This is a genomic window from Paenibacillus sp. Marseille-Q4541 (genome assembly GCF_018310695.1).
GTDB lineage: Bacteria > Bacillota > Bacilli > Paenibacillales > Paenibacillaceae > Paenibacillus.
In genome coordinates, this window is record NZ_JAGXCY010000037.1 from 1 (window position 1) to 43454 (window position 43454).

Below are 43454 nucleotides of genomic sequence, written 5' to 3' on the forward strand. Positions count from 1 at the left end.
ATGATTCTGACTATCTTTGCTTTTTTCTGACTTATCAAATTTTTTATCTCCGTGAAAGAAATCTTTGATGCCTTTGTAAACCTCCAAATTGTTCACATCATCGACAAAATCCAGTATGATGATTGAAGAGATATTTTTTACCATGATGTCTGCTATGCCTGGAATTTTTTATTAATCTTTAATAATGTAACTGTTTTCATTTTTGATTTATACTCTATTTTGCAACAAAAGGAGAGATGTGAAATGACAGCTACCAAAGGTCTTGAAGGCATTGTGGCAACAACTTCCTCGATCAGTTCCATCGTTGATGGTGTCCTGACTTATCGTGGTTACGATATTGATGAATTAGCTTCAGGTGCTTGTTTTGAAGAAGTCGCTTACCTGCTCTGGTTTGGTAAACTGCCAAATAAGGGTGAACTTGATAACCTTAATCAGAAACTAAGTGAATATGCACCAATTCCTGATGCACTCATTTCTCAAATTAAATTATATCCGAAAGACTTAAATACGATGGCTGCTCTCCGTTCTGCAATTTCAGCGCTTGGGTTATATGATGAAAGTGCGGAAGATGATTCTCAAGAAGCTAACGAGACAAAAGCAGTGAAGTTACAGGCACAACTTCCTACGATCGTTGCTGCAATTGCTCGAATTCGTGAAGGGAAAGAACCAGTTGCTCCTAAACAGGGTGTATCTATTGCCGAAAACTTTCTTTACATGCTGACTGGGGAAGAGCCGACAGAAACATCAATTAAGGCGCTTGATCAGGCACTTGTTCTTCATGCAGACCACGAGCTTAATGCGTCTACATTCGCTGCGCGTGTGACTGTAGCTACGTTGTCGGATATTTATTCCGGTGTAACTTCAGCTATTGGCGCACTCAAAGGTCCTCTCCACGGGGGAGCGAATGAAGCGGTAATGAAAATGCTGAGCGAGATCGGCTCCAAAGAGAACCTGGAATCTTACATTCAGCAAAAGCTGGATAATCGTGAGAAGATCATGGGCTTTGGACATCGTGTTTATAAAAATGGTGATCCACGTGCGAAACATCTGCAGAAGATGTCTCTAGAACTTGGAGAGCAAAATGGAAATACCGATCTATATGAGATGTCGGTTCGTATTGAAGAACTGATCACATCCCAAAAAGGTCTGAAACCAAATGTCGATTTCTACTCCGCTTCTGTGTACACTCAGCTTGGTATCGAAAGAGAGTTATTTACTCCAATCTTTGCGATCAGCCGTGTATCCGGATGGACAGCTCACATTCTGGAACAGCTTGCAGACAACCGTATTATTCGTCCTCGTGCGGAGTATACAGGTCCTACGAATCAAAAGTATGTACCGATTGAACGTCGCTAGTCGCTAAGAAACATGTATAATAATAGAAGGTGTCTTGGCATGTCTTTCCCAAAAGGGATATTGCTGTAAGACCCTTCTCTGCCATGTCATACGTTGATTTATAAAACAAGGAGGAAATAAACAATGCCAAACTTTGAAAAATTCGCACTCCCTACTGAAGGCGAGACAATTACTATTGATAATGGACAGCTTCAAGTTCCTAACCAACCTATCATTCCTTTTATCGAAGGTGACGGAACTGGCCGTGATATCTGGAAAGCTTCCAAACGAGTGCTTGATGCAGCTGTTGAGAAAGCATATAACGGCGAAAAGAAAATTGCTTGGTATGAAGTTTTTGCTGGTGAAAAAGCATTTAATACATACGGAGAGTGGCTTCCTGCTGATACACTTGAAGCAATCCGTGAATATATCGTAGCAATTAAAGGACCTTTGACTACACCTATCGGTGGTGGTATTCGTTCTTTGAACGTAGCACTTCGTCAAGAGCTTGATCTCTATGTGTGCTTGCGTCCGGTTCGTTACTTCGATGGAGTACCTTCTCCAGTAAAACGTCCTGAACTCGTTGATATGGTCATTTTCCGTGAGAACACAGAGGACATTTATGCAGGGATTGAGTACCAAGAAGGTTCAGAAGAAGTGAAAAAAGTAATTCAGTTCCTGCAACAGGAAATGGGTGCTAACAAAATTCGTTTCCCTGAAACTTCAGGTATCGGTATTAAGCCGGTTTCCTCCGAAGGTTCCAAGCGTCTTGTACGTGCGGCAATTGAGTATGCAATTACTCATGAACGTAAGAGCGTTACACTCGTACACAAAGGTAATATCATGAAATTTACTGAGGGTGCTTTCAAAAACTGGGGTTATGAAGTGGCTGAGGCTGAATTTGGTGATAAAGTATTCACTTGGGCTCAGTACGATGAGATTAAAGAAAAAGAAGGTACAGATGCAGCGAATGCAACTCAAAAAGCAGCAGAAGATGCAGGCAAAATCATCATTAAAGATGCGATTGCAGATATCGCCCTTCAACAAGTTCTTACTCGTCCAGCTGAATTTGATGTAATTGCAACCCTTAACCTGAATGGTGACTATCTGTCCGATGCGCTTGCTGCACAAGTTGGCGGTATCGGTATTGCTCCTGGAGCAAACATTAACTATGTGACTGGACATGCTATCTTTGAAGCAACACATGGTACTGCTCCTAAATATGCTGACAAAGACGTAGTTAACCCAGGTTCTGTTATTTTGTCCGGCGTTATGCTTCTTGAGCATTTGGGCTGGCAAGAAGCGGCTGACCTCATCTACAAAGGTATGGAAACTTCTATCAACAACAAAACCGTTACTTACGACTTTGCACGTTTGATGGATGGCGCTACTGAAGTGAAATGTTCTGAGTTTGCTGACCAAATTATCACTAACCTGTAAGGGGAGCGGATAAAAATGACAATTCAACGCAAAAAAATTACTGTTGTTGGCGCTGGTTTCACTGGCGCTACTACAGCACTTATGCTAGCTCAGAAAGAACTTGGTGATGTTGTCCTTGTTGATATTCCGCAACTTGAGAATCCAACCAAGGGAAAAGCACTCGATATGCTCGAAGCAAGCCCAGTTCAGGGCTTTGACAGCAATATCGTAGGCACTTCAAATTATGAAGATGCAGCTAATTCTGATATTGTCATTATCACAGCAGGAATCGCCCGTAAACCGGGTATGAGCCGAGACGATCTCGTAAACACCAATGCAGGGATCGTGAAATCCGTTTGCGAAAATGTCAAAAAATATTGTCCTGAATCAATCGTTATTATTTTGAGTAACCCAGTTGATGCGATGACTTATGCAGCTTATCAAGCACTCGGTTTTCCTAAAAACCGTGTCATTGGTCAATCTGGTGTACTAGATACAGCTCGCTATTGCACATTTATTGCACAAGAACTGAATGTGTCCGTTGAAGATGTACGCGGATTCGTACTTGGCGGTCATGGTGATGATATGGTACCTCTCGTACGTTATTCCAGTGTTGGTGGTATTCCTATCGATACATTGATTCCGCAAGATCGGATTGAATCCATTGTACAGCGTACTCGTGTTGGTGGTGGAGAAATCGTAAACTTGCTGGGTAACGGGAGTGCTTATTTTGCACCGGCTGCATCACTCGTGCAAATGACAGAAGCGATTTTGAAAGACAAAAAACGGATTATTCCAGTCATTGCTTATCTTGAAGGGGAATATGGATATAATGACTTGTTCCTCGGTGTTCCTACCATCCTGGGTGGTAACGGAATTGAGAAAGTATTTGAGCTTGAACTTACGGCAGAAGAGAAAACAGCCCTTGATAAATCCGCTGAATCTGTGCGTAATGTCATCTCTGTCGTCAACGTATAGTTCTGTATTGAATAATTAGTGAATAATTAGTGAATGAATGATGAGGAAATCCTGCAAATCAGCAGGGTTTCCTTTTCTTTAGGCTTAATAATCAGTATAATTTGGGAGATGGGAATAGGACGGACGAGGTCCTTCTTCCAATTCGTCCATGGACTGATTCCGGTTTTATTTCTATGGGTAATATTATTCTATGTTCTAATAGGAAAGGAGTGAAATGAAAAGATGGGTTCAGTCATGTATTTTGTACACATTCTCGGAGCAGTATCCGTAGGATATTATCTACTGCTTCCATTTGTGGTTAGTGCACTGATGAAACTAGCTACTCCTGCTCAAGAAGGCAGTATCGCTGCTGTCAGATCATTCAATCGTATTGCACAATACGGTTTGATCATTCAGCTGATTACAGGCGGTTACATCATGAGCAAAGGCGAGTATGAAGTTTCCTGGATGATTGTTGTTGTTGTGATCTTCCTTGCAATGCTTGCTATCGGTGGAATTATGGGTAAATCACTTCGTCTTGGAATTGCAGGAATCCAAGAAAAACGCGATATCAGTGCGGAAAAAAATAAACTGCGTATGTTCAGCATTATTTTGGCCGTATTGTTACTCGTTATGCTTGGAGTTATGGTATACCCTTGGTAGAAATAAGCTAGGGAAATACATAATGGATGTAAAGCAATTCATCAAGATGTATTCATGGAAAAAGACAGAGGAATTCGCATTTAATTGCGTTTTCCACTGTCTTTTTTGTGTTCTGTTGTTTGTTTTTTCGAATGGAGATCAAAAAGATTTTTGATCTGTTAAAGGCTTTTTTTGATGGGAGCTAATCGTTTCATACTCAAAGGGAGGGGTAAAAGCATAGTGGGAGGATGCTATCTGCGTCAGATCAATACATACGGAAATAGCGTATAAGCAAGACACGATTAGCCATCCTATAAGTTGTTTAAGAGAGAAATTAACGATGACGATATCAAAAAATGAAAGGGAGAATCGATTATGCCACAAAGTCAGAACAAGACATTACCACCGCAGCAACAAAATAAACAGCCAGGAATTGAATCGGAAATGACTCCAAGACCGAAATATAAAGGAGAATCATATAAAGCAGCTGGAAAACTTGAAGGAAAGGCAGCACTGATTACAGGCGGTGATAGCGGGATAGGAAGAGCGGTTGCAGTAGCTTATGCGAAAGAAGGTGCCGATGTATCTATCGTATATTTAGATGAGCACAGCGACGCTGAAGAGACGAAAAAGCATGTTGAGCAAGAGGGAGTTAAATGTATCCTGATTGCTGGTGATATCGGAGATTCCTCATTTTGCAATGAAGCGGTCAAGCAAACGGTGGATGAATTAGGTAAGCTTAACATTCTCGTTAACAATGCTGCTGAACAGCATCCGCAACAAAATTTTGAAGACATTACAGATGAGCAGCTGGAAAAAACGTTCCGTACCAATATATTTAGTATGTTCTATATGACAAGAGCTGCAATGCCTCATCTAAAAAGTGGAAGTGCCGTTATTAATACCACTTCTATAACTGCTTATCGAGGCAGTGAAAATTTGATAGACTACTCTTCAACAAAAGGAGCCATTACTTCGTTTACTCGTTCCCTATCCATGCATTTGGCGGACAAAGGAATCAGGGTAAATGCAGTAGCACCCGGACCGATCTGGACTCCGCTAATTCCGTCTACTTTTGATGAAAAGAAAGTGAGTGAGTTTGGAGCAACACAGCCGATGAAACGACCAGGAGAGCCAGAGGAACTCGCACCGGCTTATGTATACCTAGCGTCTAGTGATTCATCTTACGTAAGCGGTCAAGTTATCCATGTTAATGGTGGAGAAGTAGTCAATGGTTAATCTATAATTACACTTATCAGGTCTTATACGGAGGTTCCGTATGAGGCCTTTTACTTCTATTTATAAAAATTTACATAACAGACGAAGTACTCCGTATAATCTGTGGTATGATCAAATTTATATAACCAAGGGAAGGACTCGTACATATATGGGATCTTGGTCACTTCGTTTTGCTACCTGGTTTGAAAAATACATGTATATTATTATTCCGTTCTCACTTATTATAGGGATGGTTTTTTCTGAGCTTTTTTTGCCTTTTATCTCCTTGGTCCCTTATCTATTTGGATTTGTTACGTTTGTAATGGCTTTAGGATGTGGTCTGGGACATTTGAAAAATGTGGTGCTTAAACCGGCTCCGGTACTGATAACGTTGCTGCTGGCGCATGTGCTTACTCCATTAATTGCTTATGCTCTTGGAGCTACTCTTTTTGGAACGGGATCGGACTATACCGTGGGACTTGTTTTATTTACTATTATCCCTTTAGGTGTCTCCTCTGTGTTATGGGTTGGTATGTCTTATGGAAGTGTACCTTTGATGCTTGCTATGGTAGTTCTAGACTCAGCCCTCAGCCCACTAGTTGTACCAGGTTTGATTGAACTTTTTTTTGGTGCAGACATCAAATTTGATACGGCTCGACTTATGGAGGATTTACTCCTTATTATCGTCGTTCCAACGGTGCTCGGTGTTGGTATCTATGAAATTTCAAAAGGGGAATTCAAAGCATGGTCAGCCCCTGTGACATTGCCTTTATCTAAAATTTTCTTCGCAGCCGTTGTCCTTTTGAATGCGGCAGCGATTGCACCTCATATGAGAACATTGAAAGCAGATGTAGTACTCGCTACGATTGCTGTTGTTTTGCTAGTTGCGATGTGCTATGGAATTGGTTTTGTAGGTTCATATCTTATACGAAACGTTTCCCGGGAAATAAGTATCACGATGTCATACGCTACAGGAATGCGGAACATTTCGCTTGGACTTGTTCTAGCAATGGGTTATTTCTCTCCGCAAGCGGCCATTCCCGTTGTTCTGGGGATCATGATTCAGCAACCTATAGCAACTCTACATCATGCTTTACTTCAACGTTTCTTTCCAGCACAAAGGAGAGAAATGTAAATATTTATTTTGAAATAACACCATAAAGGAAGATGAAAAACACATATGAAGACATTTCGTTTTCGGCTGACGGCCATTATGATGACTCTTATCTTTATTTCTGTCTTAACGGCAGGAATAGCTCTTGGTCAAGTATTTAAAGATTTGCATATTAAGGCTCTTGAAGAAAATATGGTGCGAGAAATTAATCTTCTACAATCCACCTTTTCTTTTAAAGATACTGCAGATGAACAGAAAACCGTAATTGAATATTATACCGAAAAAGCAAAAGAGCTTGAGGAACTTACAGATTCCAGAACGACCTTCATCTTAAGAGACGGTACCGTTATCGGTGATTCAGAATATAACGCCGAAGAAATGGACAACCATTTGGGGCGTGAGGAAATTATGTCCATCACAGAAGGAACAAATTCTTACGGACAATCCATTCGAACGAGCGACACACTTGATCAAGAAATGTTGTACATCGCTCTGCCAGTGACTTCGGCGGACGGGGCTTTTGACGGGTATATCAGACTTTCTATGAGCTTGAAAACAGTAGATGAGGGGCTTGGACGTGGATGGCTTCTCATGATCTTCACACTTCTTGTTTTATTTATAGTCGTGGCTTTTGTTTGCTATCGGGTAGGGAAAAGTTTGACGGGTCCAATAGAACATGTCACAAAGGTTGCCAATCAAATATCCAAATTGGATTATGATGCAAGAGTTAGGTTTATACGAGACGATGAAATTGGCCAGCTAGGAATTGCAATCAATGGAATGGCAGACAGTCTTCAAGCTCAGCTCAAAATGATTCGTGACAGTGAGGATCTAGTACAGAGTGTGATGAGCAATATGACGGGCGGTATCATTATGATTGATGCTACTCAAAATATTGCTGTGTTGAATAAAGAGAGTGAACGTATGCTCGGTATTGAGCAACATCGTGTAACCGGTAGGCCTTATCTTGAACTTAAGCGGCATTATGAGCTGACAAAAATTATAGAAGCATCGATTGAACATAGAGATCGAGTGCAAGAAGAGGTGCGGATATATAATCCAGAAGAATTGATTGTTCGTATAGACGGGGTTCCTATGAATGAAAATGATGGAAGTTATCGCGGTATGCTGTTCTTACTTCAGGATATAACCGCTATACGCCGACTTGAAAATATGCGGAGTGAGTTTGTAGCGAATGTATCCCATGAATTGAAAACTCCTGTAGCTGCCGTTAAAGGTTTTGCTGAAACCCTTTTGAGCGGTGGGGTGAAAGACGAGGAGACCATGCGCTCCTTTTTACAAATTATTTATGATGAAGGGGACCGGCTCAACCGTTTGATCGGAGACATACTGGAATTGTCCAAAATAGAGTCTAAACGATCTAACTTGGAGTGTTCTCCAGTTCATCTCCACTCGTTTTTTGAAATGGTAACAGGCACGTTAGGTAATGCAGCACATAAAAAACAGATTCGCCTTCTTGTTGACGTACCCGAGGAGTTATTTATTGAGGCAGATGAGGATAAACTGAAACAAATCTTTCTTAATTTAATTAGTAACGGGATCAACTATACGCTGGAAGGCGGACAAGTAAAAATCCAGGCTTCGATGATCAGTGAGGAGGAGGGAGACGAACAAATTCTCTTCCACATTAGCGATACTGGAATAGGGATTCCGAAAGCCGACTTGCCTCGTGTATTTGAACGGTTTTATCGGGTGGACAAGGGGAGATCACGTAATTCCGGTGGAACGGGGCTTGGGTTATCTATCGTTAAACATTTGGTAGAACTGCATCATGGAACATTGATGGTGGAAAGTGAGCTAGGAACGGGGACGACGTTTACCGTTGCGCTACCACTTCTTCAGGATCACTCAGATGAAGAATAGATTTTGAGGATTGTTTTGTACAGAGTATATACAAACTGTCATATTTTACACCACGATAACAAAGAAGTGATATTATATGAACAGAATGAACATGAAATGAAAGCAGGGGATATAATGGCACAGCGATTATTAGTTATTGAAGATGAGCCTACACTAGCAAGATTACTCTCCTATAACTTGACGCAAGAAGGTCATGATGTAACGGTAGAAGATCACGGCACAGCCGGTTTTGATAGAGCCTCTTCACAGGAATTTGATCTTATTTTACTGGATATTATGCTTCCTGGGATGAATGGTCTCGAGATACTCAGTAAGCTCAGAAGTACGGGAGTTAAGACCCCAGTCATTATATTAACTGCTAAAAACGGGGAAAATGAAGTTGTTCAAGGATTAAAGCTAGGCGCTGATGATTATATTACGAAACCATTTGGTGTCTCTGAACTACTAGCTAGAGTGGATGCAGTACTTCGAAGAGTTTCTGGTGTTGAAGAGCAGCCGGAACAAATAGAAGAAGACGGATCTCGTATAGTTCTTGGTGAACTAGAGATCTATCCGAAGAAATATGAAGTGCTACTCAGTGGCCAATCGATACAATTACGGCCTAAAGAGTTTGAGGTGCTTTTGTACTTGGCGAAAAAGCCGGGCGTTGTATTGACGAGAGATGATCTGATGAATGCCGTTTGGGGATTTGACTATATTGGGGGGCAGCGGACCGTAGATGTTCATGTGAGTTCTTTGCGCAAAAAACTTGAACTTGATCCGGAAACGGTTCATATCGATTCGATCCGTGGAGTAGGCTACAAACTTGTGGCAGGAAAGCGGAAGTCTGTTGCCCAACAAAGAACATAATTTATAGTTTTTACATCCCCTTAACATATAAAGGTTATCCTGTTTATCTGTACTTCTTATAATCATTGTATAGAATACTGTAGCTAGAGGGGATAAGCAGATGTTAAATTCAGGTACTGAGGTAAAATCCTATTGCCGTATGTTTCCGATGATTACAGAGGAAATGAATGGCAAAGGATTATTTACTATGATGAAGCAGAAACCAGAACTTACCTGTGTCGTTGTGGGGGATAAGGATAAGAAAGTGATTGGATTAATTATGAGAGATACCGTTTTTCAGCGTTACGCAAATCGCTTTTCTGCTGAATTGTATGATCATAAAGCAGTCACTTTTTTTATGAGCAAAGAGCCACTTATTCTGGACCTCAGCATATCTGCTGATAAAATCATTGATTATGCTCTGAGCCGTGAAGATGAAACATTTAATGAATGTGTTATTATAACGAATAAGCAGGAATATATCGGAATTCTTACAATAAGAGATCTCATGAATATGGCACGGGATATCCAGCAAGATCTAATGAAATCACGAAGCCATGTTATACATGAGAGTGAAATGAAGCTCAGACATGTGGAAAAAGCAGTATTCAGTGTGAGAAATGCTGTACAGAAAAATACGATAGGTATTACCCAGTTGTCTGCTCAAACGCAGGCAGGCAATGCTTCTTATCGTAATATCTCTCTTTCCTACTCTGCAGTTCATGAACAAATTACCAAGCAACAAGAGTATGCTGTTAATCAGCTTCATAGCATACACGACATAGAGGGTCTCATTTCGACCATCCGTGAATTGGCAGATCGCAGTAATTTACTTGCATTAAATGCAGCGATTGAAGCTGCTCATGCAAAGGAACATGGACTGAGTTTTCGTGTTGTAGCGGATGAAGTACGTAATTTATCTATTCAGACGACAGGTGTTGCATCGCTAATCACCGAATTATTAGACGCAATTCGAGACAAGATAGAGGAGAGCGTTGTCTTAACAGAACAAGGAGTCAAATATATTGAGTCGAGTAAGGAAGAGATTAGACAGGGGCAGGAAGCTTTGTCTGCCACGGGATTCACTGCTCAGCAGATGGAATTCATCGGAAATGAAATTGGAGAAGCAGCCTCTGAGGCTGCAAATATTGCAGAAGCCGTCCGCTTATCGTTGACCAATTTACAGGATGAGCATCCTCTAAACCTGAAAGCGATCTGTTAATATGTGGATGGTCCTGATTTTACATTTTACATAGCGTTAACAAATGTTTATATAGCCTTTACAATAAGACGTTACAATGAGATTGAGCTTTTATTTTGTGAGGCTTTTTTGCGTATTACAAAATGATCCTCACTATGCAGTAAAGGAGATAACATTGGAATGAACAGCACGATGATAAATATTAAAAACTTGAATCTATATTATGAATCTTTCCAAGCGCTAAAAAATGTAAATCTGGAGATCCCTAAAAATACAGTGACTGCTTTTATCGGTCCTTCTGGTTGTGGGAAATCGACGCTTCTCCGCACGTTAAACCGTATGAATGATATGATTAATGGCACGAGAATTGAAGGAAAAGTAGAGATCGATGGACAAGATATCTATGGTGAAGATCTTCCGATAGAAACACTTCGAAAACGAGTAGGTATGGTATTTCAACAACCCAATCCGTTTCCAAAATCAATTTATGATAACATTGCTTATGGCCCACGTCTTCATGGAACAACAGATAAAAAGGTACTCGACGAGCTTGTTGAACAAAGTTTGCGCCAATCTGCACTATGGGATGAAGTTAAAGATTACCTGAAACGTTCGGCACTGAGTTTATCTGGAGGTCAACAGCAACGTCTATGTATTGCACGTGCTTTGGCTGTTCAGCCAGAAGTATTGCTTATGGATGAAGCAACATCAGCTCTTGATCCGATTTCTACTCTCAAAATTGAGGAACTTGTACAAGAGCTTAGAGATCAATATACCATTGTTATGGTTACTCATAACATGCATCAAGCGGCACGTGTCTCAGGTAAAACCGTTTTTTTCCTAAACGGTGAAGTTATTGAGGCAGCTGAAACGAACGAAATTTTCTCCAATCCACAAGACCATAGAACAGAAGACTATGTGTCTGGACGATTTGGTTAAGGATTGCACGAATAAATAGCTATATTTCATTTACACGAGGAGGAACGGCAAGCATGATTCGTAGAAAAGGATTTGACCGAGAATTAAACGAGCTTCGTGATTTGTTGCTCAAGATGGCGGAACACGTAAATACAGCCTTAGTAGATGCTATCAAAAGTTTGAAGTCAGGTGACCTGGAACTTGCGCATAAGGTCGTCTCAGAAGATGTACAACTGAATGCTATGGAAGAACAAATCATGGATCTCGGTTCTAAGTTGATTATTACACAGCAGCCTGTAGCGAAGGACTTAAGACGGATCATCGTAGCTTTTAAAATTTCCAGTGATTTAGAGCGTATGGGTGATCTAGCGTTAGATATTGCAAAAGTAACACAGCGTATGGAAGGTCAGAAGTTAATTAAACCTCTCGTCGATATCCCTCGTATGGGTGATATTGTTAAAATCATGATTGATGATTCGATAAAATCATACTTAGAGGAAAACTCCGATTTGGCGTACAAAATGGCTAAAACAGACGATGAAGTAGATCAATTATACAGTCATATGATAACTGATCTATATGCATTGATGTCGGAGCATCCACAAGATGCATCTCAGGCTATGTTGCTTATGCTAGTAGGTCGCTACATTGAGCGGATTGGTGATCATGCTACCAATATCGGTGAAAGTGCAGTATATCTAGTGACAGGTAAACGCCCAGATCTTAATCAATAACCCTTACAAGAAAGGGGTTATAACTGTTAATTTACAACAGAATTATCCTTGAATTTCAGTTTTTTTTGAAATTTTCGGATAATTCTGTTTTTTTATGTTCAAAAGTGGGTAATAATACTCTGTCAGTTGAGCAACTCACCTAGCAAATTTCATGAAGATACTGGAATGAGCCGCTTATGACATCGGCTCTTTTTGCTATATGTAGTGAGTTATTTAGGAACATAACGAATGATTAACGATAACGATAACCGACAGGGGGAAACGATTCGTGATTGAATTTAAAGGTGTTAAGAAAGTTTATGATGATGGATTTGAAGCTCTGAAAGGAATTGACCTCACCATTAAACAAGGTGAAATTACGGTGTTTATCGGTCCTTCCGGATGTGGAAAAACAACAACGATGAGAATGATTAATAGATTGAATGTTCCTTCTCATGGTCAAATTTTGATCAATGGGGAAGACATATCGAAAATGGATGCAGTCGAATTAAGACGCAAAATCGGATATGTAATTCAAAACATAGGTTTGTTTCCCAATATGACCATTGCTAAGAATGTAGGTGTAGTACCACGTTTACAGAAATGGGATAAGACCAAAATTGATGCTCGTGTGGATGAACTTCTTCACCAAGTCAGACTCGCTCCAGAAACGTTCGGAAATCGTTATCCTTCTGAGCTGAGCGGTGGACAGCAACAGCGGATTGGGGTTATACGTGCATTAGCAGCAGATCCCGACGTTATTTTACTTGATGAGCCTTTTAGTGCACTTGACCCAATCAGCAGAGAGGAACTGCAAGATGAGCTCATTCGTTTGCAAACGGAAGTAAAGAAAACGATCGTTTTCGTTACTCACGATATGGATGAAGCCATCAAACTCGCAGATACGATCGTCCTCATGAAAGATGGACATATTGAACAGGTGGGGACTCCAGATCAGATTCTGCGTCACCCTGCCAATGAATTTGTAGAAAGTTTTATCGGTAAAGATCGACTACTTTCTGAAGACATTACTGAATTCCCGAATGTTGAGGAAGTGATGATTAATAATCCAGCTACAGCATTCCCAACAAGAGGGATCGCAGAAGCAATTAACATTTTACAAAGACGGAAAGTAGACTCCCTCCTTGTTGTTGATAAATCAAGACGCCTTCTCGGTAATGTAACGATCTATCAGCTTATTAAACATTATCGTGAAGAAGATAAAAAAATTGTTGATGTCATGCAGCCTGTACAGCACGTGCTACAAAGAGGGGACTCTGTAACTACTGCACTTACTATACTTAATGAAAATCATCTATCCAATTTGCCTGTTGTAGATGAAGATGGACTATTCCTTGGCCTTATTACGAGAGGTAGTGTCGTAAGGCTCCTTGCAGATGTCTATACTCCAGATACAGAGGAGGCAGAAGTGAATGCAAGTATTTGAGTCCATTAAAAATTTCTTTGTATTCGTTGGAGAACGTTATCCAGATATTTTGAGTGCTGCTGGGCAACATGCACTGATTGCAGCCATTGCTACTCTCTTAGGTATCGTTGTAGCGATTCCAGTTGCCATTATGATCTCGAGTTCAGAAATTAAATGGCTCAATTCACTCGTTTTCAGTATTGCTAATCTGTTTCAGACGATTCCAAGTTTAGCGCTTCTTGCCCTCATGATTCCTTTATTCGGAATTGGGATGACACCGGCGATCATTGCGTTGTTCTTATATTCCTTGCTTCCACTTTTGCGTAATACGTATGCTGGACTACAAGCAGTAGACCCTGCACTGCGAGATGCATCTAAGGGTATGGGCTACAGCAGACTTCAAAGTTTGTTTCATATTGAGCTACCTCTAGCGGTTCCTTACATTATGTCAGGTATTAGAATAACGACCGTATATATCATTAGTTGGACTACTCTCGCTGGACTCATTGGAGCTGGTGGACTCGGACAGTTAATTGTGTCGGGACTTGGTGTAAACAAGACCGAACTTATTGTGGCAGGCGCACTTTCGGCTATTCTGTTTGCTTTGCTTGCTGACTTGTTACTTGGAGCAGTTGAGAAAGCATTCACATCGAATAGAAAAAATGCGAAGGCGTAGGCCTCTCATGAATGTCTGAAGAACCATAGGAGAAGAGGAAGACTTATTCTCATAAGCTACTAAGGAAAGAGGGAGATTGTACAAATGAGAGTTGAAAAACATAAATGGTTTAAAGCTACGCGTACTATGGTATTACTGATGCTCGTCTTTTCTATTTTTTCGATGAGTCTGCCAGGTAAAGCGGATGCTGCTGATCGTATTAAAATTGGTACACAAACCTTTACAGAATCCAAGATACTTGCTGAAATATATAAAGCATTGATTGAAGAACGTACGGATTTGAGTGTTGACGTTACGACGGATTTGGCCTCATCCAGTTTGCTACTAAGATCGATTAGCAAAGACGAAATAGATATAGGTACCCTATATTCAGGGGAAATTTTTAACGGTTATTTTGACGTTGAAGATACGAAAGATCGGGAAGCTGTGCTCCGTCAGGCACAGGAAGGTTTCGATAAGCTGTGGGATTTAAAGTGGTATGATCCACTTGGCTTTGAGAATACGTATACCCTTGCGGTAAGACAAGATGTCGCTGAACAATACGGGCTTAGTAAAATGTCAGACCTAAAAGATCATGCTGGGGATATGAGAATTGGAGTCGATACGACATGGCTCGAACGTCCCGCTGATGGATATCCGGCATTTACGAAGGAGTACGGTTTTACCTTTGCGCAAACCTCTCCGATGGAAATTTCACTTGTATACTCTGCGGTTGCTGACAAGATGGTAGATGTTGTACTGGCTTACACAACCGATCCAGGACTTAAAGAATTTAATCTTGTGACACTTGAAGATGACAAACAGTTTTTCCCTCCATTCGATGCTTCCACTGTTGCTCGTAAGGGTCTGCTTAAAGAACATCCGGAGCTCGATGAAGTTCTTACTTCACTCGTGGGGACGATTGACGCAGATACGATGACGAGCCTTAGTTATCAAGTTGATGTGGACAAAATGGAACCCAAAACAGTAGCGATTAAGTATTTGGTCGATAAAGGACTCCTCGATGAGTCTAAGCTACCTGCATCAGCGATGCATCCAGATGCGAATTCTCTTCAAAAATTTTATTACTACATTACGGAGAACTCATCATACTTGCTACATATGACTTGGATTCATATTTTGATGGTACTATGTGGGCTAGGACTTGCGCTAGTGATCGGGATTCCGCTCGGTGTTCTCAGTGCTCGTTATGACAAAACAGGTCGTGTCATTATGTTTATCACGAACATTATACAAGTACTGCCGAGTATGGCGCTTCTGGTCTTGCTCATGGTTATCTTTGGACTCGGCTTCAAGAGTGTAGTGATTGGCCTCTTCCTGTACTCCTTAAACCCGGTAGTACGTAATACTTATGTAGGTCTAAAAGAAGTAAATCCTGCGCTTAAGGATGCGGGTAAAGGCATGGGGATGAGCAGGTTCCAATTGCTATGGAAAGTGGAAATGCCATTATCCATTCCATTCCTGATGGCAGGCCTTCGTGTAGCAGCCGTTATCGCTATTGGGGTGGCAGCTCTCGCACCGATTATTGGTGGAGACGGATTAGGTCGTGAAATTTATGCTGGACTTAATCAACGCCATAATATCAAAATATTAGCTGGTGCCATTCCTGCAGCTTTGCTAGCTATTCTGGCAGATATTTTCCTTGGAAGACTGGCTGAACGTTTTAAAGTGGTTAAACGATAAATAAAGTACAGTCCGAACTTCGGTTCGGGCTTTTTTATATCATTTTGTCAACAGTGGTGTAAAAAAGACCATCAAATTGACGATTTTACTCGAAGTTGATATAGTTGGTATATTATAAATAATTTGGAAGGAAAATTATATGAATCAACCCTTGTATCAACAAATTATTAACTCGATTCAAGCAGATATTATGAGTGGTCGACTTCAGCCGGGGGATAAGGTTCCGTCAGAGAAAGAGTTAACCGAGCGTTACGAGGTAAGCCGAATTACGGCGAAAAAGGCACTGGACCTGCTTGCAGAAGATGAGATTATATCTCGTATTCGAGGCAAGGGATCATATGTCAATTTTCCGGCTGAATCAGTTCCGTCTTCTTTCGTAGAAGAGAGAGAAAATCTGACAGAGCAGAGCAAGAAGAAACTACTTATTGGGGCTATTTTTCCAAGTTATAATTCAGGATATGGATTACAGTTACAATATGCAATTGAACGTACCGTTGCTGAATACGGAGATTTCTTAATCATTAAAAGAAGTAACAATTCCTTACAAGAGGAGGCTAGCGCACTGGCTAGTCTGCTTGAGCTTGGTGTAAGTGGGATGATTGTATTTCCAGCGGACAGCAAAGAATATAATCAGAACTTGCTCAAACTGATCATTGAAGATTTTCCCGTGGTCATAGTGGATCGGCACCTAAAGGGAATTCAAGCGTGTACAGTTCACACAGATAACAAAACAGCAGCTTTTAAGCTTGGTTCTTACTTACTTGAAAAGGGACACGAGCATATCGCTTTTGTATCACCTGATCCAAGTAAAACTTCGACACTGGAAGATCGGTTGCTGGGATTTCAGCAGGCTTTTTTGGCTAGCGGGGCAAGGTTGCGTTCGGATTACCTGATTACGAATATGCAGTTTGCCGATGTGGATAACGAAAACAAAATGGGTACTCCGAGGGTGTACGATACAGATTTTATTTACAAATTTGTACAGGAACATCCAGTTGTTACAGCCTTTGTCGCTACAGAGTATGAGATTGCTCTTTTGATCTATGAGGCTTTATCCAAAATGAAAATTAGGGTACCAGAGGATGTTACGATTGTATGTTTTGATTGCCCGGATGATCCATTTGATGTGCCACTTTTTACTCATGTCAGACAATATGAAGATAAAATGGGATCAAAAGCGGTCCATTTGCTAATGTCACAACTGCATCTGGAAGAAGTACCGCAACTTACTTTACTTGGTTTCGAATTTCGAAAAGGACGCTCCACATAGGAGACGTTCTTTTTTATTTGGATGCACACAATGGAAAACCTTTTCGGTATTTGGAATAAAAAAATGTTTTTACTAAATATTGCAAAATAAAAGAAGCTCTGATAGAGTACATACTAAGATGACTTAAGTTGATATATACATTACATACTAACTAAATAAAAGATTTATACTCTTTATTAGGTAAGCGCTTACAGTCATCTGCTAAAACTTAGAATAAGGGCGGTGTCAGTTGAATGGTATTCAAAAGAGGTGTTTGGTTAAGCAGTATTTTTATTCTCATGTTTACCGTGGTGCTTTCAGGTTGTTCAGGAGGGACGGGGAGCAGTTCCAGTTCCGAAGAGGAAGGAAAGACAACGATTACCTTTTGGCATTCAATGACTGAGCTTACTGGTGATGCGATTGCCGAAGTAATTAAAGCCTTTGAAGCAGAGCACACCGACATCAAAGTAAATTCCGTATTCATTGCACAGCAGGGTGAAGGGAAAAATGAGAAGCTGCTTGCAGCAGTTGCTGGAGGAAATGCACCGGATGTAGCTTACTTTGATCGATTTGAAGTTGCGACTTGGGCGAACCAAGGTTCACTCACTGATCTAACAGAATTTGCACAAAAGGACGGAGTAACAGAAGATGGATTTTATCCTTTTGCTTGGGAAGAGGCGAACTTTGACGGTAAGCTGTACGCGATGCCAACTTCGACCGATGCAAGACTCGTTTTTTATAACAAAGAACACTTCGAGAAAGCTGGACTTGATCCAGAACAAACACCAAAGACGATAGCCGAGCTCGAGGCCGTTGCTGAAAAGCTGACGATCAAAGAAGGCAAACGATTCAAACAGATTGGATTTATTCCTTGGTACGGTCAAGGTTGGTTTTATGGATGGGGCTGGGCTTTCGGAGGTGACTTCCTAGATGCAAATGGAAAGGTAACGGCAGATGATCCGAAAAACGTAGAAGCACTTACTTGGATGTCTGACTTTGCTAAGAAATATAACATCGAAGATATTGCTTCCTTTACAAGTTCGCAAGGTACATCGACTATGGACCCATTCTTTACTGGTCAATTAAGCATGCAGGTATCCGGACCTTGGACCGTGTCACAAGCTAAAAAGTTCAACCCGGATATGAAATATGGTGTATTCCCAATGCCGACTCCAACGGGAGAAAATCATACAACTTGGTCAGGCGGATGGGCTACAGTTATGCCTAAAGGATCCAAAAATCAAGAAGCAGCATGGGAATTCATGAAGTTCCTTTCTGGCGAACAAGGTCAGGAAATCTTCAGTAAAATCAGTGGTGATTTCTCAATCAAGGAATCCGTAAATGAGAAGCTGGGATATAAAGAAGATCCTATCTTTAAAGAGTTCATTAATATTCTTCCACAGTCGCACGCACGTCCTGTTATGACGCAAGGATCTCTGTATTGGAATGAGCTGGCTTCAGCGGTGGATCTTGCGACACGCGGCAAAGGGACTCCTGAAGAGCTTCTGAAGAAGGTCACTGATAATGTAACCAAAGCACTAAATCCGTAAGGTCGGTAGATTCGTTAGTGGACTGCTCGTACACAACAGACGCAAGGAGGAAGTGTTTTGCTAAAAACGAAGGCGATACCTAGCGCACAATCAAATGTTCGTTATAATAACAAAAAGCTTCATCGGGATAACATTAATGGCTGGTTATTTGCATCTCCCTGGATACTGGGGCTAGTCGTCTTCTTTGGAGCCCCTCTGATTTCATCTCTGTATTTCAGCCTCACTACGTATAGTATCCTTCAACCCGGTGAGTTTGTCGGATTCCAAAACTATACACAGCTGATGTCAGATTCGGTGTTCTGGGTTTCAGTCAACAACACGCTCTATTTTGTAATCTTCTTTGTACCGCTCAGCATTTTGATCGGAGTTGCACTTGCAATGCTGCTTAACATGAAGGTAAAAGGGATGTCCGTGTACCGGACTGTTTTCTTCCTACCAACACTAGTTCCAGCTGTCGCTATGGCCGTCTTATGGATGTGGCTGCTGAACCCGGGCTTTGGACTCGTCAATGGGATTTTGGATAGCATAGGCATCCAGGGGCCTGCATGGCTGGGATCGGAAACCTGGTCCAAGCCATCTCTCATTATGATGTCACTCTGGGGAATTGGCCAATCTGTCGTGATTTATCTGGCAGGACTTAATGACATTTCTCCAGATTATTATGAGGCTGCTGATATGGACGGAGCGACCTGGTTCAGCAAAATGCGCAGTGTAACCTTACCACTGTTGACACCGGTCATTTTCTACAATCTAGTCATGGGCGTCATTAATGCCTTTCAGCAGTTCACCCTTCCATATACGCTTACGAATGGACAGGGATCACCGGCAGATTCGATGAAATTCTACGTGATGTATCTCTATGACAACGGATTTAAATTTTTCAAAATGGGCTATGCCTCTGCGATGGCCTGGATTTTATTCCTTATTGTACTTGTGCTTACCGCCATTATCTTTGGAACTTCAAAGAAGTGGGTCCATTACCAGGGAGAATAGGAGGCCTGAAAAATGTCAGCCAAAAAGTCACTTCAACTGAAACGAGCATTTGCGCATATATTTTTAATCATTGCTTCCGTATTCTTTCTGGCACCGTTCATATGGATGGTATCGACTTCCTTGAAGCCGTTAGCTCAGGTGTTCACGTTTCCTCCAGAGTGGATTCCTCGTCCTTTTATGTGGAGTAATTATGTGGATGCATTGACTTATATTCCTTTCTTTACTTATTTAAAAAACACACTGATCATTACGGGATTCAGCACACTTGGCGTTGTACTGACATCTCCACTCGTTGCCTACAGCTTTGCGAAATTGCAGTGGAAGGGCAAGAAAAGTCTGTTTATGATTACAATTGCCGTGATGATGATTCCAGGTCAAGTCACGATGATTCCTCTTTTCTTACTCTTTGACAAACTGAACTGGATTGGCACTTCTTTGCCACTGATCGTCCCAGCCTTTTTCGGAGTTCCTTTTTACATTTTCCTACTCCGCCAATTTTTTATGGGTCTTCCCAATGAATTAAAGGATGCGGCAAGAATCGATGGAGCAAGTGAATTTCGGATTTATGCCCAAATCATGCTTCCTCTTGCCAAATCAGCGGTTCTCGCTGTAGGACTGTTTCAATTTATGGCGAGCTGGACTGATTTCATGGGACCGCTATTGTATCTGACCAATCCTGAATCCTATACGCTGTCACTTGGGCTTCAGCAATTCCAAAGTCAGAAGGGTACTGAGTGGGGACTGATGATGGCTGTGTCCACGATTATGACAGCTCCCATTATTATCTTGTTCTTCTTTTTACAAAAAACGTTCATCCAAGGTATTACATTTAGTGGAATTAAAGGCTGACTTCGTTCAATATAAAATGCTCTTAACATAGGAGGAAGACAAAAGAATGGATAATAACCATATTCGCTTCTTAATGATCGGTGTCGGAGGAATGGGCAGAGAACATATTCGTAAGCTGCTCGCGATTCCAAATGTTCAGATTGCTGCGCTCGCAGACCCAAGTACGGCCTCTCTTCATCAGGCAGAAGAGGATTTTCCAGAACTTGCGGGGGCTAGAAAATATACAGATTACAAGGAAGCGCTACAGGATGGAGGACTGGATGCCGCAGTTATTGTATCGCCGCACCGTCTTCATTTTGAACAAGGGATGGACTGTTTGCAGGCTGGACTTCATGTATTGATGGAGAAACCGTTTGTAGATGGAGCGGATAACGCGGAACAAATCATCCGGCAAGCTGAAGCAAGCGGAAAGCATCTTGCTGTCTCTTATCAAAGACATCTTCTAGGTCCTTACATGTATATGCAAGAAGCGGTACGGTCCGGGAAATTAGGTAAGATGCAATTTGTAAGTGCGTATCAATCTCAGAGCTGGCTTACAGACCAAAAGGGTACTTGGAGACAAAGCTTAGCTTTATCTTGCGGGGGGCAACTGAATGATTCAGGGAGTCACTTGCTTGACGTGGTGCTCTGGATTACCGGAATGACTCCCCAAAAGGTATCTGCAGTTATGGACACGCGCGGAACAGAGGTAGACATCGATTCTGCGGTTACGATTCAATTTGAAGAAGGGGCGATCGCCTCCTTCCATGTTGTGGGAAGTGCCAGCATTAAGTGGCAGGAGGATTTGTCCATTCATGGAGAAAAAGGGACGCTCCTTTACCGAAATGGAAAGTTATATGAAGCATATGAAGGTGATCCTTCAGTGAAGGAGGTTGCTGAAGAAAGGTGGCCAGCATCGACAGATTCGGATCAGAACTTTGTTGATCTTCTGACTGGACGGATTCAGGAAGCAGCTGCTCCTGCTGCCAGCGGACTCAGCATCGCTAGAGTGACGGAAGCCGCCATGGTGAGTGCTGCTGGGAATGGTATTCTGACTCCAATCGGATAGAATGGGTATAAAACCAAATAATAACCAGGCCCGCAGGATGCGCCTGGTTATTTGTTTTTTGAAGCAGAGTTCCCATGTGTTATCATATAGAAAGAAGTGAAACAAGAGAGGTGTATCAATGGAAAAGTTTATTTTGATTGATGGAAACAGTATTATTTATCGAGCTTTTTTTGCCATGCCCCCGCTGACGAATTCTAGCGGATTACATACAAACGCTGTGTACGGATTTACAACCATGCTTCTTCGCTTGTTGGAAGAACACAAGCCTACACATATGATGGTGGCGTTTGATGCAGGGAAGATCACGTTTCGCCATGAGGGATACGAAGAATATAAAGGTGGCCGTCAAAAAACTCCACCCGAATTGTCTGAACAGTTTCCTGTACTGAAAGAATTGCTTACTGCATTTGGCATTGCACAGTTTGAACTTTCCGGGTACGAAGCTGATGATATTATCGGAACACTTACGAAACGCGCGGATGAAGCGGGGCGTGAAGTTCTCGTAGTTACGGGAGATAAGGATATGCTCCAGCTTGCTTCAGAGCATGTGAACATCGCTTTGACTCGCAAAGGGGTATCTGAAATCGAAGCTTATGGTCCAAAAGAAATTGAGGAACGTTATGGTCTTACTCCCTTGCAGATTATTGATCTAAAAGGGCTTATGGGAGATACCTCTGATAACATTCCTGGTATCCCAGGTGTTGGTGAGAAGACAGCACTCAAATTGCTTCATCAGTTTGGATCAGTAGAAGAAGTGCTGAACAATACAGCTGAACTTAAAGGGAAAATGAAAGAAAAGATAGAGACTCACGCAGAAGATGCACGTCTTAGTAAACGGCTTGCTACCATTTACCGAGAAGTACCCCTTGAGAAAACGTGGGATGACATGGCATTTGGTGGTCTTCGGGAAGAGTCGGCTGCTCCGGCACTCGCGAAGCTTGAATTTAAATCCTTACTGGAGCGTCTTGCCTTTACGGTAAAACATTCGGAATCTGGAGAGGATGCTCCTGAAGAAGAGGCAATAGAGATGGTTACCGTAACGGAAGAGAACGTGGGAGATTTACTGTCGCTACTTTCTGATATTAAGGTAGTTCATGTGGAGTCAAGAGGGGACAACCCTCATCATGCTACATTGATCGGGATTGTACTGACGGATAGCGAGAAATATTATTATATTTCACCTGAAGTACTTTCTTCCGAAGCTTGCGCTGGTGTTAGAGACTGGCTCGGCAATCCGGATCAACCTAAACAGGGGTATGACTTGCACCGGGTTGACCTTGCACTGCATGCGAATGGTCTGCCTTTTGCTGGAGCTAATTTTGATGTCCATCTTGCAGGCTATCTGCTTGATCCAACGGATTCAAATCAAACCTTGTGGGGCGTTGCGTCGAAGTATGGTCTTGCACGTTTGCAGTCAGATGATGAGGTGTTCGGTAAGGGTGCGAAATACAAGCTCCCGGAAGAACAGGTACTAAGTGAATATTTATGCCGCAAAACAGCAACCCTTGCGCGGATGATTCCACTTCAGCAGAAAGATCTGGAAGAGACAGGAATGCACGAACTTTTCTATGATCTAGAGATGCCGCTGTCCCGCATTTTGGCTGATATGGAGAAGCAAGGGATCAAAGCGAATGTGGATGAGCTTAAGGCACTTGGATCCGAGTTTGAACAGACGATTTCATCTTTAGTTACTCGAATTTATGAGATTGCAGGAACCGAATTTAATTTGAATTCGCCAAAACAACTCGGAGAAATCCTCTTCGATAAATTGGGACTGCCGGTCATTAAGAAAACAAAGACAGGTTATTCCACTGATGCAGAAGTACTGGAGAAGCTTGCTCCGTATCACGATATCGTTCAGCATATTTTAGAGTACCGTTCGATTGCTAAGCTGCAATCCACTTACGTGGAAGGTTTGTTGAAAGAAATTTCGGATAAGACGGGAAAAGTTCATACGTACTATCGTCAAACGATCGCAGCCACAGGCAGACTGAGCAGTCAGTATCCGAACTTGCAGAATATTCCGATTCGTCTTGAAGAAGGACGCAAGATTCGTAAAGTATTTGTGCCTTCAGAAGAAAACTGGTACGTTCTTGCAGCCGATTATTCACAGATTGAGCTCCGTGTACTTGCCCATATCTCAGATGACGAAAAGCTGAAAGAAGCTTTTGTACAAGATATGGATATTCACACGAAGACAGCGATGGATGTGTTTGGGGTAGACAAAGAAGCCGTAGACAGCAACATGCGAAGATCAGCGAAGGCGGTTAACTTTGGAATCGTTTATGGAATTAGTGATTACGGACTTTCGCAGAACCTCAACATTACAAGAAAAGAAGCAGCCCAGTTTATTGATCAATATTTTGAAGTGTTCCAAGGTGTTCGTAAGTTTATGGATGATATCGTAAAACAAGCCAAACAAGATGGGTATGTAACTACACTTCTTGGGCGCCGCCGGTATTTGCCAGAAATTAATGCGAGCAACTTTAACCTTCGCTCCTTTGCAGAACGTACGGCGATGAATACGCCAATTCAGGGAACCGCTGCTGATATTATCAAGCTTGCTATGGTTCATATGGATGCGGCACTTGCCGAGCAACAACTGAAAAGCCGCATGCTTTTGCAGGTACACGATGAATTGGTATTCGAAGTACCGGAAGAGGAGCTAGAGATCATGAAGAAACTCGTGCCTGAAGTGATGGAAAAAGCGCTGGCGCTAGCGGTTCCACTCAAAGCAGAAGTGAGTTTCGGCAGAAACTGGTATGAAGCAAAGTAAATCCTAGCAAAGGGTATTAGAGTGCCTCAAGATCCGTTATAATGGAAGATGAGGTGAAGACATCATGCCGGAACTTCCGGAAGTAGAAACAGTCAGAAAAACTTTAAATTCGTTAATCGTTGGAAAGCATATAGATCGCGTTACCGTTCATTTACCGAGAATTATTCAGCGGCCGGATGATATCGATGCATTTGCCATGGAGCTTGTCGGCCATACCATTCAAGGTGTGGAGCGAAGAGGTAAATTTTTACGAATCCTTCTGGATGGACTTGTTCTTGTTTCCCATCTTCGGATGGAAGGACGATATGGTTTGTATTCTGAGGACGAACCGTTAGAAAAACACACCCATGTTGTCTTTCATTTTTCAGATGGGACAGAGCTGCGCTATAAGGATGTAAGACAGTTTGGCACGATGCATTTGTTCCGCAGCGGAGAGGATCTTACGAATAAGCCCCTGATGAAGCTAGGGCTGGAGCCGCTAGATGAGTCATTTACACTTGAGGCTTTTCGTAAGGTTATTGGGAAGCGGACGACCAAGATCAAGGTTGCTCTCCTCAATCAGGAATATGTAGTAGGCATCGGGAATATTTATGTGGATGAGTCTCTCTTTAAGGCAGGGATTCATCCAGAGCAACCTTGCAATACACTCACGGATAAACAGCTTGAGCTGCTCCATCAATCAATTATTGATACGCTGCTTGAAGCGGTACAAGCCGGAGGTTCTACCATTAAATCTTACGTTAATGGCCAAGGAGAAATCGGGATGTTTCAACATCAATTCAAAATTTATGGCCGCCAAAATCAGCCTTGTGAACATTGCGGAACATTGATTCACAAAACCGTGGTAGGCGGACGGGGCACCCATACTTGTCCTAGCTGTCAGGTATTGGTGTGAATTTCACGATGATTGGACTCGCAGAGTAAGGATTTATGAATAGGCACCCTTTTAAACAGGTTCCCATATACTGCTAGGGCAACGCAGTCTTAGGCATTAGCCTGCTTCCTACTTATGGATGCAGCCCGTGACCTAGTTTTGGGAGGAATGAAGGGTGCCTCATTTATTTACATTACTTTTGCTTTCTTTTGCTCTCAGTTTGGATGGCTTTGGTATTGGCATTACATATGGCCTTCGCAAAATGAAAATTCCGTGGCTATCGATTGCAATCATCTCCATCTGTTCAGGTCTTGTGATTGGACTTTCGATGCAGCTTGGGGTTTTACTATCTCGTTTTGTGTCTCCTGTAGTGGCCTCATGGATCGGAGCCGGGATTTTGATTGTGATGGGGACTTGGTCACTAATTCAGTCTTTTAGGTCCAAGTCATTAGATGCAGAAACGGATCTTCTGAAAGATAAGGCTAATCTGTCTTCTGAAACGTCGTTGTCTTCTGGCCATGCGGCAGATGACTATGAATCTGATGTGGAACTTACGGATTCAGAATCAAAAAAGACGGTTTTTTTGCTGGAAATTCAAAAGTTTGGCATTGTCATTCAAATATTGAAGAAGCCTTCCGCTGCTGACATGGATGATTCAGGCAGTATTTCTGGTTACGAGGCGATGTGGCTTGGCATTGCGTTATCTTTAGATGCCTTCGGCGCAGGACTCGGAGCGGCACTCCTTGGATTGCCTCCTTTATTAACATCAATCATGATCGCTTTATTTAGCGGGGTGTTTCTTGTTTTTGGTTTAAAAGCGGGTTTTCGTTTTGCAAGTTCAACTTTTGTACAGTCGCTTACGGCCTTACCTGCCATTATGTTAATTATTATGGGAATATTAAAGCTGATTTAATTTGAGGTGAACAGATGAATATTGGATTAACAGGCGGAATCGCGTCAGGCAAAAGCAGTGTTTCCGAGTTTCTTGTAAGCCTCGGTGCAATTCTGATTGATGCAGATAAAATCGCTCGGGAAGTCATGCTTCCCGGGCACCCTGTGCTTGCTGCCGTTGCGAGACAATTTGGACAAGCTGTTCTGCTAGAAGACGGGGCACTCAACCGTAAGAAGCTCGGTGAGATTGTTTTTAATCATCCAGAGCAGCTTCAAGCTTTAAATGATATTACCCATCCTGCCATTCGTCAGGAAATGAGAGATCGTAAGCACACTTACGAAGAGCAGTTCCCAGACCGTCTTGTTGTTTCCGATATCCCGCTATTGTATGAGTCGGGGCTTGAGAATGAGTTTGAACAGATTATGCTTGTTTACGTGCCGCGAGCGGTACAGTTAGACCGGTTAATGAAGAGAGATGGAATGGATGAACATCAGGCAAGTCGTCGTCTGGAAGCGCAGATGGATATAGAAGAGAAGAAACAAAGAGCTGATATTATTATTGATAATAGTCGTGATTTTGAAGAAACGAAGAAGCAAATTTTGGTCTATTGGCATCGTGCGGGGCTGTCATGAAATGGATTCGTAAAAAAAGAGTACTGCTTGTTCTTCTTGTTTCTTTTGTTTTTCTTCTTTTCTTTAATACGAACTGGATGTCTTGGTTTTATCCGATCCATTATAAAAACGAAATTCGAACTCATGCTGATACGTACGAGGTGGACCCGTTTCTGGTTGCATCCATCATTCGAGTGGAGTCCAATTACAAACTAAGCCGGGAATCTAAAATGGGAGCAATCGGTTTAATGCAGCTAATGCCGGATACGGCGAACTGGATTCTAGAGAAAGAACAGATGAAGGATGTTACGATGGATGAACTGAAACATGAACCTGATGCAAACATTAAAATAGGCACATGGTATATTGATTATTTGTCAGATCATTTTGACGGAAATCCGATCGCGACGATTGCTGCCTATAATGCAGGTCAAGGAAATGTAGGGAACTGGATCAAAAAAGGAATGTGGGACGGGAAACTCGACACGATTAATGAAATTCCAGTGGGAGAAACCCGGCACTATGTACAGCGAGTCATATACTATTATAATCAATACAAAGATATTTATCAGGAATTCTGATTCAAGTAGTCTTTAAATAGAAAAGAAGTGCTGGACAGGCCAGCCGTTAGGCTAGCCTTTACCAACACTTCTATGGTTACTTATTAGTGAAATTGACCAGCGAGTTGTTGTTCACCGATTGTTACAAGACGTTTAGTGATGTAACCACCGATAGAACCGTTCTCGTAGGAAGTCATGTTACCTTGGTATCCATCTTGTGGGATGCTGATACCTAGTTCTTGAGCGATCTCATACTTCATTTGCTCAAGAGCACCAGAAGCTTTTGCTACAACTAGTGTGTTAGAGTTTCCGTTGTTACCTTGTGCCATTGCTTTCACCTCCTTGCGAGTTGGTAAAAGTATTATGTCTCGCATATGGGATTTTCATTACACTTTTTAAAAGAAAAATAGTTGGTAAGTATATACAATAAAAGGAGTGATGTACGTGAAGTGTCCGTATTGCGCGTACGGAGGTACTAAAGTACTGGATTCTCGCCCTGCGAACGAGAACAAATCTATTCGTAGACGCCGTGAATGTGAACAGTGCAGCCGCAGATTTACCACCTTTGAAACCATTGAGGAAACACCGCTTATCGTCATCAAAAAAGACGGGAGCAGGGAAGAGTTTAGCCGGGAGAAGCTGCTGCGAGGTTTGATCCGGGCTTGTGAGAAACGCCCAGTTTCTGTAGAACAGCTCGACAGCATCGTGTCTGAAGTAGAGACGTCTTTACGGAATACGGCAGTTGCTGAAGTAGAGAGCAGAGATATTGGGGAACTTGTAATGGAACAGTTGTATCCAGTTGATGAAGTTGCTTATGTACGCTTCGCTTCTGTATACCGTCAGTTCAAAGACATCAATATGTTTATGAAGGAACTGAAAACATTGTTGTCCAAGGAGCCCTACGAAGAGTAAGCATACTTAAGTGAAAAGGAGAATTTCCTTCAATGATGAAAAGTCGTCAGGTATGGCTTGAATCCATGTTTCGTATTGCAGATCCTGTCTTGGAAGCTTTATCGAACAAAAGATTAAAGGAAATGATGCCTGTGGAATCTCCTTCTGCTGGCAGAGAGACTTATGCTTATTTAGAGGCACTTGGCAGATTACTTGCTGGGATAGCACCCTGGCTAGAGCAAAAGCATGATGGGGAAGAAGAGAAACTGAGAAGTAAGTATGCCTTAATGGCAAGAAAATCTATTGATGCTGCGACCGACCCGATTTCTCCAGATTTCATGAACTTCACAGAAGGTGGTCAGCCGCTCGTAGATGCTGCCTTTTTATCTCATGCCGTAGTACGAGCTCCTCACGAACTTTATGAACAGCTCGAGCCCAGGGTGAAAAAACAGCTTATTCATTGTTTAAAACAGACTCGCCGGATTAAGGCAGTTCCTTCAAACTGGCTGTTATTTTCGGCAATGGTCGAAGCCGCTTTATATGTAATGGGTGAAGAGGACTATGACGTAATGAGAGTGGATTACGCTCTAAAACAGCATGAACAGTGGTATGTAGGAGATGGAACCTATGGAGACGGGCCGAACTTTCACTGGGATTATTATAACAGCTTCGTTATCCAGCCCATGCTCGTGGATGTTCATCTTACATTTCGAGGGTTACATGCGGATTGGGACTCGGCTTATGAATCTGTGATGATAAGAGCAGTCAGGTATGGTACCGTACTTGAGCGGATGATCTCGCCTGAGGGAACTTTTCCTCCGCTTGGACGTTCGCTTGCCTATCGCTTTGGCGCTTTTCAGATGCTATCCCAGCTTGTACTTATGGGAACGCTCTCACCGGATTTAAGTTTTGCGAGTGTACGGTGTGCGCTTACGGCTGTTCTACAAAGAACGATGGCTGCAGAAGGAACATTTGATGACAATGGATGGCTTCAAATTGGTTTTTGTGGTAAACAGCCTGATATTGCTGAGGGGTATGTATGTACTGGAAGCTTGTATCTATGCAGTACTTTGTTTCTGCCACTGGGACTGCCAAGTAACCATTTTTTCTGGACTTCTCCAGATGAACCTTGGACACAGCAAAAAGCCTGGGGAGGGCAATCTTTTTCACTGGATCATTCGGTATTTTAGTTCTAATCTACATACGAAGAACCCCGTCTATGGGCACGAGGTTTATTAATACTAATGAGATTTATTTCTAAAAGAGAAGGTGATGAGATAAACAAGATTACAATAGCTGAAAAATTGTGGAATGTTTTTTTGTTTGCTTTACTCTATATTCTTTTTTATATTGTAGGGAAATATATGATTTTTTCCTACGTTCAATTGGATTCGATGGTATACCAGAATTTGATTGAAATTTTGTATTTGGTTATTTCTTTATTTTTATCAAGATTGTTATCTGTAACGGTTTTATCGTTCGATCGTATATTGATTAGATCGTTTTTGAAGGACTGAACAATGGATTATAATCGCTTTTCTTTTCTTGAAGAGTAAGCTAATTTTTTTGTTTATACGATTCTAGTACTTGCAGAACTGTAAATATAAATGGTATACTCATTCAAGTGAGATGATTTATGTCTACATATAATTTTATAATTAAGGGGCCTTAGCTCAGCTGGGAGAGCGCATCGCTGGCAGAGCAAAGCTCAATTGAATAACGAATGTATATGTGGGGAATTAGCTCAGCTGGGAGAGCGCGTCGCTGGCAGCGACGAGGTCAGGGGTTCGAGCCCCCTATTCTCCACCACTACCGCAGATTATACCCTCCAGTGGAGGGTTTTTTATTTGTCTACATTAATGGTATTTGATGTATATAGGTGAAGGGGAACGTATATTAATACAGTGTAGGCTAGTCCCGGTAACATCACGGTAACTTTTGCTGTATTAAAAACTCCAAGGTATGTGGAATAATCAGAAATAATGAAGAACACATAAAAAAAGAACAAGCTAATTGCTTGTTCGGAGAAATTATCTCTTGGTGTTTATTTTCTTTCTGTACTTCTTCAAGGCGTCCGCTTGCATCCCTTTTATGACATGTTGATAAATGTCATTTGTTACACGTGTAGAACTGTGCTCTAATCTGGAAGAAGTTATTTTTGAATCAACCCCAGCCATAAGTAGATGAGTAGCATGACTGTGTCTTAATTCGTGTACTGTGACTCTGGTTAATCCTGCATTTTTCAATATCCGATATAATGTACGTCTTAAATTACTTGGATTTACCGGGGTACCTATTTGAGTTGGACAAACTAAGTTTTTATCTTGGTACAAGTTCCCGGCACAATGTTTAAAGTTTCTTATTAGTCTTTGTTGGTCTTTTAATACCTCGATAATCTCATCATCAATCTCTACAGAGCGGCGACTGGACCTATTTTTGGTTCCTTCACTAACTGAGTTGTCTTGACTATTATGTGTACGGACAACACTTATGGTTCTGTAGTCAAAATCAATATCACTCCATGTAAGTCCTAGTATTTCTGATTTCCTCATACCAGTAGTCAGCGCCAAGTAAATTGCGCAAAACAGAGAATCACCTTTTGCAGCTTGAATTAAAGTGGTAACTTCATCAGGCTTTAGAACGCTATGTTCTTTAGAATTTACAGGAGGTAACCTATAGAAAGAAGTTATATCTTTTGGGATTTTTTCGTCTCGATAAGCTTGAGCCAATGCCATCTTCAAAACTTTCAGTGTGTCATGAATTGTGCGGCTTGATAGTTTTTTTTCTGTCACAACTTTCTTTCCTTTATAAATAACCTTGTTCTTTCCTATCAAATACCTGTGTAATTCAGTGAAGATATCTTTGGTAAGTGTAAATATCTTCTCATTCCCAAAGCCTTCCACAATATGCTGAATACGTTGCTTGTATGATTCTAGTGTGACTTTCTTTAATGTAAGTTCTTTAACTAAAAGCCAGTATTCAAGCCATTCCCTCAGCGTCATTTTGATTGGTTCAATATATGTCCCTTTATTTTTCTTATCTTTTAAGTCAATAAGGTCTTTATAAGCGTCAGCTGGGTTTGAGTATCCACCGTACTTCTTTTGATGTCTCTTTTTGTTCATTGGTTCAGTTGTAGATATTATGAAGTAGTAGGACTTACCGTTGGTATCAGTACGCTCATAAATACCAGGATATTTTTTAGTTCTTGCCATTATCAAGTAACTCCCTTGTATGTTTTTTTATCTTCTCCACGTCTGATTTTACAAGCTTGGATGAAAACCTCGAACAGTTCACTTCGCCAATTGCCTAATGAAAGATAGAGCGAGAAATCCTTATAATTGTTGTAGAGGTGGATACCGGCTTTTACCAGCATATTGTGATTCAAATATTGTTAATGTAACAATTAAAAGGTCTAAGACCGTTTGAATAGGGTTTGCCTTCGCATATGTCATAAATAACCGGTATGAGTAACAAAATAAAAGCTGGTGTGGTACCCTATATCTTTTAGGATATAGGCTACTTTTAAAGGAATGATAGAAATTGCGCTCGTGTTCTTCATTTACAAAGTACATTGTAGAACCCTCCATTATATTAGTCAGTTTTCTGTGATTTTTAACCATCAAACCATTTCAAGAAGCACTTCTTACTAATACGGATAGTACGACCGATTCGCACAACATGAAATTCATTTTTGTTTACAAGCTCATATCCTTGTCCCCTACCAATTGCTAGAAAAGACGAGATGTCTTCAACTTTCAAAGTATCGGGAAGTGCTTCTCTATTCATGTATTTGTCACTACGTTTTGCCATTTTGTTTTTCCCCCATATGTAGAATTTTCACAATGGTCGAACCATTGCTTTGATGTGTAGGATTAATATATAACTTTGAAAATCCGATTTGCGGAAAATCGCCGTTTTTATTTTTATCCAGCATATGGGTTTGTTACATTCTAACCCAAATGTTTTTTTTGTGTTGAAACTATATCACGAAATCGTTATTGAACTAGTTCCGGGCTTACTGTTTTTATATCCTAGCAAATGAAAAACTCGATTTGTGAAAAATCTCCTTTTCATTTTGTTTTCAAATTCGAACAATTTGTGAAGTGTTCGAGCACACTAACTTTTGACTGGTTAAACTGCTTACGCTTTAAGTATGGAATGTTTACAATTGATATAGAAAATTAACTCTAGAGAGGAAATACGCTGCCTCCGTTGTACCAGGGTTATCTTTGTTTGAGTACCAAGTTAAATTTTCAAACGGAAGTTGAAGAAACCTAATATAATTCCAAAAGAAAAGCGGTCTGCTCGGACTGCTTTTCTTTTTTTTGTAAAGGACATCATTATCACACAATGATGTCCACCTACTATTACCAGTTTTGGCTCTATGCGGTATACTTATAAAAACATATATTAATTTGTCGAATGGTGGTGAAATCGCTTGAATATTTTCGAACGAATACCTGAGAACTTCTTTTCAATCCTTACTACTAAATTGAAGCACCTCCATACAGACTTGCTGTTTCTAATTTATCAGCAATTTAAAAGTAGTATTTACATCATTGAGCGCGATGTGGTGATAGATTATTTCGTTGAATACCTTGAAACGTATCCAGTAACAAATGTTGAAAGTGATGAGGAAAGTGATTCATTGACCACTTTACCAAAAGAAACTCGGTTGCTAGCTTTCCACTTTTTAAACAAGTTTATTGAGCACGGTTGGGTAGAGCTTGAACAGCAACCTAACTGGTCCTATAAAGTAATTATTCCTGATTATGCAATTCGAATCTTGGATACTTTTGAAAAAATTGCATTGGGATACCAAATGGAGTTTCGTGGACAAGTTCTTTCCATATTTCAAAATTTAACCGGTACTGAAGGCTACAGATATATTGCTATTCAACAAGCTTACGAAACGACAGATGCATTTTTAAATGGTCTTCGCGAACTGAATCATAACATTAAGCGTTATATGGAGGAAATGTTAGCATCAACAAGCATCAATGAATTGCTCCATCATTTATTTGTTGTATACAAGGAACGTATCCTGGATACCCATTTCTATCGTCTTAAGACATCTGAGCATATTTCGAAATATCGTACACAAATAATCCGCCGCACGGAAGATATGCTTTACAATCGGACGGTTATCGAAGAACAAGCTCAATTAATGGTGAATGACCGAGTGGCAAAATCGACCCATGAGGCAATTCAAACTATTGATAATTGGTTGGAATCTATCGCAGCTTCTTTTCGAAATGTAGCGGAACTCGAAAACGAAATTGATTCTCGTAATCAGAAGTATGTAAGGGCAGCTGAACGTAGGATATCCCTTCTATATAATAATTCAGGGAATCTTGCAGCTCATATCGGTTCTATTCTTAAGTTCCTAAGTGGTTTGATTAGGAATGGAGAGGGCAAGGGTGAGTTGCCAGAGAATTTTTCGCAATTTATACAGTTATATCGACAGGAATTTCTTGATATTAAAAGCCCATCTGTAGTGAGAAGCGCCAATGCTAAAATTGCTCAAACTCCGTTAGATATTATTGAAATTGATGAAGAAAAGAAACTTCAAAAATTAAAAGAACTAAGGGAACGTACTAAAGAAGTTAAAGCTGTAGAACAGATGAATGAATTTGTGAAAAAGGCGCTAAGTGATAAGCTTGATATACATATATCTGAATTCCCGATGGCTGACACAGAGGATTGGCTCAATGCAGTTTACACGGTCATAAGAAGTACGTCGAAGAACTCCATTTATAAAGTTGAAATGGAAAGTGATTCAAAGATACTGGTTAACGTCTCAGTAGGCAAGTTGCCCAATATGAAGGTTAAACTGAAAGAAGGACGCTGATTATGGAATGGATGAAAACGTATGAAAATCTAACTGAAAAAGAAAAAGAGGATTTTGCTCTAACGGTAAACCGATTGTTGGCACAAACATATTTAGTGTACTACAACGATGACGATACACGACTATACAGGTTTGTTGAAAGATACCATGAGTTAATTAAGGAGTATATGCATATTGGTGGTTGGAAAGTATCTCTGCATCGTGACTTTCGAATAGTGTCAGTTTCAAGTGCTTTAGATAAGAATAGATTACATTTAACAATTGAAGAGACAATGTTTCTCTACATTTTGCGGCTCCTATACGATGAGAAGTTGAAGGAACTGACACTAGCTCCGCAAATTACTGTAACAATTCAAGAATTACAGGATAACTATGTATCTCTTCAGATTTCAAAACGTTTACCAACTAAAGACACAATGAAGAAAACTCTTCGAATTTTTGAGAAACACTCCCTCATTAAATTAGTTCAAGGCAACTATGATAACCCGGAGAGTATTTTAATAATATATCCGACGGTAACAATAGCCACAACTATTCAGGCTATAGAAGAATTTAGCACAAAGCTACTAGAGAAGTCGAAAAGTAAAGGGGATGTAGACATTGAGGAAATTGATGAAAGCGAAGTTTATTAACTTTCATTACTTTACAAAGGAGACAATAGAATTCGAAGGTCTAGCAACCGTCATTACTGGATACTGGAGCTGGTAAATCAACGATAATTGATGCTCTTCAAATTATTTTTTTAGGAGACCTCCGAAAGATTAAGTTTAATGCTTCGGCTCATGAACATAAAACCGAGCGTTCATTGGTGTCTTACCTGCGAGGAAAAGTAGGAACTGTAGAAAAAGATTTTTTGAGAAATACTGACTTTACTTCTTACATTGTAATTGAAATTGCTCATCAAACAAATGCAGGGAATATCCCTTACTTAGTTGGAGCGGTTTTTGATTATCAGCATAGCACACAAACTGAGACCCATTCTTTCTTCAGCATCCCAAAAGTCCCGCTGAATGATGAGCTATTTATTAACGGTGGTACTCCAAAGACTAAGGAAGAATTTTTTCGGGACTTAAAGAGAAATAATATTTCTCATAAACCTTTTCATAATGACTTGGAAGGGTATAAAAGCGATTTAAAAACTATTCTTGGAAATATCAAGGATTCATTTTTTACGTTGTTACCCAAGGGAATAGCTTTCTCGCCAATTACTAATCTCCGTAACTATGTATATGATTATATTTTAGACGAGGAACCTGTTGATGTTTCAAGAATGCGTGATTTTATGGAGCGTATGGAGGAACTTAACCGGATGATTATTCGGGCAGAAAATGAGATTACAAAGTTAAGTGAAATAAATAACCTTTATGAAAAATACGAAAAAATAACACAAGGAATTGTGTTGAATGATTACTTAATTAAAAAATATGATGTAGAATCTGCAAATGAACAAATCAAGATATTTAATGCAGATATTAAATTGGATATTGAACTTCAGAATAAATGCATACGTACAATTGAGGCGTTAAAAAACAGTTATAAGATGTTGGATGTAGAAATTGGTGAGCTCAATAAAGAGGTGTGGGCACACAATTCAACCATAACTGCTGATAATCTTCGTTCACAGATTAATTCACTTAATTCGAACATTGATGAACTCGAGAGCTTGTTGACGGAGCTAAAGAACAGCTCAAAAATAGAAATAAGGGAATTAAGTAAGTTAGAGTATTTACTACAACACTCCGATTCCCCAGTAGAACTTACTCATTCAATACTAGAAGTAAAACACGCTATGGAGGAATTTGTGGAGAGCAATGCATTTCCACAAAACAACTCATTTTTGGCAAAAAAATGGGGCGACGCGTATCAGTGGCTACAACAGCATCTATATAAAATTGAAACTGAACAAAGAACCGGGGAACAAGTTCTTAACGAATTAGATAGAACCATAAATCAACTTGAGAATCGCAACATACTTTCAGAAACTTCACCTTCAATGAAACTAAAACGTCTTCTTGAAGAACATTTAATTCCAATTGACAATAAGCAAGTAAGGGTAGACATCTTTTGCGAAGTAATAGATGTTTCGAATGACGAATGGAAGAATGCGATTGAAGGATATTTGCATACACAAAAATTTGATATTTTGGTATCTCCAGGTCACTTCGAGCAAGCTCTTGAGATTTATGAGAGAATGAAATTTAGCTATAAAATTGAGAGGATAGGTCTTGTAAATACAGATAAATTAGTATTAAAAAAACCAACTGCTCTGCCTGGGAGTCTCGCGGAAGAAGTTACGTCTACCTTAACTTACGCTTTAGATTATGTAAATCAGCTTTTGGGTTCGATATTAAAAGTTAGAGATGTTTCCGAACTGAAAAATCACTCAAGAAGTATCACTTCAACTTGTATGACATACTCAAACTTTACCGCTAGGCAAATACCCAAGGAAAGATACGAAGTTCCTTACATCGGTAAAGATGCTATTGAAGCTCAACTTAAATTTAAAAGGTTGGAGAGAGTTGCATTAGCTCAGCATTTGGAAGTGCTCGGAAATCAAATTGATGAATTTAAAGTGCTGCGTAATTTTAATTCAAACAAGCATGATAAGTTCGCTCAAATGAAAAGCAATGTAGATAAAACCCTCAATTTGTACTCGTTATCCATGAAGGTTAGCGAATTAAACCAGAAACTGATTGCTATTGATATGACGGAAGTAGAGGGCTTAAAACAAATAATTAAAACTAAAAAGGCTGAGGCTGAATCAGTTAATGAGGATTCAAGAAAAAAATCTGCGGAAGAAGCAACAATAAAACAACGGATAGAAAATAATAGAGCAGCATTAATTGATTTTCAGAACAATTTGGCAACAGCCACTAATACCCTTTATGAGTTTGAAGAAAGACAAGTCTCATACAAGGTGAGTGACTTAGAAGCGATTTGGAGAGAGGAATTACTTAATCATCCATACAGCCAAATTAAAAAAAATGCTCTTAGTAAAGTTGAAAAATTAAAAGATGAGAAAGGGGTATTCTGGGGAGATATAAGAGTAAAACGAAACGATTACAACCGCGAATTTGATATAGGCTATGACGCTCAAGAAGAAAGTAATGATAAATATAAGAGTCGACATTCTTATTTAGAGAATGAAAAAATAGTTGATTTTAAAGAGAAAGCTGTTGAAGCTAAAGAAATGGCTCAACAATCTTTTAAAGAAGATTTTATTGCAAAACTCAAGGAACAAATAGAGCGTGCTGAGGAGGATTTCAATGCTCTGAATCGCTCGTTAAAAGACATGAAGTTCGGAACGGACCAATATCGCTTTACTTATGGAGCGCGAAACGACAATGAAATGATGAAGTATTATAAGATGCTAAAGGACCCTAATCTTATTGGAGCGTCAATTTTTAGTTATTCATTCCAGGAAGAATATAAGGATTTAATAGAAAATTTATTTGACGCAATTATTCGTTCAAGAGAGTTGCGGGATTATAATGAGCTCTTAGATTACAGAAGTTATTTGGATTTTGAACTTAGTGTGAAGGACAGCCAAGGGAATACTATTGAATATTCAAAGGTTGCCTTGGAAAAATCAGGCGGGGAAACGCAAGTTCCCTTTTATGTTGCTATTTTGGCATCATTTTACTACACATATCAGTTATTTAGAAAGACCGACACTTTCCGTCTGGTAATTCTCGACGAAGCATTCAACCGCATGGATGCGGAACGAGTTGCAGAAGCGATTAAATTCATTAAGAGTTGCGGCTTTCAACCGATAATCGTAACACCTACGGGGAGCGTTCATATGTATTCAATACATATGGAAAACACTTTTGTGGTATTAAAGGACAATTATCATAGTTTTGTTGCCCCATTCAGTATTAATTCGGAGGAACAGGATGCTTACAGAACAACAGAAACAACTACTCCATAAGTTAATAGACAAATATGAAAATCGAAGTGCTTATGGTGCAAATGAAAAATTGAAACAACGTGTAAAGATTGGGATTAACGAAAGAGAATTTCCTGATTATTATCATACTAGTGAGAGTAATTATAGGAAGGAATTTAATATAGATTGTAGCGAGCTCGAAAAAGCTGGTTATTTGATATGTGATTGGGAGAAGTTCAGTAAAGGTGAGGAACTGAAGAGAATTAGTTTACATGAAGACGCTGTTCCGAAAATTCTGAGGGTCCTCAATAGGAAATCTAAATCAGAACAATACTGTCAGATGGAACATATCTGTTTAGAATTAATGCAAGAAGCGCCACGCGAATTACACACTTTTTATGATGATATGCTACAACAGATAAGAAATATAAATCCATTGCCTTCAATCTTTTCTTTGAAGTCTGAAGATGAGACAAGAAGAGCTATTCATGGTTTGAATCAACTCTTCCTGAATGACAAAGAGATTACAATGCGCAAATGGAGTATTAAATTGTACAACGACTCAAAAGAGTTTGAGTATTATGGGAAAAGGATTATTAATGTAATCAAAAAGTATGTTTCGCCGGATAAAGAGGACATGGACGAAAAGGGAATTCTTGAAACATTCGGAGTTACCGTAAAGCCGTTAATGGTGAAGATATATGGAAAATGGGTGATTCAAACCGATTATGGAAAGATTGACTTCGCGGCGGATAGATTTGGCATAGGAATTCACCCCGAGAATTTAAGCATCCTTAATACGGAATTGTTGGATGTTAAGGCGATAGTTACAATTGAAAATGAAACATCATACTATGATTACATTGAATATTGTCACAGTAACCAATTAGACCACCTTGTAGTCTATTTAGGAGGTTTTCATAACAGCGCAAGGCGAAAGATACTAGTATCAATCAGTGAGTGTGTAAATGCCCGAAAAATGGATGTTAATTTTTTTCACTGGGGAGATATTGATTTAGGCGGAATGTTCATTTATAAAAGATTGTGTGAAGATACCGGTATCTTCTTTACTCCCATTTATATGGACCCAAAAACTTACTTAAAGTTTGTTGAACACGGCAGTCCAATTACGGAAACGTATATTCAAAAAATAAGCGCTTTGTTGGAGAAAAATGAATTCTCGATGTTTCATGATGTGATTCCTCTGATTCTTAACTATAAGCGGAAAATTGAGCAAGAAATTGTGGATATTAATATGTAGAGTGGTTCGGGCATCCAGTTCCTTGGATGCCTTTTTTCATGACTAAGTTTAATAAGAGTATGTAGAAAACTATTGAATTAAGTTTTTCTGAATTTTCTACAATCGTTCTAATCAACTTGCTATACTGTGAACTAAGAAACATGAAAGGCTAATAAATCAGGGATGCGTGTTCATGAAAAAGTGCTTGAGTTACTGAGCGTTCCGCAGACTACAATAGTGCTGTTAAAGAGCCCAAGAAGCGATTCTAATGCTCTTTTTTATTTGCAGAAATTTGTCCCTATTAAGCTTCTTTTCTAATTTCAAAAACAAAAAAGGACATTGAAAAAACTTACATAGTCGCTGTCTTCTTATTATAAAATTGAATCGTATTTTCCAGATTGGTATAATTATTGAATCGTATTTTCCGGTTTTCCCCCTCATTATGAATCGTATTTTCCGAGTGGATAATCCGCCTTCATACCTTGTAAATCAACATATACGGGCAAATTCACCCTATGTCTCCTTCTTAATATTTCCTCATTATTTTCTGAGTTTTTATATTATTGGGTTTATTTTCAATTAAATGCATGAGCTCCTATCTCATATATAATAAATTCAATAATTAAGAACGAGAATTTTGAACGAAAATAATACTCCACAACTAGTGGACATATTAAAACATAAAAATATTTGGTATTTTGTCCTTTAATTGAACGAATAGATATTAAAACATTAAACCCACTGAACGGCACCCGGGATGAACCCCGGCTGCCTAAAATCTTCTTCTCGCAAAACAAAAAACAAAATGAACTGTCAACTCAAGCCCCTTGAAAACAGCGAAAATATGAAAGCAGATAACCACCCCAAAGAATGGTTGCTTACCAAACCCATGAATCATTTAAAAAGCGAACGTATTTACCTGGTTTTCGCTCTTTCTTATCATTCAATTGAATAAGTCACGAAAAACAATTAAAATCCCTAAAAATAGTGACTTTTTGTAAGGGCAAGTCTATTGAGAAAAACTTGCATAATACTCGACATATCTCGGAACGAGCAAACGAAAGCTCAACATGATTGCCCTTGGAAATTGTAAATAAGCAGAAATAACGATATTATCTAGAAATTGGTTTCCAATCACGTGTCGAAAGCTTATTGTCAACATACATAAAGAGTGTCGAAGCAAGAGTTTGATTGTGTGTAGGAGCGATAAACCGAAATCCGGTCTTAATGGAACTTCTTCACCTTGAATTCACACGGAATACATTTAATAACTAAAGAGATTGAAATGGTTGGCATTTGCAAAGTATGAGAAAAAGTAGTACTAGCATGTTTCATCTAGTCGTTTACAAGATTTCAGTCTCGAATTTTGATAGAATTAAGAAAAGATGTTAGTGGAGGGATAGCTTGTTTACATCATTAAAGGTTGAAAATTATAGGGGTCTTAAAGAAGTCTCAATTCCAATGTCATCGTTTGTATGCATAATAGGTGAAAACAATGCGGGTAAATCAACTACGATGCTTGCTCTTAGTTTATTTATATCTGGCTCCAAATTAGCAAGCACTGATTTTTTCGATGGTTCTAATCCAATACGTATTGAAGTAGAGATTGAAGTTCAACAACAACTCCTCTCGTCATTAAGTGCTGTTGATAAAGTAATTATAGAAGAATTGCTATGTGACGGTAAAATCACTTTAATAAGAAAATATAATTCCGCAGATATAACAGGTGTTTTATGCATGAGAGAAAGTGTCCCAGCAGATGAAAGATACAACATAAAGAAGCTTGAAGAACAATTAACTGGAAAACGTGGAAATGAAGTTGAATTCTTAATGATAAGTATTTTTCCTGAGCATACAGACGTATTTAGTGGAGTAACTACTCAAAAGAAAGCAAAAGAACTGACCGAAGAATTGATTTCTCAACTCCCGCAAGAACAATTTGTTGAAGTCGATAAACCTTTACCTAATGGAGTTGCGACAGTTATAAAAAAAATACTTCCTGAACCGATTCTAATACCTGCAGTGAAAGATATATCAGATGATGTAAAGACCAAAGAGTCTGCAACTTTTGGAAAGCTCCTATCGGTACTTATGAATTTAATCGAAGGTGCAGATGAAGTTAAACAAATAATAGATTCTTTTAATAGGCTCCAGGGATTGTTGAACAGAACTTTAGCTGCGGATGGGAGTATTCAAGATAATAGGCTTAGTCAAGTGATTAATATTGAAAGTTCAATAAATACATATTTAAAAGAGAATTTTCCGAAAGCAAACCTGGAGTTCCAAATTCCTCCCCCTCAATTGAAGCAGGTATTTTCCACAGCGCAAATTATGGTCGACGATGGTGTTAAAGGAGATATTGAGTCAAAGGGGGATGGCTTAAAGCGTGCAGTAATGTTTTCAATTCTAAGAAGTTATGTAGAGTTAAAAAGACAGCAAGATAACACCGACGCTCCCCTTGAAGCCACGAATAGGCAACATTATATTTTTTTATTCGAGGAACCTGAACTGTTTCTGCACCCACAATCTCAAAAGGTGATGTTTGAAGCATTATCAAATTTATCTTCTGTACAACAAATTGTCACCACAACTCACTCTCCAGCCTTTTTTTCTCCAACTTCCACCGGTATCTTTGTGAAAATGTGCAAAGAATATACTACTGGAAGTAAACCAGCTTCAAGAGCGATTTTTGTTAATTTACATAATGATATAAGTAAGAAAGATTTATTTCAGATATTATGTTATGAAAATAATACTGCTGCATTTTTTGCGCAAAAAGTGTTGTTAGTTGAAGGTGACTCTGATATTTACTTCTTTAAGCATATCTCGAAAATTTTAAATAGCGAATGGGATTTCGATAAAAAAGGCATTCCTGTTATTAGGCTAAACGGAAAAGGCAATGTTTCTCGCTTTAAAGAATTTTTCGGTCACTTTGGTATCAAAGTATACTGTATTCTCGACCTAGATGTTTTAATTGGTGGATTTGGACAGTTGCAAGCTGCCGCTACATCTACTGAAATGAGAGCTGTGATGTTAGAAAAAGTAGATAAAATAATTGTTAAGGAAGGAGTTGGAATTCCATTAGGAAAAGAGAAAATACAGAGACTTGTTCAAAGTTACACATGGCGGCAGAGATATAGTAAATTCATGGAATTAGTTGATAAAGTTTATTCCGGTAGTCAAATAACGGATGAAGAGAAAACGGAACTTGAGAATCTCTTTCCAGAGGAGAAAAATGAGGGACGAAAACTTGTTCTTCAAAGAAGCTTGGAGGAGATTCCTGATAAATTATCCACGATTATTGCATTATATGATGAAAATACATTTGTATTATCTCAAGGGGCTGTAGAGAATTATTACCCTCCTGGGGCTCAAGGGGGAGATAAGCCATCAAGAGCTATGCAAGTTTGTGAACATCTTAAATCAAGAGAGGATATAGACCGTATCTGTCCTACATTTGAGATTAATGGGGAAACTCTAATTGAATTTGAACATATCTTTAAGCGTGTGTTTTGTTAATTCAATTCCATGTCCAATGCTAATATTAATATGAATTGGTAAAAACTAAAAATGGTTGGTGAGAAAAATGGATGATAATTCAAATGCACTACTAGCTTTTTATATGGAGAAATTTGAAAATGTACCTGTTGATGAAGTTAATGATTTCATATGCAATAATTATGGTTTTGCTGGTGATAATAATCAATTCATTAACACTTTAATTAATAACTTCATACTTGTTCAAAGTGAAATCGTTAGGGATTTGAAAGAAATAAATGAACAAATTGAAGTTATTAATGATAAGCGTAAAAGAGTTGAGCCTAATAGCTATCAGTTTAGGAAGCTTGAATACTGTAAAAGAATAAACATCGAAGCAAAAGAGGAGATACAATTATTCTTAACTGAAAAATCCGTTGATTATGTGAAAAACCGTGTTATAGAGAAAAAGGTATGGGAACGCTCTACAACTGACTTAGGTAAAATGTTTGACATATTACCTTACAACTACTCTGTATTCAAGAATTTTTATAATCCAGATTATGATTTTTCAACTGATACAAAATATAGATTCTTTGTAAATCACAACCCCATCAAAATTCAAGAGAAGATAGATTTGAAGTCTACGGATTCTGATGAATATCACAAAGGAATTAATTCATTAATACG

General features: G+C 39.7%; 34 protein-coding genes, 1 tRNA gene and 2 pseudogenes. 34 read left to right on the plus strand and 3 right to left on the minus strand.

The window, feature by feature from the left end:
* Positions 1-243 precede the first annotated feature (243 nt).
* The 24 genes from citZ to KFT32_RS23150 all read left to right on the plus strand — a co-directional run bounded on the left by citZ (position 244) and on the right by KFT32_RS23150 (position 27437).
* Positions 244-1356, plus strand: coding sequence for a citrate synthase (gene citZ, locus KFT32_RS23030; protein ID WP_211749784.1), 1113 nt, complete (start codon positions 244-246; stop codon positions 1354-1356).
* Positions 1357-1479: 123 nt separating this feature from the next.
* Entirely contained in the window at positions 1480-2775 is a 1296-nt protein-coding gene (icd, locus tag KFT32_RS23035) for an NADP-dependent isocitrate dehydrogenase (protein WP_211749785.1), read from the plus strand.
* A 15-nt stretch (positions 2776-2790) separates the two neighbouring features.
* Positions 2791-3732, plus strand: a complete 942-nt coding sequence (gene mdh / locus KFT32_RS23040; RefSeq protein WP_211749786.1) for a malate dehydrogenase — start codon at positions 2791-2793, stop codon at positions 3730-3732.
* Positions 3733-3954: 222 nt separating this feature from the next.
* Positions 3955-4374, plus strand: coding sequence for a hypothetical protein (locus KFT32_RS23045; RefSeq protein ID WP_211749787.1), 420 nt, complete (start codon positions 3955-3957; stop codon positions 4372-4374).
* Between the two features lie 354 nt (positions 4375-4728).
* Positions 4729-5592 carry an SDR family oxidoreductase gene (locus KFT32_RS23050; protein WP_211749788.1) on the plus strand — a complete coding sequence of 288 codons (864 nt, stop codon included), beginning with the start codon at positions 4729-4731 and terminating at the stop codon, positions 5590-5592.
* A gap of 148 nt (positions 5593-5740) precedes the next feature.
* The gene (locus KFT32_RS23055; protein WP_211749789.1) at positions 5741-6706 is read left to right on the plus strand and encodes a bile acid:sodium symporter family protein; all 966 of its coding nucleotides are present in this window, start codon (positions 5741-5743) and stop codon (positions 6704-6706) included.
* A gap of 45 nt (positions 6707-6751) precedes the next feature.
* Entirely contained in the window at positions 6752-8569 is a 1818-nt protein-coding gene (pnpS, locus tag KFT32_RS23060; RefSeq protein WP_211749790.1) for a two-component system histidine kinase PnpS, read from the plus strand.
* Between the two features lie 114 nt (positions 8570-8683).
* Positions 8684-9418 carry a response regulator transcription factor gene (locus KFT32_RS23065; RefSeq protein WP_211749791.1) on the plus strand — a complete coding sequence of 245 codons (735 nt, stop codon included), beginning with the start codon at positions 8684-8686 and terminating at the stop codon, positions 9416-9418.
* Positions 9419-9518: 100 nt separating this feature from the next.
* Positions 9519-10619: a methyl-accepting chemotaxis protein gene (locus tag KFT32_RS23070; RefSeq protein WP_211749792.1), complete on the plus strand. Its 1101-nt coding sequence runs from the start codon at positions 9519-9521 to the stop codon at positions 10617-10619.
* Between the two features lie 159 nt (positions 10620-10778).
* The gene (gene pstB, locus KFT32_RS23075; RefSeq protein ID WP_211749793.1) at positions 10779-11537 is read left to right on the plus strand and encodes a phosphate ABC transporter ATP-binding protein PstB; all 759 of its coding nucleotides are present in this window, start codon (positions 10779-10781) and stop codon (positions 11535-11537) included.
* A 53-nt stretch (positions 11538-11590) separates the two neighbouring features.
* The gene (phoU, locus tag KFT32_RS23080; RefSeq protein ID WP_211749794.1) at positions 11591-12250 is read left to right on the plus strand and encodes a phosphate signaling complex protein PhoU; all 660 of its coding nucleotides are present in this window, start codon (positions 11591-11593) and stop codon (positions 12248-12250) included.
* 268 nt (positions 12251-12518) lie between these two features.
* The gene (locus KFT32_RS23085) at positions 12519-13676 is read left to right on the plus strand and encodes an ABC transporter ATP-binding protein (RefSeq protein ID WP_211749795.1); all 1158 of its coding nucleotides are present in this window, start codon (positions 12519-12521) and stop codon (positions 13674-13676) included.
* Positions 13663-14331 carry an ABC transporter permease gene (locus KFT32_RS23090; protein ID WP_249436086.1) on the plus strand — a complete coding sequence of 223 codons (669 nt, stop codon included), beginning with the start codon at positions 13663-13665 and terminating at the stop codon, positions 14329-14331. The genes KFT32_RS23085 and KFT32_RS23090 overlap by 14 nt, the downstream gene beginning before the upstream one ends.
* Before the next feature lie 84 nt (positions 14332-14415).
* Positions 14416-16014 (plus strand): glycine betaine ABC transporter substrate-binding protein, encoded by a 1599-nt coding sequence (locus KFT32_RS27625; protein ID WP_349304943.1) that lies wholly within the window; start codon positions 14416-14418, stop codon positions 16012-16014.
* Between the two features lie 139 nt (positions 16015-16153).
* Positions 16154-17284: a GntR family transcriptional regulator gene (locus tag KFT32_RS23105; RefSeq protein ID WP_211749796.1), complete on the plus strand. Its 1131-nt coding sequence runs from the start codon at positions 16154-16156 to the stop codon at positions 17282-17284.
* Between the two features lie 233 nt (positions 17285-17517).
* A complete protein-coding gene (locus KFT32_RS23110; protein ID WP_249436087.1) occupies positions 17518-18813 on the plus strand; it encodes an ABC transporter substrate-binding protein in 1296 nt (431 codons plus the stop codon).
* Positions 18814-18870: 57 nt separating this feature from the next.
* The gene (locus KFT32_RS23115) at positions 18871-19806 is read left to right on the plus strand and encodes a carbohydrate ABC transporter permease (protein ID WP_249436088.1); all 936 of its coding nucleotides are present in this window, start codon (positions 18871-18873) and stop codon (positions 19804-19806) included.
* 12 nt (positions 19807-19818) lie between these two features.
* Positions 19819-20655 carry a carbohydrate ABC transporter permease gene (locus KFT32_RS23120; RefSeq protein WP_211749797.1) on the plus strand — a complete coding sequence of 279 codons (837 nt, stop codon included), beginning with the start codon at positions 19819-19821 and terminating at the stop codon, positions 20653-20655.
* A 46-nt stretch (positions 20656-20701) separates the two neighbouring features.
* A complete protein-coding gene (locus KFT32_RS23125) occupies positions 20702-21703 on the plus strand; it encodes a Gfo/Idh/MocA family protein (protein ID WP_211749798.1) in 1002 nt (333 codons plus the stop codon).
* Between the two features lie 118 nt (positions 21704-21821).
* Positions 21822-24479 carry a DNA polymerase I gene (polA, locus tag KFT32_RS23130; protein ID WP_211749799.1) on the plus strand — a complete coding sequence of 886 codons (2658 nt, stop codon included), beginning with the start codon at positions 21822-21824 and terminating at the stop codon, positions 24477-24479.
* Between the two features lie 64 nt (positions 24480-24543).
* On the plus strand, positions 24544-25374 hold the full coding sequence (gene mutM, locus KFT32_RS23135; RefSeq protein ID WP_211749800.1) for a DNA-formamidopyrimidine glycosylase: 831 nt from the start codon (positions 24544-24546) through the stop codon (positions 25372-25374).
* 154 nt (positions 25375-25528) lie between these two features.
* Positions 25529-26266: a manganese efflux pump gene (locus KFT32_RS23140; protein WP_349304944.1), complete on the plus strand. Its 738-nt coding sequence runs from the start codon at positions 25529-25531 to the stop codon at positions 26264-26266.
* Positions 26267-26280: 14 nt separating this feature from the next.
* Complete coding sequence (gene coaE / locus KFT32_RS23145) at positions 26281-26877, plus strand: dephospho-CoA kinase (protein ID WP_211749801.1); 597 nt, start codon at positions 26281-26283, stop codon at positions 26875-26877.
* The gene (locus KFT32_RS23150; protein WP_211749802.1) at positions 26874-27437 is read left to right on the plus strand and encodes a lytic transglycosylase domain-containing protein; all 564 of its coding nucleotides are present in this window, start codon (positions 26874-26876) and stop codon (positions 27435-27437) included. Before coaE ends, KFT32_RS23150 begins: the two co-directional genes overlap by 4 nt.
* Before the next feature lie 83 nt (positions 27438-27520).
* On the opposite strand, the gene KFT32_RS23155 is transcribed toward KFT32_RS23150, so the two are convergent.
* On the minus strand, positions 27521-27745 hold the full coding sequence (locus KFT32_RS23155; protein ID WP_211749803.1) for an alpha/beta-type small acid-soluble spore protein: 225 nt from the start codon (positions 27743-27745) through the stop codon (positions 27521-27523).
* Positions 27746-27860: 115 nt separating this feature from the next.
* Here KFT32_RS23155 and nrdR point away from each other — a divergent pair, with 115 nt between their 5' ends.
* The 3 genes from nrdR to KFT32_RS23170 all read left to right on the plus strand — a co-directional run bounded on the left by nrdR (position 27861) and on the right by KFT32_RS23170 (position 30116).
* Positions 27861-28328: a transcriptional regulator NrdR gene (gene nrdR / locus KFT32_RS23160; protein ID WP_211749804.1), complete on the plus strand. Its 468-nt coding sequence runs from the start codon at positions 27861-27863 to the stop codon at positions 28326-28328.
* Positions 28329-28360: 32 nt separating this feature from the next.
* Positions 28361-29497 carry a DUF2264 domain-containing protein gene (locus tag KFT32_RS23165; RefSeq protein WP_211749805.1) on the plus strand — a complete coding sequence of 379 codons (1137 nt, stop codon included), beginning with the start codon at positions 28361-28363 and terminating at the stop codon, positions 29495-29497.
* 543 nt (positions 29498-30040) lie between these two features.
* Positions 30041-30116 (plus strand) — tRNA-Ala (locus KFT32_RS23170).
* Between the two features lie 221 nt (positions 30117-30337).
* Here the strand turns inward: KFT32_RS23170 and KFT32_RS23175 are convergent.
* Both KFT32_RS23175 and KFT32_RS23180 read right to left on the minus strand, forming a co-directional pair.
* Positions 30338-31519, minus strand: coding sequence for a tyrosine-type recombinase/integrase (locus tag KFT32_RS23175; RefSeq protein ID WP_211749806.1), 1182 nt, complete (start codon positions 31517-31519; stop codon positions 30338-30340).
* Between the two features lie 400 nt (positions 31520-31919).
* Entirely contained in the window at positions 31920-32117 is a 198-nt protein-coding gene (locus tag KFT32_RS23180; protein WP_249436090.1) for a helix-turn-helix domain-containing protein, read from the minus strand.
* A 628-nt stretch (positions 32118-32745) separates the two neighbouring features.
* Here KFT32_RS23180 and KFT32_RS23185 point away from each other — a divergent pair.
* From KFT32_RS23185 to KFT32_RS23215, 7 genes and pseudogenes are all read left to right on the plus strand, one after another.
* A complete protein-coding gene (locus KFT32_RS23185; protein WP_211749807.1) occupies positions 32746-34158 on the plus strand; it encodes a Wadjet anti-phage system protein JetA family protein in 1413 nt (470 codons plus the stop codon).
* Between the two features lie 2 nt (positions 34159-34160).
* On the plus strand, positions 34161-34790 hold the full coding sequence (locus KFT32_RS23190; protein ID WP_211749808.1) for a DUF4194 domain-containing protein: 630 nt from the start codon (positions 34161-34163) through the stop codon (positions 34788-34790).
* 56 nt (positions 34791-34846) lie between these two features.
* Positions 34847-34933: pseudogene (locus KFT32_RS27740) on the plus strand (ATP-binding protein); the annotation flags it as partial.
* Between the two features lie 33 nt (positions 34934-34966).
* Positions 34967-38089 carry an ATP-binding protein gene (locus tag KFT32_RS23200; RefSeq protein ID WP_211749809.1) on the plus strand — a complete coding sequence of 1041 codons (3123 nt, stop codon included), beginning with the start codon at positions 34967-34969 and terminating at the stop codon, positions 38087-38089.
* Positions 38055-39308 (plus strand): Wadjet anti-phage system protein JetD domain-containing protein, encoded by a 1254-nt coding sequence (locus KFT32_RS23205; RefSeq protein WP_211749810.1) that lies wholly within the window; start codon positions 38055-38057, stop codon positions 39306-39308. Before KFT32_RS23200 ends, KFT32_RS23205 begins: the two co-directional genes overlap by 35 nt.
* 1383 nt (positions 39309-40691) lie before the next feature.
* Positions 40692-42806 (plus strand): ATP-dependent nuclease, encoded by a 2115-nt coding sequence (locus KFT32_RS23210; protein ID WP_211749811.1) that lies wholly within the window; start codon positions 40692-40694, stop codon positions 42804-42806.
* Positions 42807-42873: 67 nt separating this feature from the next.
* Positions 42874-43454: pseudogene (locus tag KFT32_RS23215) on the plus strand (hypothetical protein); the annotation flags it as partial.

Excerpts from the sequence above, each read along its gene's own strand:
- citZ (WP_211749784.1), top strand. The coding sequence starts at position 244 with ATGACAGCTACCAAAGGTCTTGAAGGCATTGTGGCAACAACTTCCTCG.
- icd (WP_211749785.1), top strand. The coding sequence starts at position 1,480 with ATGCCAAACTTTGAAAAATTCGCACTCCCTACTGAAGGCGAGACAATT.
- mdh (WP_211749786.1), top strand. The coding sequence starts at position 2,791 with ATGACAATTCAACGCAAAAAAATTACTGTTGTTGGCGCTGGTTTCACT.
- KFT32_RS23045 (WP_211749787.1), top strand. The coding sequence starts at position 3,955 with ATGGGTTCAGTCATGTATTTTGTACACATTCTCGGAGCAGTATCCGTA.
- KFT32_RS23050 (WP_211749788.1), top strand. The coding sequence starts at position 4,729 with ATGCCACAAAGTCAGAACAAGACATTACCACCGCAGCAACAAAATAAA.
- KFT32_RS23055 (WP_211749789.1), top strand. The coding sequence starts at position 5,741 with ATGGGATCTTGGTCACTTCGTTTTGCTACCTGGTTTGAAAAATACATG.
- pnpS (WP_211749790.1), top strand. The coding sequence starts at position 6,752 with ATGAAGACATTTCGTTTTCGGCTGACGGCCATTATGATGACTCTTATC.
- KFT32_RS23065 (WP_211749791.1), top strand. The coding sequence starts at position 8,684 with ATGGCACAGCGATTATTAGTTATTGAAGATGAGCCTACACTAGCAAGA.
- KFT32_RS23070 (WP_211749792.1), top strand. The coding sequence starts at position 9,519 with ATGTTAAATTCAGGTACTGAGGTAAAATCCTATTGCCGTATGTTTCCG.
- pstB (WP_211749793.1), top strand. The coding sequence starts at position 10,779 with ATGAACAGCACGATGATAAATATTAAAAACTTGAATCTATATTATGAA.
- phoU (WP_211749794.1), top strand. The coding sequence starts at position 11,591 with ATGATTCGTAGAAAAGGATTTGACCGAGAATTAAACGAGCTTCGTGAT.
- KFT32_RS23090 (WP_249436086.1), top strand. The coding sequence starts at position 13,663 with ATGCAAGTATTTGAGTCCATTAAAAATTTCTTTGTATTCGTTGGAGAA.
- KFT32_RS27625 (WP_349304943.1), top strand. The coding sequence starts at position 14,416 with ATGAGAGTTGAAAAACATAAATGGTTTAAAGCTACGCGTACTATGGTA.
- KFT32_RS23105 (WP_211749796.1), top strand. The coding sequence starts at position 16,154 with ATGAATCAACCCTTGTATCAACAAATTATTAACTCGATTCAAGCAGAT.
- KFT32_RS23110 (WP_249436087.1), top strand. The coding sequence starts at position 17,518 with ATGGTATTCAAAAGAGGTGTTTGGTTAAGCAGTATTTTTATTCTCATG.
- KFT32_RS23120 (WP_211749797.1), top strand. The coding sequence starts at position 19,819 with ATGTCAGCCAAAAAGTCACTTCAACTGAAACGAGCATTTGCGCATATA.
- KFT32_RS23125 (WP_211749798.1), top strand. The coding sequence starts at position 20,702 with ATGGATAATAACCATATTCGCTTCTTAATGATCGGTGTCGGAGGAATG.
- polA (WP_211749799.1), top strand. The coding sequence starts at position 21,822 with ATGGAAAAGTTTATTTTGATTGATGGAAACAGTATTATTTATCGAGCT.
- mutM (WP_211749800.1), top strand. The coding sequence starts at position 24,544 with ATGCCGGAACTTCCGGAAGTAGAAACAGTCAGAAAAACTTTAAATTCG.
- coaE (WP_211749801.1), top strand. The coding sequence starts at position 26,281 with ATGAATATTGGATTAACAGGCGGAATCGCGTCAGGCAAAAGCAGTGTT.
- KFT32_RS23150 (WP_211749802.1), top strand. The coding sequence starts at position 26,874 with ATGAAATGGATTCGTAAAAAAAGAGTACTGCTTGTTCTTCTTGTTTCT.
- KFT32_RS23155 (WP_211749803.1), bottom strand. The coding sequence starts at position 27,745 with ATGGCACAAGGTAACAACGGAAACTCTAACACACTAGTTGTAGCAAAA.
- KFT32_RS23165 (WP_211749805.1), top strand. The coding sequence starts at position 28,361 with ATGATGAAAAGTCGTCAGGTATGGCTTGAATCCATGTTTCGTATTGCA.
- KFT32_RS23175 (WP_211749806.1), bottom strand. The coding sequence starts at position 31,519 with ATGGCAAGAACTAAAAAATATCCTGGTATTTATGAGCGTACTGATACC.
- KFT32_RS23180 (WP_249436090.1), bottom strand. The coding sequence starts at position 32,117 with ATGGCAAAACGTAGTGACAAATACATGAATAGAGAAGCACTTCCCGAT.
- KFT32_RS23190 (WP_211749808.1), top strand. The coding sequence starts at position 34,161 with ATGGAATGGATGAAAACGTATGAAAATCTAACTGAAAAAGAAAAAGAG.
- KFT32_RS23205 (WP_211749810.1), top strand. The coding sequence starts at position 38,055 with ATGCTTACAGAACAACAGAAACAACTACTCCATAAGTTAATAGACAAA.